This window comes from Sphingobacterium sp. UBA1498 (genome assembly GCF_002325125.1).
Lineage (GTDB): Bacteria > Bacteroidota > Bacteroidia > Sphingobacteriales > Sphingobacteriaceae > Sphingobacterium.
The window spans coordinates 288,357-337,824 of the sequence record NZ_DCRG01000003.1; the positions used below are offsets into that span (position 1 = coordinate 288,357).

At 39.7% G+C, this 49,468-nt stretch carries 28 protein-coding genes and 5 tRNA genes (1 of these 33 running past the window's edge); 15 read left to right on the forward strand and 18 right to left on the reverse strand.

Translation table 11 applies throughout. The annotated features are described in order from the left end of the window. The 17 genes from B3139_RS02835 to B3139_RS02915 form a co-directional block, all read right to left on the reverse strand. A protein-coding gene (locus tag B3139_RS02835) for an ABC transporter permease (protein ID WP_293879638.1) crosses the window boundary here: on the reverse strand, nt 1–1,708 show its 5' portion. 731 nt of this gene lie to the left of the window's left edge; 1,708 of the gene's 2,439 nt are visible here — the first part of the coding sequence; its start codon is at nt 1,706–1,708; its stop codon lies beyond the left edge, outside the window. A gap of 205 nt (nt 1,709–1,913) precedes the next feature. After that, entirely contained in the window at nt 1,914–2,138 is a 225-nt protein-coding gene (locus B3139_RS02840) for a helix-turn-helix domain-containing protein (protein WP_209581680.1), read from the reverse strand. 245 nt (nt 2,139–2,383) lie between these two features. Continuing rightward, nucleotides 2,384–4,780 (reverse strand): ABC transporter permease, encoded by a 2,397-nt coding sequence (locus B3139_RS02845; protein WP_293879639.1) that lies wholly within the window; start codon nt 4,778–4,780, stop codon nt 2,384–2,386. A gap of 27 nt (nt 4,781–4,807) precedes the next feature. Continuing rightward, a complete protein-coding gene (locus B3139_RS02850; protein ID WP_293879640.1) occupies nt 4,808–7,213 on the reverse strand; it encodes an ABC transporter permease in 2,406 nt (801 codons plus the stop codon). Between the two features lie 192 nt (nt 7,214–7,405). Further along, on the reverse strand, nt 7,406–9,811 hold the full coding sequence (locus B3139_RS02855; protein WP_293879641.1) for an ABC transporter permease: 2,406 nt from the start codon (nt 9,809–9,811) through the stop codon (nt 7,406–7,408). Nucleotides 9,812–9,843: 32 nt separating this feature from the next. Then, nucleotides 9,844–12,231, reverse strand: a complete 2,388-nt coding sequence (locus B3139_RS02860; protein WP_293879642.1) for an ABC transporter permease — start codon at nt 12,229–12,231, stop codon at nt 9,844–9,846. 51 nt (nt 12,232–12,282) lie between these two features. Further along, complete coding sequence (locus B3139_RS02865; protein ID WP_293879643.1) at nt 12,283–14,676, reverse strand: ABC transporter permease; 2,394 nt, start codon at nt 14,674–14,676, stop codon at nt 12,283–12,285. A gap of 75 nt (nt 14,677–14,751) precedes the next feature. After that, nucleotides 14,752–17,112, reverse strand: a complete 2,361-nt coding sequence (locus B3139_RS02870; RefSeq protein ID WP_293879644.1) for an ABC transporter permease — start codon at nt 17,110–17,112, stop codon at nt 14,752–14,754. Between the two features lie 97 nt (nt 17,113–17,209). Continuing rightward, entirely contained in the window at nt 17,210–19,600 is a 2,391-nt protein-coding gene (locus B3139_RS02875; protein WP_293879645.1) for an ABC transporter permease, read from the reverse strand. A 215-nt stretch (nt 19,601–19,815) separates the two neighbouring features. Continuing rightward, a complete protein-coding gene (locus B3139_RS02880; RefSeq protein ID WP_293879646.1) occupies nt 19,816–22,179 on the reverse strand; it encodes an ABC transporter permease in 2,364 nt (787 codons plus the stop codon). A gap of 55 nt (nt 22,180–22,234) precedes the next feature. Further along, the gene (locus B3139_RS02885) at nt 22,235–24,643 is read right to left on the reverse strand and encodes an ABC transporter permease (protein WP_293879647.1); all 2,409 of its coding nucleotides are present in this window, start codon (nt 24,641–24,643) and stop codon (nt 22,235–22,237) included. A gap of 43 nt (nt 24,644–24,686) precedes the next feature. Beyond that, on the reverse strand, nt 24,687–27,089 hold the full coding sequence (locus B3139_RS02890; RefSeq protein ID WP_293879648.1) for an ABC transporter permease: 2,403 nt from the start codon (nt 27,087–27,089) through the stop codon (nt 24,687–24,689). Nucleotides 27,090–27,158: 69 nt separating this feature from the next. Further along, nucleotides 27,159–29,579 (reverse strand): ABC transporter permease, encoded by a 2,421-nt coding sequence (locus B3139_RS02895; protein WP_293879649.1) that lies wholly within the window; start codon nt 29,577–29,579, stop codon nt 27,159–27,161. A 60-nt stretch (nt 29,580–29,639) separates the two neighbouring features. Beyond that, a complete protein-coding gene (locus tag B3139_RS02900) occupies nt 29,640–32,045 on the reverse strand; it encodes an ABC transporter permease (protein ID WP_293879650.1) in 2,406 nt (801 codons plus the stop codon). A gap of 44 nt (nt 32,046–32,089) precedes the next feature. Then, a complete protein-coding gene (locus B3139_RS02905) occupies nt 32,090–32,767 on the reverse strand; it encodes an ABC transporter ATP-binding protein (RefSeq protein ID WP_293879663.1) in 678 nt (225 codons plus the stop codon). A gap of 90 nt (nt 32,768–32,857) precedes the next feature. Beyond that, nucleotides 32,858–35,224, reverse strand: coding sequence for an ABC transporter permease (locus B3139_RS02910; protein WP_293879651.1), 2,367 nt, complete (start codon nt 35,222–35,224; stop codon nt 32,858–32,860). Nucleotides 35,225–35,289: 65 nt separating this feature from the next. After that, on the reverse strand, nt 35,290–36,543 hold the full coding sequence (locus B3139_RS02915; protein WP_293879652.1) for an efflux RND transporter periplasmic adaptor subunit: 1,254 nt from the start codon (nt 36,541–36,543) through the stop codon (nt 35,290–35,292). Between the two features lie 633 nt (nt 36,544–37,176). Here B3139_RS02915 and B3139_RS02920 point away from each other — a divergent pair. The 4 genes from B3139_RS02920 to B3139_RS02935 all read left to right on the forward strand — a co-directional run bounded on the left by B3139_RS02920 (nt 37,177) and on the right by B3139_RS02935 (nt 41,919). Then, nucleotides 37,177–38,559: a TolC family protein gene (locus B3139_RS02920; protein WP_293879653.1), complete on the forward strand. Its 1,383-nt coding sequence runs from the start codon at nt 37,177–37,179 to the stop codon at nt 38,557–38,559. A gap of 32 nt (nt 38,560–38,591) precedes the next feature. Then, nucleotides 38,592–39,953, forward strand: coding sequence for a sigma-54-dependent transcriptional regulator (locus B3139_RS02925; RefSeq protein WP_293879654.1), 1,362 nt, complete (start codon nt 38,592–38,594; stop codon nt 39,951–39,953). 3 nt (nt 39,954–39,956) lie between these two features. Then, on the forward strand, nt 39,957–41,276 hold the full coding sequence (locus B3139_RS02930) for a sensor histidine kinase (RefSeq protein ID WP_209582301.1): 1,320 nt from the start codon (nt 39,957–39,959) through the stop codon (nt 41,274–41,276). A gap of 115 nt (nt 41,277–41,391) precedes the next feature. Continuing rightward, nucleotides 41,392–41,919, forward strand: a complete 528-nt coding sequence (locus B3139_RS02935; protein ID WP_293879655.1) for a hypothetical protein — start codon at nt 41,392–41,394, stop codon at nt 41,917–41,919. A 181-nt stretch (nt 41,920–42,100) separates the two neighbouring features. Here the strand turns inward: B3139_RS02935 and B3139_RS02940 are convergent, their stop codons facing one another. Continuing rightward, nucleotides 42,101–43,264, reverse strand: coding sequence for a BamA/TamA family outer membrane protein (locus B3139_RS02940; protein ID WP_293879656.1), 1,164 nt, complete (start codon nt 43,262–43,264; stop codon nt 42,101–42,103). Nucleotides 43,265–43,590: 326 nt separating this feature from the next. On the opposite strand from B3139_RS02940, the gene B3139_RS02945 reads away from it, so the two are divergent. The 11 genes from B3139_RS02945 to rplA all read left to right on the forward strand — a co-directional run bounded on the left by B3139_RS02945 (nt 43,591) and on the right by rplA (nt 49,377). Continuing rightward, nucleotides 43,591–43,663: transfer RNA gene (locus B3139_RS02945), tRNA-Thr, on the forward strand. A gap of 26 nt (nt 43,664–43,689) precedes the next feature. After that, nucleotides 43,690–43,770, forward strand: a tRNA-Tyr gene (locus tag B3139_RS02950). Between the two features lie 48 nt (nt 43,771–43,818). Then, a tRNA-Gly gene (locus B3139_RS02955) sits at nt 43,819–43,891 on the forward strand. A gap of 95 nt (nt 43,892–43,986) precedes the next feature. Continuing rightward, a tRNA-Thr gene (locus B3139_RS02960) sits at nt 43,987–44,058 on the forward strand. A 70-nt stretch (nt 44,059–44,128) separates the two neighbouring features. After that, nucleotides 44,129–45,313 (forward strand): elongation factor Tu, encoded by a 1,185-nt coding sequence (gene tuf, locus B3139_RS02965; RefSeq protein ID WP_075991174.1) that lies wholly within the window; start codon nt 44,129–44,131, stop codon nt 45,311–45,313. Between the two features lie 163 nt (nt 45,314–45,476). Further along, a tRNA-Trp gene (locus B3139_RS02970) sits at nt 45,477–45,547 on the forward strand. 23 nt (nt 45,548–45,570) lie between these two features. Next, complete coding sequence (gene secE, locus B3139_RS02975; RefSeq protein ID WP_028072657.1) at nt 45,571–45,765, forward strand: preprotein translocase subunit SecE; 195 nt, start codon at nt 45,571–45,573, stop codon at nt 45,763–45,765. A 20-nt stretch (nt 45,766–45,785) separates the two neighbouring features. Continuing rightward, entirely contained in the window at nt 45,786–46,331 is a 546-nt protein-coding gene (gene nusG / locus B3139_RS02980) for a transcription termination/antitermination protein NusG (protein ID WP_209582306.1), read from the forward strand. A gap of 69 nt (nt 46,332–46,400) precedes the next feature. Further along, nucleotides 46,401–47,990, forward strand: coding sequence for a S41 family peptidase (locus B3139_RS02985; protein WP_293879657.1), 1,590 nt, complete (start codon nt 46,401–46,403; stop codon nt 47,988–47,990). A gap of 222 nt (nt 47,991–48,212) precedes the next feature. Beyond that, the gene (gene rplK, locus B3139_RS02990) at nt 48,213–48,656 is read left to right on the forward strand and encodes a 50S ribosomal protein L11 (RefSeq protein WP_209582311.1); all 444 of its coding nucleotides are present in this window, start codon (nt 48,213–48,215) and stop codon (nt 48,654–48,656) included. Between the two features lie 22 nt (nt 48,657–48,678). Further along, a complete protein-coding gene (gene rplA / locus B3139_RS02995; protein WP_046672240.1) occupies nt 48,679–49,377 on the forward strand; it encodes a 50S ribosomal protein L1 in 699 nt (232 codons plus the stop codon). The last annotated feature ends 91 nt before the right edge of the window (nt 49,378–49,468 follow it).

The window sequence follows — 49,468 nt, forward strand, 5'->3', positions numbered from 1 at the left end:
GATCGAAATTTCTACCTTTGGTCAGTTGCAATCCGAAGGTCTCAAGGTAATCCTGGTCAATCTCCCAGAACTGTCCCTGTGTGGCCATATCGATCTCCCGTCTGCCCTCATTCCAAAATGGGTTGCCGTTTCTTTTGGCACCATCAATGGGAACTGGAATAAAATCGCCTAAGGAAACGGAACTTACATTTGCAATGGACTTCAACTCATTTTTAAGGCTTGGGATCTGATTCCCCAATGTACCAATACCTCGGAGGATAATGACCTGTTCCTTTTTGAAACCTAAATCTTTTTCAAGGATATAACGTATCTGTTGATTGGTCACCAAGGCACTTACAATAAGGATGATGGATGTAGCAAACTGAAAGACGACAAGGCCATTTCTGAATAATGAAGATTTGGCTCCGGTGGTCTTGTTTTTCAATGCGGCAATCGGTTTAAATCGGGATAGATACAAAGCTGGATAGATTCCGGCCAGGCTGCCGATGAACAGTATTGCCAACAATAATGATGGGAAAAAGTAAGGGGATGTCCATGGGATGGTCAGGGACTTATTGGCGAGACTGTTGAATATGGGCAACAAAACCCAGCTCAACAATAGACCAACAAGCAAAGACAATACACTATAACAAATCGCCTCGAGCAGGAATTGTCCGATCAATAATGTCCTTGTCGAACCAATTGTCTTCCGGATGCCAATTTCTTTGGCCCGTGTAGCGGCATTGGCGGTCGATAGGTTAATAAAATTGATACACGCTATCAAAAGAATAAACAATGCGACGATGGCAAAAGTCCAGACCATGCGGATATCTCCCCGATTCAATATACTGACTTTATCGTCATCGATATCGGAAGACTTCAAATGGATGTCAAGTGCATTTTGTAAGTTGATTTTTGCCTGTTCGAATAAAGGATTGAGCTTGCGCCCTGATTTTTTATATTCAGGTAAATAGTGCGCTTTATAATTTCTTAAAATCTCCTTTTCGGTTTGTTCAATATTAACTTGCGGCTTTAATTTAACGTAGACTGTGTAATTGTTACTGAGCCATTGGTTCTGTTCGCCGGGATAAAAGGGTTCGCCTGCGAGCGACATGAAAAAGCTATAACCTGCTAAAGTGGAGTTTTTGGGTATATCTTCGATCACGCCGGTAATGGTATAGAGTTTGGATCTGTTATTGTTCAGATAAATGGTCTGTCCAATAGGATCATTTTTAAAGTATTTTTCCGCTTTACTTTTCGTAATGACAAGTGTATTGGGTTGATCCAATGCATGGGCAAGAGTTCCTGAAACCATGGGTGTCGGAAACATGTCAAGAATAGATTGATCAATATACACAAAGCCATCATCATAAAAGCTTTGCGGGTTATCATTCAGGGAGAGCTGGTTACTTCCTGCGCCAAATAAAGGGTTAGGGAGTATCCGGCCTGTTTGTTCTATGGAAGGAATTTCAGCTTTCAGTGTCGGGGCAACGGGAGCCGAGAGTGATACCCAACGTTGAATTTTACCTTCGATCGGAAGCTGAACGACGAGGCGATAGGTGCGATCCATTGCTGGATAGAACTTGTTGTAGCTGGTCTCATGCTTGATATACAGTACGATGAGCATACAGACTGCAATACCAAAAGCAAATCCCCCGATCTTTATAAAAGAATAGAGCTTATTTTTTGCCATGTTTCGCCAAGCGACCTTAAGACTATTTCCTATCATAACAATACATTTTTAACATCTTATTGATCGGTAATCGACCGGTCAATCTAGACATTAGACTGAAGTCAATTGTATTGCCGTTTTATTAAGTTGCTGTTTTTCAGTGTTTTGTTTTGTTTGTTGGATTTTGTGGCTGTACGATATCGAACAGTTTTTCGTCCAATACCGCACAGATCATCTTATTAAAGGGCTCTAGGAAAGTATCCTAATCCTTAATCTGTTTTAGTTGGAGGTGCTCGCAGAGTTCGAGCATCATTTTGGCCGGATCTGTATCGATGGCCAGAGCAATCAAGTACATTTCATCTAAACGTAATTTAGCGGTCTCAGTCATGGTCAATTCATTGATTCTCGCTTTACTTAATCCTGTTTTGCGGGCAATCTGGGATTTATTCACAGATTTCTTCGCTAAAAAATCGCCTAGTTTTGTCATCCTTTTATTTAATAATCTGTCCTTTTGTATAGATAAAGATAGATAATGTTATTTTTATTTATACAAATGTTTTTGTTTTTGAAATATTTTCTATTTCTTTGTATCGAAAATCTATATGATTTCAATGTGTGAATGATGAAAACAGCGAAAATCCAAAGACTTATACCAATTATAAACTTTCATTCCCTTTAGCTAAATAATAGTTTGCACTATTTAAATTTCGCACACCTACGGCTAATTTTTTATTATTCATCCCGTAAACTATTGACGGGATTAATGCGGGCCGTCTGGAATATCCGGACAGCAATAATCGTTAACGTCGTCACACCCATAAACAATCCCGTGAAAACAAAGAGAGCAATCGGAACATCGATATGGTAGTAAAAATTTTCCAGCCATTTGTGCGTAAACCACCATGCTATGGGGAAAGCGATTAGAATCGCAATCAGCAAGAGCGCGATAAAGGATCTGGAAATCATATAGGTGATCGTATTTACCGAAGCACCGAGCACTTTACGGATACCGATTTCTTTTACCCGTCGTTCTAGCGTATAAATGGCAATGGCTACGATCCCTAAGATAGCAATCAGCATACTGGCTCCTGTAAAAAATGCCAATTGCTGGTACTGCTTTTTCTCTTTGTTATATTGATGCTGCACCTGATCTTCCTGCCAGTTGAATTGCGCGATCCGATTAGGGAAAAAGTGGTTCCAGGTGCTGTTTACCAAGGCTAAAGCTTCCTTTTTCTTACCTTCTTGCACGCGGATAAGCATGCAGCTGCCTTCCCATTCATTTTGCGATTTAATCGCAAAAGGACCGATCGGAAACTTTAAACTTGCTCCGTTGAACTCTTTAAATACGCCTACAGGTGTATTGTTTAAAGGCTCATTGCTCTTATTAAGTTTTAAAGACAGCCGCTGGGCGGTCTGTTCGGAAACGAGCATATTGGTAAGTACCCGTTGTCCGGCCTGAATCGAATCTGTAAACGGTCTATCCAGCGCATAGTCCGCACTTAAAGGCCGGCCACTAAGGAGCTTTATGCCCATTGTTTTGATGTAATCATAATCCGCATAGACAAATACCACTGGGAGTTCTTTGTTCGGATTGTTAGGGTCTGCTACTGTTTTAAAATCCACACTACCACTAAAGGGCGTCCAGCTTGTGAGACTGACCGAAGAGATGTACGAATGTTTTAATAGCTCCTGTTTGAAGGCCTGATCCTTCCCCTCCCAGGAGGTATAATTGATAGCCAAGAGATTTTTGGGCTCATAGCCAAGATCTTTGTTGTACAGATAGTGCAATTGCGCACGCATGGACATCATACAGATCGCTACGACGATGGCAATGGCAAACTGGAAAATCACCAATACTTTGGTAAATACCATATTTAGGGGGAGCTTGAAGAAAGAAAGCTGTTTCCGAAGTTCTAGGGACGGATGTGTTTTTGATAGTGACAAGGCTGTAGGTAGGCTACAAATCCAGCCCAGAACGATCCAAATAGATAGCAGTCCAACAAACATGAAGAAGGAATGTTGGTAGCTCATGGTCAAAGGATGTTCTAAATAGTGCTCAAATGCAGGAAATATAAGCACGTAACTCAAAAATGCAATCAGAAAAGAGCCGGCAAAGAGCATGGTACTCTCAAGGCCCATCTGTAGGATCAGATTTTTTCGGCTTGCTCCCAGTACTTTGCGGATACCGATCTGTTGTGTACGTTTGAGCGCATGTGCAAAGCTCAGGTTGATGTAATTGATACTGACCAATACAAGGATCAAGATCGCTATTCCTGCTAGCAGATAAATATCTTGCATAGGGTTCTCCCATCCTGTAATACTTCGCAAGTGTATATCAGTGATGGGTTCAATGAAAAGATTGTGCTCTTTCAGCCAATCACCTAGTTTTTGCGTATTATACCACTTGTTTATCTTGTCTGAAAAACTTTTAACATCAGTTGTACTTTTGAGCAACAGAATTTGTGTTTGTAACGAACCACTTTTTTCGGGATTGAATTCATTCACCTTAGGCATCAGCACAAAGGCTTCGGCCTGAAAGGAAGAGTTATGGGGCATATCCTCGATAATTGCATTAACATAGTAAGCTTCGGGTTTCCCTTCTTGTGGTTTATTGTAGAATGTGCTACCGAGCACGTCTTTGCCACCGAAGTATTTTTGTACCCCAGAGGCTGTCAATGTGATATTTTTTGCTCCGGCAATAACGTGTTTCGGATTACCTGCGATGATTTTTGTATCAAAAAGATTGAAAAAACCGCTGTCGATTTCCAGCGTATTGATTTCGGTAAACTGCTTTGAGCCCTTGTTTATTGTTAATTTTGTTGAAAATGAATGGATTGAAGTATAGCCAAGTACTTCTGGGAAATGAGCTTTTAATGTTGCAGAGATACCTTCAGGAGCTCCCGAATTATTGTTTGTGAATCCTTCCTGTATTTCTTTGGGCACAATTCGCATTCTGTAGAGCTCTTTGGAGTTGCTCCATTGTCTGTCGTAGGAAAGCTCATCAACCACAAGCGCACTGATTAGCATAAAAACCAGCAGGGCAATCGTTAAACCAACGAGGTTTGATAGCGAATAGATACGATTGCGCATCAATGTCCGCCAAGCGGTTTTAAGATAGTTCTTTATCATACTGTTTATATGGATTGGTTTCTGACATTATTCATCTCTCAATTTTTCAACCGGATTAAATCGGGTGGCCCGAAATACAATAATGGCAACCAATAAACTTAGTAAACCAATTAATGTTCCTAGTGGTAACAAGTAGGTAAGAACATTGATATCTATGCGGATGATGTAATTTTGAAGCCAGTATTGCATCAATAGATAACTCAGTGGAACCGTCGTCAATGCCGCAAATAGGAATATTCCGTAGTACTCCTTCGAAAATAACACCATTAAATGTGCTAACGATGCACCGAGTACTTTGCGGATACCGACTTCTTTATTCCGCAAATGGATGGAAAGGGATATTAATCCGGTGAGCCCCAATGCCACGATCAGCAGCGAAACGACCGTAGCCAACTGTGATGCACGATGCAGCTGCAGTTCAGTTTCATATAAATTTTTGATGCGTTCATCCATAAATTGATATTCGAAAGGAGCATCAGGCATCAACGTTTTCCATTTTTTTTCGAGTTGTTGTACTGTATTGGAAAGAGAGCCTTGCTTTAAACGGATGCTAAGGTATCGATATTGTAAGCTTTCCTGTACATCTGTCCATACGATAGGCGGAGAGGCCTGGTGAAGTGAATTGGCCACAAAGTTTTCAGCAACGCCTAAAATAGTCATTTTGTAACTTGGATCAGCTAGAGCAATCTGCTGACCAATAGCTTGCTCGGCATTTTTAAAACCAAAATCGTCCATGGCTTTTTTATTGATCACAACTGGCCTATTATTCGCATTGGCAACATAGTTTTTAGGGAGAAAAGTTCCAGCAACTAGTGGTATCTCATAGGTCTCCAAAAAGTGACTATCACTTGTAATCCGTTGTACCTGGATTTCTTTGTCGTCAGTCGTCCCGAATGCTGGCTGCATATTGGATCCCAGCAATCCAGGTATTTCATAAGATAAGGTTACTGATTTAACTTCTGGTTGCAAGCTGAGTTCTTGTTGCACAGTCTCCATTTTGCGAACGCCATTTTCGGACCAGTCTCTGGGTACTTGGACAGTTAATAAATAGTCTTTGTTGTAACCTAGATTGCTATGGAGAAATAGATCAACTTGTTTAGAAATAATTAGCGTACAGACAAGCAGGAGCAAAGCTACCCCAAATTGAAAAAACAAAAGAATTTTTCGCACCAGCTGTTTGCCTCCTAGCGTCGAAAATTGATTTTTGACTGCAGGAAGTACCGCTATATTGGAAAGTTTAATAGCTGGGTAGAGCCCGGCCAGTAGGCCAATGAATAACGTCATTATACCCAATAATCCAAAAAAGTAAATCGGCAATTCCACTAAGGTGGGCAGCTTTCGCATCAAGATATGCTCAAAAATTGGACTTGCGATGATATAAAGCGGCAGACTGATCAATGCTGCTATGCTCACGATTAGGATATATTCGGTCATCAATTGCCTGATAAGCTGTATTCGAGATGATCCCATCATCTTGCGAACACCGATTTCCTTTAATCGGGTAATGTGCTGAGCGATACTAAAATTGATGAAATTGATGATAGCCATAATCAGGATAAAAATGGCCGTCCAAATCAATGTCTGTATCATTTTACGCACGGCCCCTTGGTTGTCATCCAAATAATAGGTTTTCAATGGTTTTAGATCAGGGCTATATTCACTGGAAAATTCCTTATCGGTATTTTTTCTTACCAACGTTTCAATGGCGGCATCTACGCGATCCAAGCTTACACCTGGTTTCAATTCGATATAACCGGCAATATAAGGGTTATTCCAATTGTCTATAGATCGACCAAAGAATTCCTCATTGATGATCGGTAAAAATATGTCTGCATGCATATTCTTTGTGAGATCCATAATGGCATTTTGGACGTCGGATCTAATGATTGCTGTAATTTCAAAATCGTGTTTTTCACCCTTGAAATTTTTTATCTGTAGCGATTTGCCGAGTACATCCACATGCCCGAAATATTTTATGGCAGCTTTGTCACTGATGACAACTGAAAAGGGATTATTTAAAGCCGTATTAGCATTGCCCGCCAGCATATGGAATCCGAACATCGTCAATAGGCTGGGATCTCCGAGAGACATCCCTTCTTCATGGATTGTCGAACCGTTGGCTACGATACCTGTCAATCCATCAATCCGATAATAATTAGAGACCAGATTGGGATACTCCTCATGTAAGGCTTTAGGGAGCGCCCCTAATGTGGTTAAGTTAATACCAAATCCTTCTTTCTTATACTTGCTTTGCAACAAAAATTGCCGGTCAATATTTCTGATGCTGCTATTCACTTGATGTACATCCCATATATAGGCGCCTACAAGTAGGAGAAAAGTAATACCGCAGGTCAATCCAATTAGATTGATCAGATTTTGCACTTTTTTCTTTCCGATATTTCGCCAAGCAATTTTGAAGTTTGTAAAGTTCATTGTTTTATACTAAGAATTTATTCCGGTCGTGGAGCTGCTAATAGCTTGTGTGCTCCACTTAAAAAATTAAAAATACAAATGTTTGGCCAAGCAATTATCCTGTTGATCATTAACGGGTTGCCTTCCTCATTCTTTTACTTGCTGTTCGATATCGGACAGTGCTTTGTCCACCGCTGAACAGACAAGTCTATTTTATTCATCGCGTAGACTGTCAACAGGCTTTGTTATGGCCGCGCGTATCGCTTGTGAACTTACAGTAATTAAAGCAATAAAGACGGCTAGAGCTCCTGCTAGCACAAACATCCACCATTGCATCTCAATACGGTACGCGAAATTCTCTAACCATTTGTGCATTATCCACCAACCTAGGGGAGAAGCAATGATAATGGCACTGAGAACGAGTTTGACGAACTCAATGGAAAGCATGCGTGTGATATCTGAAACTGTAGCCCCAATAACTTTTCGGACCCCTATTTCTTTTCTGCGTTGATTGGCGGTGAAAATAGCCAAGCCGAATAAACCAAGGCAGGCCACAAAAATAGTCAGTCCTGCAAAGATGCTCAGTAACTTACCCGTTTTCACTTCTGCTTGGTAGGTTTGTGCGTATCGGTCATCCAAAAAGGAATAGCTGAATGGAATGTCTGTTGGAAAGGAGCGATAGAGAGACGCTAATTTTTGAATGAGCTTATCCATATCGGCTGTTTGTATTTTGAGAATCAAACTCCCGGCTTGATCGCTAAGAACCATCACAAGCGGGGAGATCTGCTCATGTAAAGAGCGAAAATGAAAATCCTTAACGACACCAATAACACGATAGCTTTTGTTGTCTTTATTGGTCAATATTTTACCAAGGCTATGATCGTTCCAACCTAGATCTTTTGCTGCGGTTTCATTGATGATGACAGAAAGGCTGTCACTACCAAATGTTTTTGCGAAATTTCGTCCTTCTTTAAGCTGCATACCCATAACCGGAATATATTCTTCATCTATATCGTAACGAATCGTTTTGACCCATTGATCAGTATTGCCATCTGGATAGATGAAAAAATTGTTGTTGCTACTTTCTCCGGCAGGGAGATAGGACGAATGAGAGACATGCTTGATTCTGCTATCTTGCAGCAATAAATTATAATATGTCTTTTCGTTTTTCCCTAAAGGCCAGCTCGGTATAATAAGGACATTATCCTTGTTATATCCAAGTTTAATATGACGCATATAATCCAGCTGCTGAACAACGACCACGGTTCCAAAGATAAGTCCGACGGAAATGATGAATTGAAATACAACAAGTCCACTGCGTAAATTAAGGCCTTTAGTCGAACGACTTATTTTTCCTTTTAATACACGAAGTGGATTAAATGAGGACAGATATAACGCGGGATAGCTGCTGGAAAATAGACCGACGACTAAACCAAAAGTTAGCAGGAAGGGAATAATTTTAAAAGCGTCAAGTTTTTGAATTTCAATCTCTTTTCCTGAAATTTGATTAAATAGAGGAAGGATAAGTAAAACAATTCCCAAAGCTATTCCTAAGGCAATATAGGTCAGGAGGACACCCTCCAGCATAAACTGTCGCATCAGGTTTTGCTTGTCGGCACCCAATACTTTTCGTACGCCAACTTCTTTACATCGTTTAAAACCACTTGCTGTAGATAGATTCATGAAATTAATTGTGGCAATCAATAGCATAAAGAGCGCAATAGCGCTGAAAATGTAAACGTACCTTATATCCCCTGGAGCGCTGAGGTCGTAGTTGAAATTTGAATGTAGATGGATATCTGTTAGCGGCTGTAGGTAAAGCCCGATCTTATTTCCCGTCGTCTTGTATTCTTGGTAACTCATGCCAAAACCTGCCATAAATTGTGTGGCAACATGTTTGTCGAATAGAGTGGCTAAGTTTTTTTCGAGCTTTTCACGTGAAGCATTTTTCGAAAGCAGTGCATAAGTATAGTATTCGGAAGTCATCCACGAATCTGATCGTGAATCTTCAAGTGCATCCAAAGAGGTAAACACATCAAAATGAAAATGGGAGTTTTGAGGGATATCTTTGATTACTCCAGTAATTTTGAGGATATTTGGACTGTCTTTGATGATGAGGTCTCGACCGACAACATCGTTTGTGCCGAAGTATTTTAAGGCGGTGGATTCGGATATTACTGCAGAATTTGGGGAAGAAATAGCTGTAGACAAATTTCCTTTGATAAAAGGGAGCGTGAAAATTCTGAAGAAAGAAGCATCCACAAAAGCCATTTTTTCTTCGTGAAACACTTTATTATTGACGACAAATAGGGGAGAGCCACCGATTCTTAAGCGCGTGGTTTCTTCAACTTCGGGCAGCTCCGCCTTCATGGTCGAAGCAACAGGTGGCATCACATGTGCCTCATTGATTGTTCCACCCTTAACAGTTCCTCTGAAAACGACACGGACAATGCGATCTGCATGCACATTATAACGATCAAAGCTAAATTCATCGCTTACGTATAAACTGATTAGCAAACAGGTTGCAATCCCCATCGCTAACCCCGTTATGTTGATCAGTGAAGTGGATAAATTTCGGGTTAAATTCCGCCATGCTATTTTTAAATTGTTCTTGATCATATGGATGACGCTTAATGCTTTTATAATATAACTTACTCATCACGCAAACTATCAACGGGATTCACTAAAGCTGCTCGTATTGTTTGGATATTGACGGTAATGATACAGATCAAAAACACGACAAGAGCAGCAAGGGTAAAGTACCACCATTGTACCCCCACATTGTAGGCATAATCTTCGAGCCATTTTTTTGAAAGATACCACCCTATAGGACTGGCAATAACAATAGCGAGGGAGGTTAAAATGAGATAATCTTTTGAAAAGAGATGCGATAGGTCCAGCACTCTTGCGCCTAGGACTTTGCGAATGCCAATTTCTTTCGTTCGCTGTTCAAGATTTTGCATAATTAAACCCGTAATACCCAATGCAGAGATCAATAACGCCAATGTACTGAATAAAATAAATAATTGCACTTGCTTGCCCTCTTTTTCATATTGCTGTGCAATTAGCTCATCGATCCATTGATAAGACAGGTATTTGTGAGGATAGGTATGCTGAATAATTTTAGATACCGATTGAAGGATATGTTGTTCTTGTCCTTCCCCCACTTTTATCAGTATATTGCCGCTTCCATTAAAATCTTTAGCCAAAATCACCGTCGGTACGATCTTGAAACGAAAAGACTCACTATGAAAATCTTTAATGATGCCGACGGGGATAATCTGAAGGTCTTTATACAGGACACCGAGTCTGTCTATGCCAAGCATTCTTGCTGTACTTTCGGTTACAAGAGCATTGTTGACTCCGTCCTCTACCAACCCCATTTCAACATGTGTGTAATCTTCGGGAGTTAATAGTCGTCCCTTAACCAATTGGATTCCCAATGTCTTGGAGAGATTGATATCACCGCCGATGAAACTGACTTGGATTTTTTTTTCAGGACTATACTTGTCTGCGATTGTCTTGACAAGATAGCCTGAACCAATTGTCGGTGTCCAGTTAGCTATGCTGACCGATTCAACACCAGTGAGTTGGCTTATTCGGTCTTTTATATCTGTACTTTGTGTTCCCGTGTTGAAATAATCGATGTTGAGCACATTACTGACCTCGATCCCCAAGGGTGCTGATTGCATATAGACAAGTTGTGATTTGATTGTTATAAGTCCAATAATGACGATAATAGTGATGCTAAACTGTATTGTGATAAGTATTTTTTTAATAAACATTTCAACATTCGGAATTTTGGATAGCTTATTTTTCAAGGCATCCGAACTCTTAAGTCCAGAAACCATCCATGCGGGATAAAAGCCAATCAATAGACCAAGAGCGAGCGATATCGTCAAAAAGGACAGTACCAATGGAAGCTGTATGGACCTTATATAAGCGAGATTATAGCCTATAAAGTTTTCCAGTTGGGACAATCCAAGTTTAAAAAGAAGTAAGCTACATAATGCGGAAATAAAAAACAGCAAGGTTGTTTCAAATAGCATTCCTCGAACCATCTGGGGGCGGCTGGCTCCCATGATCTTATGGATATGCAGCGTTCTTAATTTTTTAACGGTTCTTACAGCGTAGATATTAATAAAATTTATGAAGGAAACAATAAGGACCAAAATGGCAACGCCTACAAATATGTTTGTTATTTTTTGGTCGCCACTGATTTCTACACTTCCTAATGGCTCCATATAGATATCCTGAATAGGCTGCAGGCGAAAGGAAGCCACATGTTGTGTGTTTGGAATCAGGTAGTCTTTATACCAATGATTGAGTTTCTGTTCAAGCGTTATCCTTGATGTCCCGGCTTTTAGCTGTACAAATTGTTCTGTGTAGTAGCCTGAGCCATCTTTACTTAATTCCATCGATATTTTTGGAACTAAAGCAATGATGGAAGCTCTGAGCGTTGAATTATAGGGAAGATTATCCATGACACCCGTAATGATATATTCGGAAGGCTGATCAGCATAGGGGTCGGCACTTTGGATAATCTTTCCAATGACATTTTCGTTCTTAAAGTACTTTTCTTTAAATTCTTTGTCAATGAGTAAGTTTGTTTTTCCTTGAACGAGTTGCTTCGGATTGCCTTCAAGAATCTGGATGCTCAGCATGTCCAAAATACATGTTTCCGATTCCAAAGCCTGTACTGCTATGGGCTGCGTGGTGTTGGAATCCGGTTTTAGATAATATTTTCTAGATTCTATACGAGCTTCATTTCGAATTTCTGGAAATACTTGTTTTAATTCTGTACTTAAATTAACCAACGTTCTCGACATTTGTCGTTCAAGACCAGCAGTAGAATCTATAGTAACAATACGGAAAAGATGATCGGCATTTTTCCAGGTTCTGTCATACGAATTTTCTTCAATAACCAGGGCAAACACCAGAAGACACAAGGAGAAACCCATGCTTAAACCTAAGATATTGATCCAAGTGTATTGCCAGTTTTTAATAAGGCTGCGGAGGGCAAGTTTGAACGAATTCATAGTCATCTATCCGGTATAAAGCTATCGAAAAAAATAATGGTAAACGTTAGGCTACTCATCACGCAAACTATCAACGGGATTCACTAAAGCTGCCTTAATCGTTTGATAACTTATAGTAGCCATACTGATTAAAATTGCCATCAATCCAGCAACGGCAAAGTAATACCAATGGATCGCTATTCGATAGCTATAATCTTGCAACCACTGGTCCATTGCCCACCAAGCGATAGGCGTTGCTATAAAAATAGCGATAACGACAAGTTTGATGAAATCGATAGAAAGTAAAGACGTTACTTGGACTACACTTGCGCCAAGAACTTTGCGAACAGCAATTTCTTTCATGCGGGTTTCCGCCATGTATGCGATCAGTGCCAGTAAGCCTAAACAGGAAATAAAGATCGTCAATCCTGCAAAAACCATCGCTAATGTACCTATAGCCTTTGTTTCCTTAAATTTTTGTTCATAGGTTTTGTCAATGAACTGATATTCAAATGGGTAATCTGGGTTGAATTTTTTAAAGATAGTTTCAATTGTCTTTAAGTTGTCTGCGATGTTATGGTTTGTATTTAAACGATAATGAATCGTTGTAAACCAAGCCTTTGGACCCAATATCACCATAGGTTTTTTGTCCCCAAAAGGCGATCCCATAATAAAATCTTTGACAACGCCAACGACTGTCCATTTGGTGCCATCGCCATCCACAATGCTATTTACAGGATTTGTAAGATGAAGACTTTTAACGGCAGATTCATTTAAAATTAATGCAGTACTGTCTGTTGCAAATTTATATATATCGATGTCACGTCCTTGAATCAAAGTGAGACCAAGATTCTTTACCGCATCAGCGTCCGTACTAAAGCGGTTGTAAGAAATTCTTTTGTCCTCTTCGGTCGGTGTACCGGAGGTAAATCCCCAACCATTGCTATAAAAGTCTGTTACTGGCGACATGTTCTTCGATACAGAGACTACAGCATTGCTGGCCAAAAGCTCGTCCCGGAGGATTTTATAATTCTTCTCCAGGTCACCTTTAATACTGCTGTAGAGCAAACCATTTTCATTATAGCCGCGGTCGCGCTGTTTAGTGTACTGGATCTGTTTTGCCACAATGACTGTAGCGATAATCAATATAATAGCGAGGCTAAACTGTATAACCACGAGTATCGAACGGATGTTCAACCCTTTAGTCTTCGATACAAATTTTCCTTTCAAAGTTTTGATCGGTTGAAAAGAGGAAAGGAAAAAGGCCGGATAAGTACCCGCTAATATCCCTGTAAACAGTGCGAACGCAAGTAGAAAGAGCCAGGTTTGTAGACTTAATAAGGAAAGACTGAGATTTTTTTCAACAAGGTCATTAAAAAAAGGCAGCACTATAAAGACAAGTAGAGTTGCGAGAACCATCGCAATTAAGCTAATTAGTATGCTCTCAACGAGAAACTGAGCCATTAAGCTTGTCTTACTGGCACCAATTACCTTACGGACACCAACCTCTTTTGCGCGACGCTCAGAACGTGCTGTGCTTAAGTTCATAAAATTGATGCTGGCTACTAATAAAATAAAAACACCGATCCACGCAAAAAGCTTGACAATATCAATCCGTCCCGATGTATAATTTCCACCTTTACCATTGTTATACAGAAAAGAATCGGGATAAGGAAAGGCAAAAATCTCCCCTGTATTTTTCGCTGATAAGCGACCCTCTGCCTTATTGCTGGCATTGATATGATCCCTTAAATAGGTCTTGATCTTACTATTAAATGCTGTTAAAGAAGCACCATCTTTTAATAAGACATAAGTACTTATTGAATTATTGCTCCAGTTGTCATCCACATAGCCAATTATTTTTGCATATTCAAAAGGAAGGAGCATGTCAAATCTGAAACTTGAATTACTCGGGATATCTTTGAGAACAGCCTGTACATCAACTTGATTGACCGAATCTATTCTAACCGATTTGCCTATTGGATCCTCATCGCCGAATAGCGACTTAGCATATCTTTCGGTAAGAACAACACCTTTTGGGTGATCAAATTTAACATTCTGTTCGCCTTTGATAAAAGGAAAAGAGAACATCTTGAAAAAGCCGGGATCGACAAAAACTGTGTTTGCAATAAGCTTCTTTTCTTTAAATGTCGTTAAAAATTCATGTCCCTCGTTGTATCGTGTAAACGCTTCGATATCTGGGAAATCAGCGGCCAATGAGGGGCCTAATATTTTAGGTGTATACGCCCAGGCCGATTTATCACCCTGAAATTCATCACGATTACTCAATACATGCAGACGATTCCCCTTTTCATGAAAGCGGTCCATCGTCATCATGTTCTGTAACCAAAGCACTATAAGCAATGCTCCGGCCATGCCTATTGCCAACCCAATGATGTTAGTCAGGGAAAATGACTTATTCTTCATTAGGTTGCGCCATGCTATTTTGATGTAGTTGCTTATCATAATTATCTTTTTTCTCTATTTGTTTTTAAAGTTGGTTTTAAGGCCTAATTTTATTTATTAACCTGTAATTCTCCGCTATTCATCTCTTAATGTCTTCACTGGATTACTGCTTGCGGCTCTAATGGCTTGGCTACTAACAGTAATGAGAGCGATCAGTATGGCGGAAGCTCCAGCGAAACCAAATGTCCACCACTGTATTTCAATGCGATAGGAGAAATCCTGAAGCCATTTATTCATAGCCCACCACGCAAGCGGAGATGCAATTAAAATGGCAATGACGACAAGTTTGACAAAATCTCTAGATAACATTGCTGTGATTCCCGAGACGGATGCGCCAAGTACTTTACGTATACCAATTTCTTTTGTTTTCAATTCGGCCATATATGATGCAAGTCCAAATAGACCTAAACAGGAAATTGATATGGCTAATAGCGAGAAGATAAATGCTAACTTTGCCGTCTGTTGTTGATCGCCGAATTTTGAAGCGAACTGTTGATCAACAAATTTGTATTCAAAAGGATAAGCTGGATTAAATTTCTTAAGCGTCTTTTCAATTTGATTCAACTGATCGCTAAACGATGATGTAACATTGACCCGAATAACCATGTTTAGTAGCCAATTTTTGTTCGCATATATCAGCAATGGAGAGACGGGATTATAGGGAGATCCGCTAATGTGATCATTGATAACACCAACAATCGTATATGTCTTATCGCCCCATTTTAAGTAATTGCCAACCGGATTTTTGAGTTTCATTTCTCTAATGGCAGCTTCATTGAGCAATATTGATGAACTATCTGCTAGCATCCTACTATAATCGATATCGCGGCCTGCTATGAGTTTTAATCCTACAGTCTTTACAAAATCACTTTCTGTTTTTCCAAGATTGAAGACAATTTTATTGCCTTGTTCAGGAGTAGCACCCTCCCATAAAAAACCTCCGCTCGTATTCGATGCATTTTGTGTAATAGACCAACCGGTGCGTGTCACCGATTGCGCTATGTTGGCGCTAATCAGCTCCGATTTAATTGCTTCGTAATTTCTTTCCATGTTACCTTCCATTGGTATTTCGATGAGCTGTGAACTGTTGTAACCGATATCACGTTGCGCAGCATAATTGATTTGCTGTCGTACAATCATCGTTGCTATAATCAGTATGATCGCGATACCAAATTGGAAAATGACCAGTAGCTCTCTGAAATTCAATACAAACTTGTTGGAGCGGCTTAGCGGTTTCAGTGTTTTAACTGGTTTAAATGCCGATAGGACAAAGGCAGGGTATAATCCGGCCAATGTGCCTGTAAAAAATGTGAATCCAGCTAACGATATCCATATGATTGGATCTGTTAAGGAAAATGATAAAGGCCTGTCTAATATTTTATTAAATAAGGGCAATATACCGATAGCCAGACCAATAGCGATTAGTCCAGAAATAAGTGCTAATAAGACAGATTCAGTAAGGAATTGGGCAATCAGGTTGAAGCGTTGGGCGCCCACCACTTTGCGAACCGCAACCTCTTTTGCTCTTTTCTGACTTCTTGCCGTACTGAGATTGACAAAATTGATGCAGGCGATCAGCAGAATTAATAGGCCGATACCGCCAACCAGTTTGACCTGGTCTATGTTTCCCCCCACAGGTATTCCCTGTTCGAATTTGGAGTAAAGATGCATTTTTGACAAGGGATATAGGAAAAGTGATCCCTTCGAGACATTGTTCGTTTTTTTTGTGATAAAACCGACCAGTTTTTTATTGAAAGCTTCTATATCAACACCTTTTTTCAGCTGCACATAGGTGTAAAATGAATTGGAATTCCAATCCGGCGAGTAATTCTCCGGTTGAACCAAGGGGATTAAATAGGTAAAATCAAAATTTGTATTACTCGGCAAATCCGCGATTACGGCAGTCACTTTATAAGGCTCTTTATCGTCGAGCATAACTGTCTTATCCAAAGGGTCAACGTCGCCAAAGATATTTCTTGCAAGGCTCTCTGTGAGAACAATACTTTTCTTGTCTCCTAGCGCATTGTTGTTATTTCCCCTAAGGATTTTGAATTCAAAAATTTGCATAAAAGCGGGGTCAACTTCGTTTCCTTTAGATTTGATTTTTTTCTCATCGAAAGACAATAATCTATTGGAGCTCCAATAGATTCGTGCAGCGTGTTCTACCTCTGGATATTCAGCTTCCAGTGCCGGTGAGGCGAGGCCCGAAGTAACTTGTTGAAGATTAATTTTTCCCTCGTCTTCATATTTGTTCCAAAGTTTGTAAAGACTGGTATTATTGCTATAAAAATTGTCAAATTGAAATTGATTTTGTATCCATATTCCGATAATCAACACCGCAGTCATGCCAATGGACAACCCAATGATATTGATGGCGGAATAACCTTTATTTTTCCAAAGGTTACGCCAGGCTATTTTGATATAATTCTTAAGCATTTTTTGTTTAGGTTATCGATAAATAGCAAAACAAGAATTTACAAAGTCTCCCGCGTGTTATCTATCGGATGCATTAGTTAATTAGTCACTTTAATAATTATTCGTTTCGTAAACTCTCAATAGGGTTAACGATTGCTGCTTTTACAGTTTGAAAACTGATGGTTATAAATGATACCAGCAATGCGCTGATTCCAGCCAACATAAATACCCACCAATCCAACGTAATGTGATAGGCAAAATTTTCTATCCAGCGATGCATAGCATACCATCCCAATGGTACACTAACTAGCAGGGCAGAGCAGACTAAAATCATAAAGTCAAAGCTTAATATCTTGACAATTTTGATTGTTGAGGCACCTAATACTTTACGTATTCCTATTTCCTTAAAACGTTGTTGGACGGCGTAGGCCGATAATGCAAATAGTCCCATGCAGGCAATAGCAATGGTAATGATAGAAAATAACTGCATGACGCGCGTGGTTTGTTGATCCTTGAGATAAAGCTTGTCATAATCGTCGTTGAGAAAGTGATACTCAAAGCTATTTTTTACGTCAATGTCTTGTACGACAGACTTAACCTGAGCTAGCGCATCTTGAACAGGTGTACTTGGGTTGATTCGAATAAAAATATTGCCGAAATAATCATATTCTGGAAAGAGTACGATCGGCTTAACCTCACTATGTAGCGAAGCAAAGTTAAAACTCGCTACGACCTGTTTAATACTTCCTTTACGCCCGTTTAGGTTGATTTTCTTTCCAATCGCTTGTTGAGGTGTGAACCCCATAGCGGATGCCGCTAGCGTATTGACAACAAAACCATATTCAGGTGAGACTGTATCCTGTGCACGTAAGATATCCGTGTCTGATAGCGGTTCGCCGGCAACAGACTGAATGTGAAAAACAGAAACAAAATCCTTTTCAATCGGGATCGCAGTAACATCCATATCAAAGTCATTGGGTTGACCTTCTACCTCCCTAATGCTATATCCTCCTTGTATATTGACTGGATTATCGTAGGAAGCGGTGACACCCTCGACACTGCTAAGCTGCATCAACTTTTCTTTTAGTAGTTGCCTTTCTTTATCCTGCCATCCTCGGCCGTCAATGACCAACATCCCTGCACGATCAAGGCCAGTGTTTTTAGACTGGATGAAATCCATCTGCCTACCTGCGAATAAGGTGCAGATAATAAAAAATATAGAGATACTGAATTGAAAAGTTACGAGCACTCTGCTCAGGGATATACCACTTTGTTTTTCAGTCAATTTTCGTTTAAAAATTGAAATAGGTTTTGAGCTAGCTATGGAATAGGCTGGCCAACCGCCAGAAAGCAATGTTATTAATACTACAAATACAGCCAAAACTGCATAAAAACGGGGGTCGGTCCATATGGTCAATTTTATCTCGGCGCCCATAAACGAACTAAATACCGGTAATAAGAGTACCGTTGTCAGAAGACTAAAGCCAACAGCTAGAAAGACCATCATACTACATTCAAAGAAGAATTGAAAGAATATTGTTTTCTTTGCAGCGCCCAGCACTTTCTTGACACCGATTTCCTTTTTACGTTCAAGCGCATGTGCTAATACCAAATTTGTAAAATTGATACAGGTCAAAATAATAAGCGCAGCACTTAATGCCATTAAGATATAGATATAAGTGATGTTCCCGGTCCCTGCTGCTTTGGAGTGAAGATGGATATCGGTCAGCTTTTCCAGGACGAATCGAAATTGATAGCCTTGTTTTGTTGCTTCGGCGAATTTTGAATTAGTCATTTGATCCAATTTCTGTTGGATCAAACCGAACTGATGTTTGTTTTTTAATAGCGCTATGGTTACATCATTTGCGGATGACCAAGCCATTTCTTTGTAGCGTTCTAATCCCTTATTGGAAAGGAGTGCGGAGAAGTTCAGCTGTGTATTCGTGGGCAAGTCTGCGATAATGCCTGTGATTTTCCAGTTGACTTTGTCAATGGATAGTGTTTGACCAATCGCCGACTGATTGGGGAAATATTTCTCTGCGAGTTTTTTCGTCAAGACAATCTGATTTGGTTCCGCCAGGGCTGATTGTGAATCACCTTCGAGAAAGGTATAACCTAAAGTTTTAAAAACATTCTGATCAGCATACAGTAGGCCTTTTTCAGTTATTACTGCCTCTTTAGATTCTATTTTACCGCCTTTGGAATAACTGTAGAATCTGGTTGCCTGTTCTACATCTGGAAATTCAGCCTGCAAAGTAGGCGCTAGCCCTGTTGGCGTAGCCGAAGAATTAACTTCTTCAGTGCTATTAGGTGATTTATAGGTGAGGCTAATATAAGCTAGGCGGTCTGCGTGGGGAAGGAAACGTTCATAGCTGGATTCATGATATATATACGCTGCCAACAATAGAAAACATGTTATTCCGATACTTAGGCCAAACATGTTTAGAAGAGAAAATCCTTTGTTTTTAATGATATTCCGCCAAGCGGTTTTAAAATAGTTTTTCAACATGATACTGCGTATTTACATAATTAATTAAGCTATATTGTTGTCAATAAACACGCTTTAGTAGAAAGCATTGTTATTCGAAAAATAGCAAAGTCAACCAGTTCAATTGGTTTGCCATAAATGTAATGTATTGATTTTTAGGTTTTTGATGTGTTTTTGTGGTGGTTTTAAATGTTCGGAAACGGACAGTACAGTGTCCGTCCCCGAACAAATTAATATTATTCGCTTCTTAGGGTTTTTACGGGATTTGCTAAAGTAGCTTTAATCGCTTGGTAACTAACGGTTAATAGGGTAATGAGTAATGCGGTTAAGCCTGTGATAGCAAACACCGTCCATGTAATTGATATGCGGTAGACATAGTCTTCGAGCCACGATTCCATCAACAGATAAGCCAGGGGAGATGCAAGCATAAAGCTGATGCCCGTGAGCCAAAAGTATTCCGTGGATAGTAATCGCCATAAGCCGACTTCTGAAGCACCCAATACTTTTCTAATACCGATTTCCTTTTCACGTTGCTCCGTAAGAAAGGACACTAAGGCGTATAGACCGAGACAGGAAATGAGAATGGCGAGACCTGTAAACAGACTTGTCAAACTTTTGATCATCTCCATCTGCTGAAATTCTTTAGCATATTCCTGATCAGTAAATGCATAATCGAAGGTAAAATCCGGATCGATTCGATTGAAGGCTGTAGCAATGGCTTTTAAGTCCTGCTTAAGATCTTGACCATCGTTCAATTGCAGCGTGATCTTGTTTTTCGGTAAAAATTTGAGGAAATAAGCTGTCGGCGTAATCGATTTAAAAGGGGATTCGGAAAGTGTATTCTTGATAATCCCAATAATTGTATAATTGATACCTCTTTTAGACAATTGTTTACTGTTGAGGTCTGTCACTCCCATAAATTGAGCAGCGGCCTCATTCAAAATAACAGCGGTTGAATCTGTTTTAAAATCTTTTGAAAAATTACGGCCCTGTATAAAATCCCATTGTACAGTCTTTGCAAAATTGTCATCAACGGTAAAGATCCCCATAATAGCACCATCTTTGCTGTCATTTCCTTGCCAATTAAACCCACCTCCTGTTAACGAAAGTCGGTTAACAAAGTTAGACGAAAGGGCAGCGTCCTGAATTAATCGCTGTTCGATTAGTTTTTTTCGGAGGATAGCGAAGTTGTTGACGATCGTGGGATTGGAGGAGGTAATATTCACCAAATTGGAACTCTTATAGCCTATAGGACGTTTTTTTGCATAATGTAATTGCTGGATCACTAGATAGGTGGATATCATCAGAAAAATGGAAATGGCAAATTGGACAATCACCATCGCTTTTCGCGTTTGCGATCCGCCTTTTCTACTAGTGATCTTACCTTTCAAGGCCAGAATAGGGTTGAAACCCGATAGAAATAAAGCTGGATACATACCCGAAAGGATACCTATGACGATTATTCCCAATAGCGAGAAACCATAAAAACGAAAATCGGCAAAAGGTATGTGTAGCGTCGTATGCGTGATTGTATTGATCCAAGGAAGGAGCAAGGTTGCCATTAACACAGCCATCAAAAAAGCACAACATACCGCCATTGTCGATTCAACCAGAAAACCCGCAATAAGCTGTCGGCGGTTGACGCCAACAGATTTTAAAACCCCGATTTCTTTTCCTCTTTTTAGACTTCTTGCAGTACTTAAATTGATAAAGTTTATACTGGCCAGCAACATAATGAATATACTGATCCACCCAAACATCCATACATATTGAATTTGTCCACCTACGTTCTTCCCATTTTTAAAGGAATCGTATAAATGCCATTTCGACATGGGATGTAAGAGGATCTCAGGTTTTATATCCGTTAGTTTTTTGTTGATAATATTTGTCAGCTTGTTTTCCAACGCGGGAATCGATGCCGGATTATCAACCTTAACGAACGTGCTAAAGAAGCAGCTAGACCAGCTATCTGCAATACCTTGATCTTTAGTGAGGTAATCGGCAAATGGCAATACATAGTCCAAACCATAAAAGGTGTTGTTTTCAGGAATATCTTTATAAACACCTTGAATAGTATATTGTTCCTTCCCATTGAGCTGAAGAATTTTTCCGATAACATTGGCGTTTTCGAAAAGCCGTTGTGCTAACGATTCCGAGACAATGATGGTATATGGGGCAGTTGGCGTACTGCTGGCCCCCTGTAAGGATTTAAAGGAAAATAATTCAGCGAATCTTCCCATGGCATAAAATCCGTTTGCATTCAACTTTTTATCCCCTACTTTAATCGTATTACTTTCAATCGTAGTAATCAGCGCAGCTTCTGGCATTTCATTTTTGAAATCCGTTGCAATTGTTTTGACCAAAGGAATAGGCGTAGAGCGATCAGTAGATTTTTCATCGTTGAAAGTTCCGGTCATCATGACCTGATAAATATGTTGATAATTGGAGTAATGCTTATCGTAAGAAAATTGTTTCAGCACCCATAACGTACTGATCAGAGCAACAGTAAACCCCAGTGCTAATCCCAAAATATTTATTGTCGTATTTAAGGGACTGCGCTTTAAATTTCTAAGCGCTGTTTTTAGAAATAACTGAATCATTTTATTGCTGTTGTTAGGTATTTAATTATAAGCTACTCATTATTTATCAACTGTTCTATTCGTCCCTTAAACTATTTATTGGATTTGCTTTTGCTGCAAAGACACTTTTGGTTGAAAGTACAATACTCGCAAATGCAATCAATCCCACGGCGGAAAGCCCAAAAATCCAGGGACTGATTGTCGTTCGGTAGACAAAATCATTAAGCCAATTATGCATAAAATAATAGGCAATTGGAAAAGCTATTATACATGCTATCGCAACCAGTGATAGCAAATTTCGAAGCAGTAGGAATGTGATCTGGAAAACAGATGCCCCCAATACTTTACGGATTCCAATTTCCTTTGTGCGTTGATTTGCCGTGAAGATGGCAAGTCCGAATAAACCCAGTCCAGCGATGATTACAGAAAGTCCCACTGCCCAGGATAAAAGCTTGGAAAGCTGCTTTTCTTGTGAATAGAAGTTTTGGATTACCTCGTCCACAAATCGTAGATCCAATTCATCATCGGGGAAAACCGATTTATAACTAGACGTTATTTTATCGATCGCATTTTTCCAGTTTTCAGGATGCGATTGATCCAATGCGATATGGAGTACATAACCTTCTTTACTACCCATATAAACAACCGGTTTAACTCCTTGTCGCGCTGAAGCAAGATCAAAATCTTCCATCACACCAACAATGATGTTATGTCCATTTTCGAAGGTTTTACCAATGGCATCGTGTGGTTTTTTGATATGTAGGAGTTCAAGGCCTTTTCTATTGATCAACATTTCACTGGTTGAATCCAATAGGCGTATATTCCTTCCTGCTAAAAGCCGAATCTGATAAACGTCTAAATAGTTATCATCACCCGATCGACTATCAAAAGTCAAGGATTCCTTGTCGGGCGATTGATCGTAGGAGATTGCAGTGGTCATCCAGCCGTTCATCGCTGGAGCGATGTTCCCAAAACTGATTGCTTTGACATCTTTTAACTTCTTAAGCTCGTTTTTGAGAATGACGCCTTTAGCGGAATTTTGGAAAGCTCCCGGAATATAGATATTAACAATGGCATCTTTCTGAAAGCCCATATCTCTATGAGTGGCGTAGTTGATTTGGCGAACAACGATAAGTACACATATAAGGAACGCTTGGGCCATGACAAATTGAAAGATGGTCAGCGCTTTACGTATCCATGCACTTCGGGAAAGGTTGGTGTTTTTCCCAAGTTGATTTTTGAGCGCCAGCACCGGCGCATATCCTGTCAGTACCCAGGCAGGGTAGAATCCTGCAAGTAAAGTGACTAAGATCAATTGCCCCAATAGGAACAAAACAATAACGGTCTTGTCCAAGCGTTCTATGCTCAGGTTTTTTGGAATAAATCCTTCGAAGACATGTAAAAACAAAGGAAGCAATAAAATAGCAAATAATGTTGCCGTCAAACTTATGAGAAAAGTTTCGATCAAAAACTGTTTAATCAATGTCGTTTTAGAACTGCCTAGGGTTTTGCGAATACCCACTTCTTTCGCTCTTTCGATGGATTGCGCAGTGGATAGATTGATGAAATTTACCGCACCGAGTGCCAAGAGGAACAAGGCCAGTAGAATGAGGTTGCGTAGTGCTTCGGGGTGGGTCGCATCATAATTAAATCGCGTATCAAAATGTACCTCTCCTAAGGCTTGCAATTCCATCTTATCGCTGATCTTTTCTCCTTCTTTGTATTTATATTTTTTAAGGAGATTTGCAATATTATGCTCCAGTAGATGCGGATTGCTGTGGGCTTTTGTTTTGATAAGTACTTGATGGGAGTCGGATATGCTATTCCAGGCTTCCCAGTTATACATGTTCTTTAAATTATTGTCAATAGGGATCGTCGCATCAGCAATGAAACTTTCAAAATTGAAATCCGAATTATGTTGCGGATTTTCAATCACTCCAGCGACTTGAAGCGGGATACTATCCGCATAAATAATCGTTCTACCCATTACATTGGATGGAAGTTCTTTGCCATAAAACTTTTCTAATGTTGTCTGTGTAAGAATAATATTGCCCGAGGAATTTAAAGCTTGTGCGCTGCCAGCTAACCATTTCGAAGGGAAAATATCGAAATATTGACTGTTGGTAAATACCATCTTCTGTTCTTTAGGGAAAGTCTGGAATTGATTGGTTGCCAAAGAAACTTTAAGTTTTTGGATATGGCTGCGGTAGATCGGGGCTACCGTTTCTACGTTTGGGAGTTCTGCTTCCATCGTACGAACCAATGGGACGTAGACACCAGCATTTTTAAATTCGCCATTGTTAACCACACGATATACTCGTTCTTTACCTGGTACATTGTTATCAAAACTATAGTCGTATTGAATCATGAGGAAAATAACCAACGTAGCCGTAATTCCAATAGCGAGACTAGTAATATTGATGAACGTGATCAACTTATGTTTTTTTAAGAAACGATACGCCGTTTTAAGTGAATTTACAATCATTGTTATTTCTTTTTTTAAACCCCAATTTGATAATCTAGTGTTGTTATTCGTCCCGCAAACTATTTACAGGATTTAGTAATGCAGCTTTGAACGTTTGAAACCCAATGGTAATAAATGCCACAAGGGTAACTGTCATTATCGCGACCCCGTAGGCCCACCACGGCATCTCGATATGGTATACAAAATTATCTAGCCAACTATTAAATAGGTAATATGCAATTGGTCCTGCAATAAGAAATGCTATACAGATCAATTTGATGTAGCTGGCAGACAGTAAATGAATAATACTGCTGATACTTGCACCTAAAACTTTACGGATACCGATCTCTTTACTTTTTGATTCAGCTGTATATGCCGCTAGTCCTAGTAAACCTAAACAGGCAATAAATAGCGTCAGAAAAGAAAATAGCGTCATGATATTGGACGAGCGAATTTCATTTTCATATTGATCCTGTACATGTTGATCTAAAAAAGAGAAGTCAAAAGCGGCGTCAGGGACAATAGCTGTATAGATTTTTTTTAACTCCTCGATATAAGTTTGCAAATCTGTGGTTTTATACCGTATTAATAAATTACGGGGTGATTCAGAAGGATCATTCATGGTATAATAGGTATATCCGCCGATCTCAGATTTTAGGTTAGCATAATTAAAATCTCGGACAACACCGGATATAATGGAGTTAGTCGCACTCATCTCTGTGATGATATGCTTTCCTATCGCCTCTTCGGGTGTCTTGTACCCTAAAAATTTCATTACTTTTTCGTTGATCAATACATAACATGTTGAATCAGTACCGCCGATAACATTTGGTAAATCCGCTCCTGCAAGTAACTTTAGCCCTAAAGTATGGATTGTATTACCGAAAGTAACACAAGTTGAAGTTGGTAGTCCCTGTTTGTCGGTTGTTAATCTGTAAGTTGTTTTTCCGCTTTCATTGAATCCGGGTATAGATTGTGCGAAAGTAGTGGAAACGGTATTGTTCAGGCTGCGAACTCGCTGCCCCATTGCATGTAGCTTTTCTTTATTTTTTATAGATCGAATTGAAATGGATACAACATTTTCGGGCTCATAACCCAAATCTTTGTTGCGGATAAAGTTCATTTGTGTGAGCATAATGATAATACCGATAATGAGTACGATCGAGATAGAAAACTGGCATACAACCAATACTTGCCTAATGAATATTGTTTTTCCCTGTTTATTGTATCCTTTGTTCATTAAAGATATCGATTTGATGTTCGAAAGAAATAGTGCAGGATAGCTACCAGCAACAAGTGTAATGATCAACCATGCCAGTGCCAATATCCCAAGCATATCCCAATGAAGTAGATGTTGAAGGGTGATATCGGTCTTACCGAAAAAATTGAATACAGGGATAAGTATAATGGCGAGGATTACCCCAATGAGCATTGCAAAGAAACTTATCGTTGCCGTTTCCACAAAAAAGCGGATAATAAGCTGTCTACGCGTAGCACCAAGTACTTTATTGACACCTACTTGCTTCGCATTCTTCTGCGATTTTGCTGTTGCTAGATTCATGTAATTGATACATGCAATCATAATGACTAAAAAAGCAAGAGCCGATAGTGTCTTGATATTGTTTATATTTCCACTACGTGTTGTCACTCCACGCGTCAAATCGGAAGAGTAGAGGTGTACTTTTGATAAAGGTTGGAGGAAAAATTGCGTATAATATTGATTGTCTTTTTCGACATACTTATCAATCAATTTAGTAGCTTCTTGCGCAATGGAGCCTGGATCTGCGCCTTTTTTCAACAGAATATAGGTTTCGTAACTCGCATTGGTCCAATACACATCTTTCCCCATCCATGAATCCATTATATTCATGACCATGTTACAGTCTAATGTGCTATTGGCAGGGAAATCTTTAAATACCCCAGTTACCTGAACGGTATCTCGTTGATTGATAGTGATTATTTTTCCTACAGCTTCCTGTTTACCAAATAGCTTCTCTTTCGATGATTGAGAAAGAACAATGCTCTTCTTATTTGAAAAAGCGGTATGCGCATTTCCTTCAATAAATTGAAAATCGAATAGGGAAAACAAAGAGGAATCTGCGAGATATAGTTGCTTTTCGGAGAAATTCTCATTGTCGGTGCGGAGAGAAGCCGTCGCACCATAGCCATCTTTTACAACACGTACCATATTATCTACCTGTGCAATGTCTGCCTTTAAAGCTGGGCCTACCGCATTCGGTAGCGTGAGCATTTTTTCCTCATTATATGCTGCGGATAATTTCATGTACACCCTATAGATATTATCTGCTTTAGAATACATGGTGTCAAAACTTAATTCCTGCCGGATAAAGGCAAATAAAAATAGCGATACACAAATACCTATAGCCAGTCCACTAATATTGAGGATACTGAAAAATCGGTTTGCTATGATCGTTCGCCAAGCTGTCTTCATATAGTTCTTTAACATGATCGTATGGGTTTTTCTGTTGCTGATGTATATAGTGTTGTTCTACCAAATATGCTTTATTTATACTATTTATTCATCCCGTAAGCTATCTACAGGGTTGGCTCTTGCGGCCTTCAACGTTTGATAGCTCACCGTTACTAATGCGATAATGATTGTAGCAAAACCAGCAAAGACAAACATCCACCACTGTGGATCAATATGATAAGCAAAATTGTCCAGCCACTTTTTCATTGCCATCCAAGATAGGGGAGTTGCGATGAGCAGGGCTACAGCCAACAACTTGATAAAGTCCGAAGAGAGTAGAAGGATTAAATGATAGATGGAAGCACCGAGGACTTTCCGTACGCCGATTTCTTTGGTACGCTGTTGGGCTGTATACGTAACAAGTCCCAATAAACCTAAACAGGCAATAAAAAGTGCCAGTCCGGAAAAGGCTGTAAAAAGTCTTCTAAAATTAAAATCCGCTTCATATTGTCGATTGAAATTGTCGTCAAGAAAGCTATATAAAAATGGACGGTTTGGTACAAGTTCATTCCACAGCTTGCCGATTCTGGCAACGGTCTCAGGCTGGTTTACATGTTGGATATTCACCGTTAAATACCGGCTGCTGCTTGGTTCAAGTCGCAAAGCTAAAGGCTCAATCTTACGATGTAAAGAAAGGTAATTGAAATCTTTCACTACACCGATAACCGTTCCTTCTCTTCCCCATTGACGAAATTGTTTGCCAATAATATCTTGTGGATTTGAATAGCCCCATTGTTTTGCAGCAGATTCATTGATAACAAGTGAATGGGCCGTATCCGCTGGGAAATCTCTGGAATAGGCACGCCCTGCGGCCATTTGCAGACCAATATTAGGAATAAAGTCAACATCGACTTCATATAAAAAAGGAGCAAATTGACGCATTGTTCCGTTTGATGACATGATTTCTGTTCCTGCATTTGGAAAAAATGTTCCCGGTACCGTACGTGATGCAGTGACAGACAAAACATCTTTATCTTTTGCTAGTGTAGATTTTATCGCTTCCAGATTATTGTTTACCTTATCATCGAAATTATAATCTATCACAAGCCGTTGATCTTTTTGAAATCCAAGATCTCGTTGCTGTAATTGATCTAGTTGAGAAAAGACGACGACTGTACCTGCAATGAGCACAATAGAAAGGCAAAATTGAAAAACCACTAATACCCGACGTAACGATGTACCCCCTTTGCTGTTGCTATAACTTCCTTTAAGTACTGCAATCGGTTTGAAATTTGCTAGAATCAACGCGGGATAGCTGGCAGCAAGAAGTCCTGTAAGAAGGGTAGTGAATAGGAATATTGCCCAGGTCGTCCCATTTTGCAGGGACGAATAATTAAGATGTTTGCCCGAGAATGCTTCCAAAAAGGGGAGAAAGGCTATAACAAGCATTATCGCCAAAATACTACTAACGAATACAAGAACCAATGATTCAGACATAAACTGAAAGATCAGATTGCTTTTGCTCGCGCCTATCGTTTTTCGGACGCCGACTTCTTTTGCTCTTTCCATTGACCTTGATGTAGCCAGATTCATAAAGTTCACACAGGCGATCAGTAATATGAATCCGCCAATAATGCTGAATATGTATAAATTCTGATAGCTTCCATTGGTGCCGGGCTGACGATCCGCAGACGAGTGCATGTAAGCCTGTAGAAGTGGTTCAATATGGAAATTGTATTTTGCGTTGGCGTTTTGGTTTGTTGGGATATGACGCTTGAGAAAATCGGGTATCTTTTGATTGAATTTAACAGGGTCAAAGTCTTTTGAAGCCAGAAAGTAGGTGTAGAAGTCTACATAATCCCAACCTTCTTTGTCAAAGACTTCCGGTCTTGCTTTTCGAAATGTACTCATCGAGAGCAGTGCATCGAATGTAAAGTGCGAGTTGGGAGGTACATCGGCTATTACTGCTTTTACCGTATATAAACCGGCTTCGGCACGGCCCGCGGCTAAGCCCCCTTCAAGCGTTTTGCCAATGGTATTTTGATCGCCGAAATATTTCTTAGCAGTGCTTTCTGTCAATACGACAGAATAGGCATTATTTAAGGCTGTACGCGGGTCGCCGGCTAAAACCTTCCAACTGAAGACATCAAAAGCAGTAGAATCCATGAAAAATACATTTTCCTCTTGGAATCTTTTATCGCCTTTTTTGAGTAGGATAGACGTTTGCCCTGAAAATTGAACGACCTTCTCTATTTCAGGGAAATCAGCCTTGATAGCATCACCGACGGGTGCATTGCCCCAGATCTGATGCTGCTCTGTACTGCTTACATCCTTATAGTCATGGACGATGCGGTAAATTCGATCTTTATTCGCATGATAATTGTCATAAGACAATTCGTTTTGTACATAAAGAGCTATTAATAGGCAACAGGCCAATCCTATTGCTAACCCAATTATGTTGATGGTCGAATATCCTTTATTTTTGGAGATATTGCGCCAGGCTATTTTTATATAGTTCTTGATCATAGCTCAATTTCTTAAATTGCAGTTTGTATAACAATCAATTAGTTTCTTCTATTCCAGCTTTTACTCATCTCTTAAACTATCAACTGGGTTTGCACGTGCCGCTTTTATGGATTGGTAGCTCATCGTAAAAAATGCAATCAGAAGGGTCGCCGCAGCTGGAATCGTAAACATCCACCAGGTTAGATCTATCTTATACGCAAAATCATCCAGCCATTTGTGCATCATCCACCAAGCAATTGGGGTAGCGATCAATATAGAAATGAGTATAAGTTTGATATAATCTTTTGATAATAAACCAATAATTCCCAGTACCGTACTTCCCAACACTTTTCGAATACCAATTTCTTTTGTACGTTGTACCGTGGTGATGGTAACCAGGCCGATCAATCCCAAGCAGCTGATGAGAATTGTCGTCGATGTAAATAGATTGATGATCTTCGAGAATTTTAGATCACTGCTATAGAGTTCTTTAATTTGTTGATCATAAAAATCATATTTGAAAGGCGCTTTTGGGTAATACTTTTTCCATTCTTTTTCAACCTGCTTTAATGTTTCGGTCCAGGTCGCTGAATTACTGTTGAGTTTGATAATCAGTCTATTTAGTTCCCATTTTTTTATGGAACTCAGCATGACGACAGGTTGAATGGCTGCATGGAGATTTTTGGTGTGGAAATTGTCTGTTACACCGACAATTTGCCGCTGTTTGTCTGTAAACGTAATAAAGCTCCCAACAGCATTTTCAGCGGATTTGAAACCTAATTTTTCCACGCTGGCTAAATTTAAAACAATGCCTGTACTCGTATCAGCCAACTGCAGTGGGCGGCCTGCAAGCATTTTAAAATTAAAGAGCTTAAAGTTGTCCTGGTCGACAAATTTCATTTGTACGTCTGCTTGTACCTGGCCCGTATCACTCTTTGAGAACACTGCATTACCCCAATGATCATTACTCATGGGCAGATGACCCAAAGAAGCCTGCTCTACGCCTGCGATGTGTTTAATCGCCTGTTTGAAAACAAATGGATCAACATGGCTATCCTGATAGCTTTTACTTGGAAAACGTAGGGTGACAATAGCGTCCTTATCAAAACCAGGGTTGTTCTGAAGTGCATGTTTCAGCTGTAAACCAATGATGCAAGTTGAAATAACAAAGAGTTGCGCAATCAAGAATTGAAAAATAATGAGCATTTTTCGAAAAGATAGATTGCCAAATTTGAGACTTTGCGCGTGTGAGATTTTAATGACTTCAACAATCTTGATTTTGTTTGTTAATAAGATCGGATAACCCGCGGAAATGAAAGTGATCGTAATTGTAAGTATTGCTAGAAAGAGCGAAACGCCCCACGGATCGGGATACAACTTAAGTTGATCCGGAATATAGGCGGATAAAATTGTTTGAACTACGAGCAGTAAAGGCCAAGATAAAAGTACCGAAAAAGCGGTGATACAAAATGTTTCTAGTAAAAAGAACGTTGTAATTCTCTTTTGACTTTCTCCTAAGGTCTTTCTGATACCAATTTCCTTAGCGCGTTGTGGAATTTGCGCGGTAGCAAGATTGATGTAATTGACACAGGCAAGTAACAGCAGGAATACACCAATACCAATAAGACCATACATTATTTTCTTATCCACGTTATTTTGAGCGTAAGATGTAAAGTGTAAGTCTTTTAAAGGGACGGTATTGATGTGCATTTTAAATCCAAACTTATCAAATTCAGCATGTGTCATCTCATAGACTTTTTTGTCGGCTGTTTGGATCATGTTTGGGAGAGAAGCAGATGATTTTACTTTAATAAAGAGCTGCCAATTTGAATTTGAATTGTTCCAATTTGTACTCTGCGATTCCTTTTCTGGAATCCGGATAAACTCTTTAGCCAAAAAGCTGCTGGGATGAGCTAAATCTTTTACAACACCAGCGACATTGTACAGTGTACTATCGTAGGACAATGTCTTTCCTACGATTTGATCTACGGGCATATTTGGAAAATACAATTTCGCACGCGATTCCGTCAGGACGACTTCATGGCTATTTTGTAGTATATTTCTTGGGTTGCCAGCTAACCAAACATAAGGTGTCATTTTGAAATATTCTGCTGTGGTGCCAATGATTTCGGACTGATCTTCAAACTCTATTTTCTGGCCACCACCCTGATTACTGACCCGCTCGAAGTATTGTTTAAATATAGGTACTGTCAGTTCGACATTGACAAAGTTTTCCTTGATATATGCCGGTAACGGTGCAGGAACACCATCGAAATGATCTAATTTATCCTTTTCTTCATAAGAGGTGTGAACCTTGTAAATCTGCTCGCTTTCCGGGTGATGTTGGTCAAAACTAAATTCATAATTGACGATGCGGAAAATAAGCCAACAGGCACTTATTCCGATGGCAAGTCCAAATACATTTAAAAATGTGAAAAGACGGTTACGCCATAGTTGTCTAAAAATTAATTTAATCGTACTCATCATCTATAGGTTTTTTATGTCAATTTATTCGCTATATCATCCTTGTCTTACACCGAAGTGGTTTCCATGATCACCTGTCCATCCAACATGCGGATCACTCGGTCAGAAAACTTGGCATCGTGTTCACTGTGTGTTACCATGACGATAGTTGTGCCGGCTTCGTTCAATTCTGTCAGGAGCTGCATGACTTCGTTACCATTATTGGAGTCTAGGTTACCTGTAGGCTCATCCGCCAAGATCAGTTTGGGATTATTAACAACGGCACGGGCGACAGCAACACGTTGCTGTTGACCACCGGAAAGCTGTTGCGGGAAGTGATTGCGACGGTGCATGATCTGCACTTTTTCCAATACTTCTTCGACCCTTTTTTTGCGCTCTGCTGCTGGAACATTGGTATAAACCAAAGGAAGTTCCACGTTTTCAAATACAGTGAGTTCATCAATCAAATTGAAGCTTTGGAATACAAAACCGATATTATGTTTACGAAGATCTGAACGACCACGTTCTTTGAATTTGGCTACCTCGATGTCGTTGAACAGGTAACTTCCTTCATCCAGATCATCCAATAACCCAATAATATTGAGTAACGTCGATTTTCCACAGCCTGAAGGCCCCATTACAGCAACAAATTCTCCTTCTTTAACATGGATATTTAGGTTGTTTAAGGCTACGGTTTCAACTTCTTCTGTGCGGTAATACTTTTGAAGGTTGGTGATTTTGATCATATTTTTTGTGCTCATGGTTTTTATGTTTTGGATCCTTGGCAAAATTGCTTTGGATGTATACTGTTCTGTTATTAAATTCTTTTTAATTTTTTACTGATCTCTTAACGTTTTAGTCGGATTAGCTATCGCTGCTTTAAATGCCTGTGAACTGATGGTCAATAAGGCAATGACAATAGCTGTCAAACCGCTGATGATAAAAATGGTCCAGGAAATATCAATATGATGTGCATAGTTAGTTAACCATTTATTCATGATCACCCACGCAATAGGAAACGCAACGATGCATGATATTGCCACTAGAATGACGAATTCACGATTGAGCATTTGGATGAGTTTCGAAACTGAGGCACCCAAAACTTTCCGGATGCTGATTTCCTTGGCACGCTGTTCGGTGGCGTAGGCCGCCAGACCAAAGAGTCCCAAACAGGAAATAATGATGGACATGATGGCAAATACGCTGGATAGTTGTTGTACAAAAAGCTCGGCTTGAAATTTAGTGTTGAAGCTATCGTCCAAAAACTTGTAGTCAAAAGGAAAACCAGGATTATTTTTGGTGATGATCTTCTCGATTTGCTGAATTGCATCCGGTAAATCGACTCCAGCCTTTGTCTTGATGGTCATGATGCCATCATCTCTGTTCATCGGCAGAAACAGCATTGGCTCAGGATCAGCATACACATTGTTATAAACAAAGTTCTTAACGACACCGGCGATGGTGAATTTTTCCCCACCGTAACTGATGATATTACCGGCCACAAGGCCATCCTTTTTGATCATTTTTGCAAATGCTTCGTTGATGACAACCGAGGTGCTATCACCTATAAAATTTTGATGGAAGTTTCTACCGTCAAATAGCTTTAGATCTAAAGCCGGAATGAGTCCTTCGTCCGAACGTAACATGCCAATTAAAATACTGGCATTTGGATCTTTTCCTTCCCAGCTAAAACCCGAAGTATTGGAGTTGATATTGAGAATACTCATGTCACTGACACCGACTCCTTGCACAACTCCTGTTGCTAATAATTGATTCTTAATGAGCGGCAGATGTTTGGCCATATCACCTTGTAGCGCTGTAGTCAACACCTGACTCTTGTCAAAACCGAGATCCCTGTTCTTGTTGTGCTGAATCTGTTGGTAGATGATAATGGTACAGATAATTAACACAACTGAGGCTGTATATTGTAGGATGACCAACCCTTTACGGACGAAACTTCCGCTACCGGCCTTCTGTTTTGCCCCTTTGATCGTTGAAAGCGGCTTGAATGCCGAAAGGAAAAATGCGGGATAGCTACCTGCAAATAATCCACATGCTAATGTTATTGTCGTTAAAAATAGCAGGTGTGAGGGGGCTAAAAGATTAACCTGAAGATCCTGGCCTATCATGGTGTTGAACGGCCTGATGAAGATATAGATTAGTAATATAGCAACAAGAGAGGAAATAATTGCCAAAACAACGGATTCTCCCAAAAATTGCATAATGAGCGATTTGCGACTTGCACCAACCACTTTGCGCATCCCAACTTCTTTTGCTCTTTTTTCTGATCTTGCGGTTGCGAGATTCATAAAATTGATGCAGGCAATTAATAAGACAACCCAAGCGATAAAGGTAAATAGCCGAATATTCTTGATACCACCCTCTTTTTCAATACCACTGTTATCAAACTGATTGTAGGTAATCCAACGTTCCATTGGATAGAGAAAATTCTGTGAGAAGGAGACTTCACCATTGGTCTTGTTTTTGACAAAATCCATCATCTGTTTGTTGATCCGATCAACATTGGCATTATCTTCGACCTGAACCAATGTTTGTACACCATTGTTTCCCCAGTTTTCCAACCAATCCTGACCAGCTTCAAACTTTTTGAAAGGAATCAGCCATTGAAAATCATAGCTGCTATTTTTGGGTAGATCCTTGATTACGCCTGCAACAATAAATGGTTCAGTATTGTTTGTTTTGACAGTTTTTCCCAATGCCGGGCGGTTACCAAATAATTTCTTCGCTGCAGTTTCTGATAATACAATGTTATTGACTTGATCAAAGGCTGTCTTTCGGTCTCCTTCAAGAAATACTAAGGATAGCACATCGGCTATGCTCCCATCGGCATATACACCATTTTGAAATATATTATTGTCTCCGACAGAAAATAGCATGGGTGAATTCCAGCTTATGCGCACGGCATGCTTGATGCCTGGGATCTCTTTCGCTATGCTTTGAGCGAAAGGCCCCGGGGTTGATTCAAATACATAGGTGGCCCCATCGTAAGTCTGTTTTGATTTGACAATGTAGATATCCTTTTTGTTGGCAAAGTTATCGTTGTAGCTCAACTGGTTTTCAACCCATAAAAAAATCAACGATGCCGCCGCAATCCCGATCGCTAGTCCAAAAATATTGAGAAAGCTATAACCTTTGGTTTTCCAAAGGTTGCGGATTGCGGTTTTAATAAAGTTTTTGATCATGATTGTAATCGTATGATAAAAGGGTGTATCGGCATATTTATATTCCCGATACCCCCTTTATAATGTTACTTTTTAATATTCAGTTCTTGAACCTTATCGTAGGTCTCATAGCTCGATACAATAACTTTATCTCCCGGTTGTAGGCCTTTGATAACCTCATAATATTCGGGATTCTGTCTTCCAAGCTGGATATCTACACGATATGCTGTACCCCCATTCTTATCCAATTTGAAGATCCAGTTACCACCGGTCTGTTGATAAAATCCGCCTTTTGCCAACAGCAACGCTTTTGTTTCATCACTCAGTGCTAGACGTATTTGTAGGGTCTGACCGCGACGGATTCCTTTGGGGACATCATTGACAAATTCCATGTCAACCTGGAACCGACCATTGGTAACTTGTGTATAGACTTTCTTAATACGAAGTTTGTAGGTTTTGTCACCGATAGAAAACTCTCCCTGTAAATCAGGGAAAATTCGGTTGATATAGTGTTCATCAATATCCGCGCGAACTTTAAACCCTGTTAAAACGTCGATTTGTCCCAATCGTTCACCTGCATTTTTGTTTTGTCCAATTTCTGCATCGAAGGAAGTCAGCTGTCCGTCAACGGGTGCTCTAACAATTAAGTCGCCTATTTTCCTTTTCATCAGTTCCAAAGCACTTTGTGTACGTTGATAAGTTTGTTTATCCTGATTAGTTTTTTGTGCGTTGGAAATTTCGTCTTGTTTGAGAATCTGTTTAGTCAGGTTCACGCGCTCTTTTTGATAATTATATTCGTTCTTTGATTTTTCGAATTCCTGTGTACCGATGGCTTTTTCCGCCAGTAATTTTCTATTTAAGGTATACACACGTTCAGCCTCTCGGTAGGCCTGTTCGACATCAGCCATTTGGTTGCGGTTGTTAATGGTAGCTTGCTGAGCATTGGTCTGTGCAATCTGAGATTGTGTCAATAAATTGAGCACTTGTGTTTCTTGTTGTACCAAGGTAAGCTCCTGATCCGTATTGGATAGACGCATGATAGCATCCCCTCTTTTTAAGATAGCGCCGTCTTCTACGAATTTTTCTTCTACTCGTCCACCCACAGAAGCGTCAAGATATATACTGCTAATTGGAAGTACTGTACCGTTTATGGGGATAAATTCTTGAAAGTTACCATTTTTTATTTCGACAATAGAGATGCGGTCGGCTTCAACATTGAGTTTGCTTTTACCAGATGTAAAATAGAAACTGGCGCTGATTAATCCAACTAAGCCAGCAACCCCTACAATGGTCATGATACGTTTGCTATTCCACTTCTTCTTTTCTAAAGGTCTGTCCATAATTTAATATCAATTTGGTATGTAACTATGAAAGCTGTGCCAATAATTTAATGTGTTGATTTATAGATTTTTATTTTGTTTTGTCTAGCCTTTGGTGTTCGATAGCGGACACTTCTTGTACGAAGGCGTACAACGGTCTTTTTTTTCTGTCTATGGTGCTAACTGAAACGTTTTGAACAAAAATCAAATATAACTATAGGTTGTGTTTGATTCAGTAACATTTCATCCGACGATGTTGTTGCTGGCTTTGCTCAAGAGATGCAATATTTTCAATGGTTTATTGCGTTTTCAAACCTATTTAAGTAAAGGAAATTCCGAATCCATATTATACCATATTCGGACTTTGCTCGGTGCTTGTTCGGTACTTGTTCGGTGTTTCTTCGGTGCTTCTTCGGTTATAACCGAATAAACTCCGTGCGAGTACCGATGAATATCCGTAGAATAAACGAGTGAAGGGCGAACTTGATCTTCATCATGTTCCTATTTATATGCTTGTGGATTTTAATTGTCCAACTACGCACACCGACTGTTCATTAACGAACATTTTTCAAAAGTCACTTTTTATATCATTTTGATATTTAGTGTTTTATTTGTTTGGCATGGCGATGGTCAGCAAGAAAATAAAAAATGGATATGAAGAGAGTCTATATATATACTACATTATGCTTTTTATTGAGTTATGCAAAGACCGAGGCGCAGCAGACTGAGCAACGGCTACCAGAGAAAGTGGCGCAAACAACAACAGTAACAAGTACTGACGATAAGCAAATTTCCAAACGGAGTTTAGCTGAATGTGTTCAGTTGGCAATAAAGGCCAATCCAACCTTATTGCAGAATGAACTCGATGTGAAGCGTGCGGAGGTGAATTTAGCCCAGGCTAAAGCAAATAGATTACCCGATGTAGATGCAAATCTGCAGCACAGCCTAACTTCTGGAAGATCTCAGGATAATTCAACCCTTCAATATATTTCATCAAACAATTCGACAGGGAATTTTTCTTTGGGCGCAAGCCTGCCTATATTTAGAGGGTTTCGCTTATTTCACGATATACGGATGCGCGCCGACGCGAAGACCGCCGGTAAATTGACTTTTGATACGCAGATTAATGCCTTAAAACTGGATGTGATTACTGCTTATATTCAAAGTTTAACTGCTCAGGATATATTGCGGCAATCGGAAATGCAGACTGAAGTAACCCGAGAACAGGTCAGACGTGCGGAGAGTATGCATAAGGAAGGTGCAATTAATCCTGGAGATTACTTTGATTTGAAAGGACAACTGGCAAATGATGTCAATACGATTGAAAATAATCGTCAGTTACTATACAGTAGCCGTGTGAAGCTTGCAGCCTTACTCAATATGGATGAAAATCAATTGGGCGAATTGGAGAATCTTGGAATAAAAGAGAGCGGACAACGACTGGACGCGAAACAGCTCTATGAAATGGCTGTTGATCAATTGCCCGATATACAGGCCCTGGATTATCGGATCAAAGTGGCGGAGCGGGATATTAAGATTGCGAAATCATTCTATTATCCATCCTTGAGTCTGAGCGCCGGTTTAGGCTCAAATTATTCTAAAGTGGGGATTCAAGGAACGTATTGGTCACAAATGCGTAATAACGTAGGAAAGTATATATCGCTCAATCTTTCTGTTCCGATTTTTAATCATCTGCAGGTTTACAATAACGTTCGTCTGGCAAAATTAGATCTACAGTCAGCTAAATTTCAAAAAGAGATTCAGCAAAATATTTTACGATCGGCAACTTCTAATGCTGTTTTCAATTTGCAAAATGCGAGTAACATGATTACACAGCTCCGTAGTCAAAATGAAAATTACGCGGAGTCTTTTCGTATTGCCAAGGTAGTTTTCGAATTGGGCAACAGTAATTCAGTGATTTTTTTGACTGCAAAAAACAAATACGATAACAGTCAGATTCAATTGCTGGTAAAACAATATGAATGGCTGCTGCAAAAATATATCAATGATTATTACGCAGGCTCGTTGAATTTATAGTTATCTTAGTATCTTCAATGAAGTCAGGAAGTATGAAAAAAGCATCTATTTTAGTCGTGGATGATGACCAGGATTTATTAACTGCGGCAAGAATCTTGCTTAAACCTAAAGTTAGTCATATTCAAGTTGAGCCCAATCCGGAGAATCTTATCGCACATCTAGATAAGAGCCCTTATGATCTGGTGCTTTTAGATATGAATTTTAAAAGTACGATTAATACTGGTAATGAGGGATTATACTGGTTGTCGCGGATCAAAGAAAAGTTTCCACAGGTACATGTTATTATGATAACCGCTTATGGAGCTGTTGATCTCGCTGTAAAATCATTGAAGCAGGGTGCTGCGGATTTTGTGGTGAAACCCTGGGAAAATGAGCAGCTGCTCGTAACAATAGAAAGCACCCTTGCCGAATCAAAAAATAGGGAAAAGAAAAGTAAAAGCTCATTGCTGAGCAGCACAAACAGTCCTGATATGATTGGTAATTCCGTTGTGATGGATGAATTGCAATACAAGTTGGAGAAAATCGCTCCTACGGATGCCAATATATTAATACTTGGTGAAAATGGAACCGGTAAAGATCTGATTGCCCAGGCCATTCAACGAAGATCTTTACGTTCAGATCGGACTTATATCAAGGTTGATGTTGGGGCATTGACAGAAACATTGTTTGAAAGTGAACTTTTTGGCTATAAAAAGGGGGCATTTACGGATGCACGAGAAGATCGGCAAGGGCGATTCGAAGCAGCAAATGGGGGAACATTGTTTCTTGATGAAATCGGCAACATATCGTTGCAACAACAGGCGAAATTGTTGACCGTATTGCAGAATAGACAAGTGACGCCGTTGGGTTCTTATCAGCCAATTTCAGTGGATATACGCTTAATCTCCGCAACAAATGTTCCGTTGAAGCAGCTTGCAGATGAAAGCCGCTTTCGAAAGGACTTAATTTATCGGATCAATACCGTGGAAATTCAGGTACCGCCCTTACGAGAGCGAGGGGGGGATATCAAGCTATTGGCCGAGCATTTTCTAGATATTTATTCAAAAAAATACAATAAACGGATTGAAGGCTTTGAGTCGGATGCGGTTAAGAAGATGTCCGCATACCATTTTCCAGGAAACGTACGCGAACTACAATACAGTATTGAGCGCGCTGTTATTATGGCCGACCAGCTTAGTATTGCTGGTAACGATCTTTTCTTCTCGCCAATTGAACAGCAAATGGAGAGCCGTATCGTTGAATCTAGCCCTGGCAGTCAAAATTTAGAAGAACTTGAACGTAAAGCGATCAAGTCAGCGATTGAGCGTTATAATGGAAATATCAGTAAAGCAGCGAAAGAATTGGGGCTAACCAGGGCCGCGCTTTATAGACGTTTGGAAAAATATGATATTTAGTCGATGCGGAACGGAAAAATTCTAAATGCGATTAAGATTGTTGTACTGCTGATAGCAGCTCTTCTGAGTGCTTATTTGTTACTAAAGCGTGAATATGTGCAGGCTGCTTTGATCTTTTGTGTCATGCTTTATTTAGGTTTTAATTTATATGCACAATATAATTTTTTAGCCCGACAATTGATTGAATTTTCTGAAGCTGTCAAATATCGTGATTTTACAAGACGTTTCCTGGTGAAAAATACCAAATCTGTGGAAGGAAAGCTTTTCCTTGCTTTTAACCAGATCAACGAAACCTATAAGGATATCAGCATCAAACAGGAAATTCAACATCAGTACCTGGATCGTGTAATCAATATGTTGAATTCTGCAATCATCTTCTATGAAAGGGATAGTGGCAAGGTGATGTGGGTCAACGATGCATTTAAACAACTATTCCATTTGCCGCATCTTGGAAATATCTCCGGACTAAAGAAAAAAAACAGCGATTTATATGAAAAGACTATGTTGCTTGAAAATGGACAGCAACAAATGGAATCCGTTCAGTCGAGTAAAGGGAAAATCAAATTATTGATCCAAAGCTCAAGTTTTGAGGCCCAGGATGCTGTATTTAGGATTGTTGTCTACCAAAACATCAACGAAGCAATCGATGAAACAGAGACAAAGGCCTGGCATAAATTGTTGCGTGTGCTAACGCATGAAATCATGAATTCCATTGCACCTATCAGTTCACTTGCCGAAACCCTAAATGGCCGTTTGGATCACTTTAAGGGATATGAGGATATAGAAGATCTAAAAATTGGTATTTCCACCATCAAACGCCGCAGTGAAGGGTTACTGCATTTTGCAAAAAGTTATCGTATGATCAATAAAGTGGATCAACCTCAACTTGCACCGATTCAGATTGCACAGCTGTTTGAGCATATTTATCAATTGCTTGAGCCTACATTGATCCAGAAAAATATTGACGTCGACATCATCCTAAAAAATACGCGACTCATGCTGTCTGCGGATGTCAACTTGATTGAGCAGGTTATCATCAACTTAATGTTGAATGCTATCGATGCGGTTAAGCATAGGGAAGACGCTTATATCAGTTTATCTGCCCTGGAGGTTGATGGTAAGGTGCAGGTCCGAATTGAAGATAACGGCGCAGGAATTCCTGCTGATCTTCAGGAGCAAATCTTTACCCCGTTTTTTACAACGAAGAAAACGGGGACAGGTGTAGGCTTGACTTTAAGTAAGCAGATTATGCTGTTGCATAAGGGAACCATTTTTCTGAACAGCACCGAAGGGCAGGGGAGTGTTTTTGTACTCCAGTTTTAGTACTTTTTATCTGGCGCCAAAATTCTTTTTTGGGTTGAGCAGTCCTGCCGATTGTCCAAATAAACCTTGATGTTCCATGTGAAAAATCATAAAATTTAGCGATGTTTGCAGCGAAATGAACTACCGGCTTAAGTATTGGCGGCATTATTTTGTATCCCATAGTCGCCATGGGACCCATTCTCCTTTTGTGTATAAATTGGTTGATGAAGTGATCTATCGGAAAGAACTTATTGACAATCTGTCAGCATTCTCTGCCCCAATACGGAAAGCAAAGAAAGTGGAGCAGAAGAAATATGCATTGGTCAATAGGTTATTAAAAGCATTTATCTACGATCAATTTAGTTATTGGGCCCATGAGCCTCAGGAGAGTTACGCAAATCTCCTACAGCAGCAATGTGGGCATTATGCCTATCGACATATCTATTATATTGATCGCGACAATCTTGAACTGAATTTTTTGAACGATATTCGGGACCGCGATATGTTAATTATAAACGAACCTCATCAGTCGGAGAGCAGGGAGGCCTACTGGGATAAGATCAAAAAAGATGATCGGGTTGTGGTGACGATTGATTTGTACCGGATGGGTTTGGTTTTCTTTCGGAAAGAACAGCGCAAGGAGAATTTTATGATAAGATTCTAATCTACTTTTGTACCGCTTATCTGGCAACCTGTTGGACTATGTTCATTGTATCCTTTTTGGGCCTAAACTAATGTTTCTAAACTGATAAGATTGGAGGGTAGAGCGGATAGGAACAGGTGTGTGGTCCAATAATAATAAAAAAGAGCATCTATAATTTCTAAGTTATCGATGCTCTTTTTTATTAAAAAGCTTCACTTAAGGATAGATAGAATCCCGATTGTCGCTTTTCTCCAGGTCGTTGTTCGCCAAAGGAATAATCGAAGCGAATACTGCTGTTGTGTTCAAGACTAAAGAAGTAACGTAAGCCACCGCCATAGCTTGCAATATATCGACTACTATTTGCTTTAGAGAAGGTAGATCCTATGCCTGAAAAACCAACGATACCAAAGCGTGGATGAAAGCGATAACGCAGTTCAGCCTGTGAAGCCAGGTAATTTTTATCGCGATAACGTCCGAGGTAATAACCGCGCATCATCATGTCTCCACCGAGCTCGCGGTAGTTGTAAAATGGGATGGTTTTACCAAATGTGGAACGAAAGATTCCCTGTAAGGCCAGCGTGACTTGGTTGTGCAGCGGAATAAAGCCGCGGAGATCCACATCGAGGTTTGCCCCCGTAAAATCAGTACGTGTCCATAGCTTGGGCGCATAGGCAAGGCGCAACTTAGCATAATAGCCCGTTGTGGTATAAGAAACATTGTCCCTGTTGTCAAACAATTGCGATAGCCCTAGGAGTAATTGTTGTCCGCCAGTTTTTCCAATAAGGTCGGACTGATTGAAAATGCGATCGGCTGTATCGCTACGAATGGTAAAGTTGTCGTATTGAATATTGAGACCCGAGTAAAGGTTATTGCTGATTTTCTTTTCAGCTTCCAGTTTGATGCGAAATAATTTTTGATCGATGCGCTCTTCATTTGCTTTCCAGGTGTCCATACCCACCCCATAATAGTTAAAGGGCCAGTTTCGGTAACGTATTTCACTGATTAAATGGTAGTCGTTATTTTTGGTCCATAGATCTGTCTGCAGTTTGAAGTTCGATTGGCTGTTGGATGTGAAAGTTCCCATGACCATGACCGTTGAGGTCCGTATTTTGGGGTCAGATTTGTCCAGATAAAAATTATAGGTGCTGGCTAGGCCATATTCGACACCTGTTTCCTGTGCATAACCAATCGCCGGCAACACCATAAAACTGCCGGAACGCGTGGAGTCTCTTTCGGAAGAAAGAAATTTTTTACTCAATTTTTGAATAATATTTTGAGCCTTCAATTCAACTGATCCCATCAAAAGCACCGTGACAAGTGTCGAGTATGGGATAAGTTTAGAAAGTGATTGCGGTAAAATTTGCATGCCCAAAGATAGTATATTAGGTAAATAACCAAAACAGGCAAATAAGCATAGAAAAATTATTGTGCTGCATATCAGTATCATTGACCAAAAGTGTGGTTTTTTTTTGATAAATATTTTTGTAAAGTGAGTTTTGTGTCTATCTTTGCATCAGCAAACAAGGGAACAACGGTTCAAAACAACGAAAGTTTGCTTAGTTCTTTAAATGAAAAAAAATAAAAAATAAACTTGCAGAAATCAAAAGTAAATTCGATATTTGCACTCGCTGAAAAGGTAGAAATGCTTGGTCAGACGTTGATAGAATGTAAGTTTTAAAAAAGATATTAGAAGCCTCTTTAGCTCAGCTGGTAGAGCAACTGACTTGTAATCAGTAGGTCATTGGTTCGATTCCGATAAGAGGCTCTAAATGTAACGCGAGTTACAGGTCTGGAGGGGTTCCAGAGCGGTCAAATGGGACGGACTGTAAATCCGTTGCTTCGGCTTCGAAGGTTCGAATCCTTCTCCCTCCACACTTTTTTTAATTAGATGATTAGATTATTCTAATTTCTGATTGTTAAGCGGAAGTAGCTCAGTTGGTAGAGCGATAGCCTTCCAAGCTATAGGTCGCGAGTTCGAACCTCGTCTTCCGCTCAAATTTTTCAAGTATTAAATTTAGTCTCTATCTTCTTTGATAATAATGTATCTAAAGGTGGGGGCATTAATACGTAAATAAGGTTTTTTAGTAAGCCGAAGTAGCTCAGGGGTAGAGCACTTCCTTGGTAAGGAAGAGGTCGTGGGTTCAAATCCCATCTTTGGCTCGTACTTGTAAAAGTTAAGCAAGAGTATATAACAAATAGAAATAATTTATAATTACTAATTCGCATAAACATGGCAAAAGAGAAATTTGACCGTAGTAAACCACACTTAAACATTGGTACTATCGGTCACGTTGACCACGGTAAAACTACAACTACAGCTGCTATCACTAAAGTATTGGCTGATAAAGGTTTGTCAGAAGCTCGTTCATTTGATTCAATTGACTCTGCTCCTGAAGAAAAAGAGCGTGGTATCACAATCAATACTGCACACGTAGAATATTCTACAGCTAACCGTCACTATGCACACGTTGACTGTCCAGGTCACGCTGACTACGTTAAGAACATGGTAACTGGTGCTGCTCAAATGGACGGTGCTATCATCGTAGTTGCTGCGACTGATGGTCCTATGCCTCAAACTCGTGAGCACATCTTGTTGGCTCGCCAAGTAGGTGTTCCTGCGTTAGTAGTATTCATGAACAAAACTGACTTAGTTGATGATCCTGAGTTGTTAGACTTAGTTGAAATGGAAGTTCGTGAGTTATTATCATTCTACGAATTCCCTGGTGATGATATCCCTGTAATCAAAGGTTCTGCTTTAGGTGCATTGAATGGTGAGCCTGAGTGGGTTGAGAAAATCATGGAATTAATGGATGCTGTTGATAACTACATTCCAATTCCTCCACGTTTGACTGACTTACCTTTCTTGATGCCAGTAGAGGACGTATTCTCGATCACAGGTCGTGGTACAGTTGCTACAGGTCGTATCGAAAGAGGTGTAATCAACTCTGGTGATCCAGTTGAGATCTTAGGTATGGGTGCTGAGAACTTGAAATCTACAGTAACAGGTGTTGAGATGTTCCGTAAAATCTTAGATTACGGTGAGGCTGGTGATAACGTAGGTTTATTGTTACGTGGTATTGAGAAAACTGATATCAAACGTGGTATGGTTATCTGTAAACCAGGTTCAGTAACTCCTCACGATCATTTCAAAGCAGAGGTTTACGTATTGTCAAAAGCTGAAGGTGGTCGTCACACACCATTCTTCAACAAATACCGTCCTCAATTCTATTTCCGTACAACTGACGTAACTGGAGAAATCTCTTTACCAGAAGGTACTGAAATGGTTATGCCAGGTGATAACGTTACAATCAGCGTGAAATTAATTTCTGCGATTGCAATGGAAAAAGGTCTACGTTTCGCTATCCGTGAAGGTGGTCGTACAGTAGGTGCTGGTCAGGTAACTGAAATTATCTAGTCTTAAATAAGGATCTAGAATCACATAGAATAAGCTAATCGACTCAGGTTGATTAGCTTATTTTTTCGATAAGCGATTTATCGGATTAGAATAAAAAAAAGTGAAAAAAGATTTGCAGAAAGTGGTTTAAAACACTATATTTGCATCACAAAATAAGAAATACACGGGCATAGTTTAAAGGTAGAACGAAGGTCTCCAAAACCTTTGGTCTGGGTTCGAGTCCTGGTGCCCGTGCTTATAAAAACAGATAAACTAAAATGGCAAAAGTACTTGATTTTTTTAAAGACTCTTATGTAGAGATCACTGAGAAAGTGACTTGGCCTACATGGTCTCAGTTACAAAGTTCAGCTGTTATTGTGCTTGTTGCTTCTCTTCTTATTGCATTGGTAGTCTTTGTAATGGATAAAGCTTCAAGTGTAGGGTTAGAATTCTTGTACGGTATTGCTTCTTAATTTTTCAATCGTATTTATTTATGGCAGATCAAGGTTTAAAGTGGTACGTAGTTCGTGCTGTAAGTGGTAAAGAAAAGAAAGTAAAGCAATATATTGATGCCGAGGTTAGCCGTTTAGGTATTGAACACTTGATTCCTCAAGTGTTGATTCCAATGGAGAAATACTATTTAATGCGCGATGGTAAGAAAGTTGCTAAAGAACGTAACTACTATCCTGGTTATGTTTTGTTAGAAGCTGCACTTGATGGTGAGTTAGAGCACGTCATTAAAAATATCAATAGCGTAATTGGTTTCTTGGGGGATAAAGCTGGTAATGCTGTCCCTTTACGCCAAGCAGAGGTAAATCGTATCCTAGGTAAGGTTGATGAAATGGCAGAGCAAGGTGAAACCATTAATGTTCCTTACTATGTGGGTGAAACAGTCAAAGTGAATGATGGTCCTTTCAATGGATTTACTGGAGAGATCGAAGAAGTTCACGAGGATAAAAAGAAATTAATCGTGATGGTGAAAGTATTCGGTCGTAAGACGCCACTTGAACTAAACTACATGCAAGTAGAAAAAGAGTAAAATTAGTAATTAACGATAGAGAAAAGCTTTTCATGAAAATTGGAAGGCTTTTTTTGTATCTTACTGCCGATGAAAAAGCCAGTAATTTATCTATTTCTATTGTTATACTTCTTTACATTGATAAGCTGTACAAGTGTAGCGAAGTATAATCGATTTATTCAGACTCCACTGTCCGTCAAAGCCATGCTGCAGGATATCAACTATGTTGAACGTAATCTATGGAACATGCATCCCGACCTGTTTCTTTATGTGCAGCAGAATCAGTTGAAAGCTAAGTTTGACAGTCTTCGTTCCACCATTCGTCAACCGTTATTGCCCAACCAGTTCCAGCTGGCATTAGCGGCCGTGCTGGCTCAAGTTCGGCAAGGGCATATGACTTTAAGTCCACTTATTTTTAAATTTGATCCGAAAGGTAAGGATAAAGTCCGCTACCAAAAAAGCAAGGGCCCCCTTTCCCAATTAGGCTTTCATTGGACAGAAAATACACTCTATCTCTCAAAAAATGGGACCTCAGATTCAACTTTGCTTGTCGGATCCAAAATACTTGCTATTGAGGGAATACAGCCGCAAAGTTTATACATCAAGTATCGCCCCACCTTCACTTCAGACGGCTATAATACAACATTTATAGATCGGGCTTTTGAGCGTTTATTACCGCGCTACTATCCTTTGGAGATAGGTTATCGCGACTCGGTTGTGATCTTGCTTTCTTGCGCCGATAGCACCTATCAGCGAACTGTTTTAAGAAGGTTCGCATCAGCTGATCAAAAGGGTAAGGCGGGAGTGAAGCAGGCTGCTACTGAAAAGAAAGATAAGCCTGCGGAAAATAAGGCTGATACGAAAAAGCAACGCAAGATATTCGGTTATAATGTCAACCTTAAGCAGATCAGCAAACAGCTTTCTTTTCCGGTAAAGGAAGATAGCACTGTTGCTTTACTAAAGATGGCCGACTTTTCTTATGGGCGGCCAAAGGAAGCCTATAAGATGATTTTTGATCGTCTAGATCGTTGTTCGGTACAGCATCTGATTCTTGACCTTCGTGGGAATCTGGGCGGACGATTGTCCGATGTTTGCGAGCTATATAGCTATTTGGTGGAAGATGATCAATTCCAATTTGTTTATCCAGCAGTCATCACCTCTAAATTCAACCTGCCTTTTTACCAGATGAAAGGACTTCCGGGCTGGTCTTATCCAATTTTATCGCCGTTTATTATACCGAGTGCTGTTGTAACTTGGGCAAAGACGTTTTCTAGAGATGGCATAGATTATACTCATCTTACAGGGAGTAAAGTCAAACAATCAAAAGCAAACCGGTATCGGGGCAATTTATTTGTATTGATCGATGGGGGAACTTTTTCTGCAGCGAGTTTAATTGCTACAAATCTAAAAGTTGCGAAGCGGGCTGTTTTTGTCGGAGAGGAAACCGGCGGTGCTGCCAATGGGACGGTGGCAGGAATCCTCCCTGTGCTAAAACTCCCGAACTCCCATTTACGTTGGCGTTTTGGTTTAATGGAGGTGAGACCCTATTATCAAGTTAGTGAAGAGGGGCGGGGTGTCATGCCAGATGTTCCTGTCTTACCAAGTGCTGATGATGTTGTTAGCGGAAGAGATCCTGCCATGGATTGGGTGCTGAACTGTATTACTGACGTTAAATTTTAAAAATAGTAATGAAATACTTTTTTAATATCCAGGCCGACTTTAGGTTTGGATTTTAACAAAAGTTATAAATTCCTGAAAAATTAAAAGTTAGATACTTGCAGGAGTCAAATCTTCTTATTAACTTTGCACCTCGGTTGGGGTGTTACGTCCTGGCCGATGAATGTTACGTTATTTGCTTCCAACTTACTAACAGACATTTAACAAAATTAAATTCAAAACAAAATGGCAAAAGAAGTCAGTGCGTTAGTAAAATTACAAGTTAAGGGCGGAGCTGCGAATCCTTCACCTCCAGTAGGACCTGCATTGGGTGCTAAAGGTGTGAATATCATGGATTTCTGTAAGCAGTTTAACGCTCGTACGCAAGACAAACCAGGTCAAGTATTGCCTGTTGTCATTACAGTTTACGCTGATAAATCATTTGATTTTATCATCAAGACTCCACCGGTAGCGGTTCAGTTGAAAGACGCTGCTAAATTAAAAAGTGGATCTGGCGAGCCTAACCGTAAAAAAGTTGCGGCTATCACTTGGGAACAAGTTGAGACCATCGCTAAAGATAAAATGCCTGATTTAAATGCATTTACTGTAGAGTCTGCTATGAAAATGGTAGCGGGTACAGCACGTAGTATGGGTATTACCGTGTCAGGTAATGCTCCTTGGAACAATTAATTAAGAAATCAATTTAAGAAAAGTGGCTAGATTAACAAAAAATCAAAAAGCGGCACTATCCAAAATTGAAGCTGGTAAAGCATACTCTTTGAAAGAAGCTTCGGCTTTAGTTAAAGAAATCTCATTGACCAAATTTGATGCTTCTGTGGATATCGACGTTCGTTTGGGCGTAGATCCTCGTAAAGCAAATCAAATGGTTCGTGGTATTGCGACATTACCTCACGGTACTGGTAAAACTGTTCGTGTTTTAGTTTTATGTACTCCTGATAAGGAAGAAGAAGCTAAAGCGGCAGGTGCAGACTACGTAGGTTTAGATGATTACATCAGCAAAATTGAAGGTGGTTGGACTGACGTTGATATCATTATTACTATGCCTAGTGTTATGGCTAAAGTTGGTAAATTGGGTCGTATTTTAGGTCCAAGAAACTTGATGCCTAACCCTAAAACTGGTACGGTTACAACAGAAGTTGGTAAAGCTGTAACAGATGTAAAAGGTGGTAAGATCGATTTCAAAGTTGACAAAACCGGTATCATCCATACTTCTATTGGTAAAGCGTCGTTCGATGCAGATAAGATATATGATAACGCACTAGAGGTATTACAAACTCTAGCTCGTTTGAAACCATCTGCAGCTAAAGGAACTTACTTTAAAAGTATTCACATTTCCTCAACTATGAGTCCTGGTATTCATATTGAGACTAAATCAGTAGCAGGTATTTAATCATGAGAAAAGAAGAAAAACAAGAAATTGTTCAAGCTTTGGCCGAACAGATTAAATCTTACGGTAACTTCTATATTGCCGATACTGCTGA

What these genes read in the sequence shown, in the direction of transcription:
- B3139_RS02840 (WP_209581680.1), bottom strand. Translation starts at nt 2,138, where the DNA reads ATGACAAAACTAGGCGATTTTTTAGCGAAGAAATCTGTGAATAAATCC.
- B3139_RS02845 (WP_293879639.1), bottom strand. Translation starts at nt 4,780, where the DNA reads ATGATAAAGAACTATCTTAAAACCGCTTGGCGGACATTGATGCGCAAT.
- B3139_RS02850 (WP_293879640.1), bottom strand. Translation starts at nt 7,213, where the DNA reads ATGAACTTTACAAACTTCAAAATTGCTTGGCGAAATATCGGAAAGAAA.
- B3139_RS02855 (WP_293879641.1), bottom strand. Translation starts at nt 9,811, where the DNA reads ATGATCAAGAACAATTTAAAAATAGCATGGCGGAATTTAACCCGAAAT.
- B3139_RS02860 (WP_293879642.1), bottom strand. Translation starts at nt 12,231, where the DNA reads ATGAATTCGTTCAAACTTGCCCTCCGCAGCCTTATTAAAAACTGGCAA.
- B3139_RS02865 (WP_293879643.1), bottom strand. Translation starts at nt 14,676, where the DNA reads ATGATAAGCAACTACATCAAAATAGCATGGCGCAACCTAATGAAGAAT.
- B3139_RS02870 (WP_293879644.1), bottom strand. Translation starts at nt 17,112, where the DNA reads ATGCTTAAGAATTATATCAAAATAGCCTGGCGTAACCTTTGGAAAAAT.
- B3139_RS02875 (WP_293879645.1), bottom strand. Translation starts at nt 19,600, where the DNA reads ATGTTGAAAAACTATTTTAAAACCGCTTGGCGGAATATCATTAAAAAC.
- B3139_RS02880 (WP_293879646.1), bottom strand. Translation starts at nt 22,179, where the DNA reads ATGATTCAGTTATTTCTAAAAACAGCGCTTAGAAATTTAAAGCGCAGT.
- B3139_RS02885 (WP_293879647.1), bottom strand. Translation starts at nt 24,643, where the DNA reads ATGATTGTAAATTCACTTAAAACGGCGTATCGTTTCTTAAAAAAACAT.
- B3139_RS02890 (WP_293879648.1), bottom strand. Translation starts at nt 27,089, where the DNA reads ATGTTAAAGAACTATATGAAGACAGCTTGGCGAACGATCATAGCAAAC.
- B3139_RS02895 (WP_293879649.1), bottom strand. Translation starts at nt 29,579, where the DNA reads ATGATCAAGAACTATATAAAAATAGCCTGGCGCAATATCTCCAAAAAT.
- B3139_RS02900 (WP_293879650.1), bottom strand. Translation starts at nt 32,045, where the DNA reads ATGATGAGTACGATTAAATTAATTTTTAGACAACTATGGCGTAACCGT.
- B3139_RS02905 (WP_293879663.1), bottom strand. Translation starts at nt 32,767, where the DNA reads ATGATCAAAATCACCAACCTTCAAAAGTATTACCGCACAGAAGAAGTT.
- B3139_RS02910 (WP_293879651.1), bottom strand. Translation starts at nt 35,224, where the DNA reads ATGATCAAAAACTTTATTAAAACCGCAATCCGCAACCTTTGGAAAACC.
- B3139_RS02915 (WP_293879652.1), bottom strand. Translation starts at nt 36,543, where the DNA reads ATGGACAGACCTTTAGAAAAGAAGAAGTGGAATAGCAAACGTATCATG.
- B3139_RS02920 (WP_293879653.1), top strand. Translation starts at nt 37,177, where the DNA reads ATGAAGAGAGTCTATATATATACTACATTATGCTTTTTATTGAGTTAT.
- B3139_RS02925 (WP_293879654.1), top strand. Translation starts at nt 38,592, where the DNA reads ATGAAAAAAGCATCTATTTTAGTCGTGGATGATGACCAGGATTTATTA.
- B3139_RS02930 (WP_209582301.1), top strand. Translation starts at nt 39,957, where the DNA reads ATGCGGAACGGAAAAATTCTAAATGCGATTAAGATTGTTGTACTGCTG.
- B3139_RS02935 (WP_293879655.1), top strand. Translation starts at nt 41,392, where the DNA reads ATGAACTACCGGCTTAAGTATTGGCGGCATTATTTTGTATCCCATAGT.
- B3139_RS02940 (WP_293879656.1), bottom strand. Translation starts at nt 43,264, where the DNA reads ATGCAAATTTTACCGCAATCACTTTCTAAACTTATCCCATACTCGACA.
- tuf (WP_075991174.1), top strand. Translation starts at nt 44,129, where the DNA reads ATGGCAAAAGAGAAATTTGACCGTAGTAAACCACACTTAAACATTGGT.
- secE (WP_028072657.1), top strand. Translation starts at nt 45,571, where the DNA reads ATGGCAAAAGTACTTGATTTTTTTAAAGACTCTTATGTAGAGATCACT.
- nusG (WP_209582306.1), top strand. Translation starts at nt 45,786, where the DNA reads ATGGCAGATCAAGGTTTAAAGTGGTACGTAGTTCGTGCTGTAAGTGGT.
- B3139_RS02985 (WP_293879657.1), top strand. Translation starts at nt 46,401, where the DNA reads ATGAAAAAGCCAGTAATTTATCTATTTCTATTGTTATACTTCTTTACA.
- rplK (WP_209582311.1), top strand. Translation starts at nt 48,213, where the DNA reads ATGGCAAAAGAAGTCAGTGCGTTAGTAAAATTACAAGTTAAGGGCGGA.